Genomic DNA, 57671 nt, shown 5'->3' on the forward strand with positions numbered 1-57671 from the left:
TCGTCACCTGATCGATCTGGCCCTTGCGAGCTTGCTGGTCAATGCCTTCGTGTTGACACTGCCGCTGTTCTCGATGCTGGTCTACGACAAGGCCGTGGGCAACGAGCTGCACGAGACGCTGTGGGCGCTGGCCATCGGCATGGTGCTGCTGTTCGTGCTGGAGCTGGTGCTGCGGCTGTCACGCGTGCTGCTGGTGGAGCACGCCGGCGCCCGCTGGGACATGCATCTGGACGAGCGGCTGCTGCGCGGCGTGCTGGCCGCGCCGGCCTCCAGGCCACTGGCTGTGGGCACGCTGCTGTCGCGCTACCGCGAGCTGGGCGCCACGCGCGACGTGCTGTCCGCCCAGTTCCTGCTGCCGCTGGCCGATGTGCCGTTCGCCGTGCTGTTCGCCATCGTGCTGGCGGTCATCGCCGGGCCGCTGGTGCTCATTCCCATCGGTGTTGGCGCGGCCCTGCTGGCGGCCAGCAGCGTGCTGCAGTCCGCGGCCGCCAGGCGCTCGCGCGTCGCCACGCAGGCATCCGGCACCAAGTTGTCGTGGCTGGTGGACGTGCTGACGGCGCGCGAGAGCGTCATGTCCGTCGCCGCCGCCCGCGTGGCCGAACGCGGCCTGCGCGAGCCGTCGGCCATCGCGGCACGGGCCTCGTCCCGGGCCCGGGTCTGGCAGCAGGTCAGCCAGCAGCTGCTGCCGGTGGGCATGTCGGCCTGCACGGTGCTGACGCTGGTGGCCGGCGTCTACCGCATCGAGGCGCAGGCGCTCAGCGTCGGCGGGCTGATCTCGACGACGATGCTCGGCGGGCGGCTGGTCAGCTCCATCTGCATGTTCGCGCCGGTGATGCTGCGCTGGCGGGAGTTCATGCGCGCGCTGCGCGACATGGCCGACACGGTCGCGCTGGACGCCGCCGCGCTGCCGCACCGCGAGGCCGGCGGGCCGCTGGGCGCCGCCGCGGCCGAGGGCGTGCGGCTGAGCGGCGTCGGCTTCGCCTACCCCGACAGGCCGCCGGTGCTGGCCGAGCTGAACCTGACGCTGAAGCCCGGCGAGCTGGTCGCCATCGTCGGCAGCTCGGGCGCCGGCAAATCCACATTGCTGAAGCTGCTGGCCGGGCACGTCGTGCCGACCTCCGGGCAGTTCGCGCTGGGCGGCCGCGTCGTGGCGGACGACATGACCCGCCGCTGGCTGGCCGGCGCCGTGGCCTACAAGCCGCAGGAGCCGGGCTTCCTGGCCGGGCGGCTGCAGGACGTCGTCGCGCCGGGCGAGGGCGACAGCCGCGAGGCCGAGCTGCTGCGCGCGCTGCGCGTGGCCGGCCTGGGGCCCAACCTGGACCGTGGGGAGCTGGGGCTGAACACGGAGCTGGGCTCCAACGGCGCCGGGCTGTCGGGCGGCCAGCGGCAGATGCTGGCGCTGGCGCGCGTGCTGCACCAGACATCCGACCTGATGCTGCTGGACGAGCCCACGCTCGGGCTGGACCGCCAGGCCCAGGAAGGTTTTCTCGCGGCGCTGCCGGGCTGGAAGGACGGGCGCTGCGTCGTCGTCGCCACGCACAGCGCCGAGCTGATCCAGATCTGCGACCGCGTGCTCGTGCTGGAGCGTGGCCGGCTGGTGGCCGACGCGCCGCCGCAGCGCCTGCTGGCACCCGGGGCGGTCAACCCGCGCACGCCCGCGCCGCGAACGACGTCCGCCTGAAGGGATGCGATCCATGTCTTTTTCTCCGCGTCGACTGGGTGGGCTGATCCTGCTCGGCATCGCGCCCGTCTGGGCCACCGCCCAGGCCGAACCGCCGGCCGTTGCGGCGTCGGCGGCCTCCGCGCCGGTCGAGATGGCCAAGCCCCGCGTCGCCAGCCTGCAGCAGTTGCTGGGCATCCCGCCGGTGCTGCCGCTGAGCGGCAACGGCCCGCCGTTGTCGCTGGGCGATGCGCTGCAGCTGGCCTGGCAGAACAGCCCCGACGTGGCCGCCGCGCACTACCGTTCACAGAGCTTCGACTACACCCGCAAGGCCGCGCGCGGCGCGCTGTTGCCCAAGCTGGAGGCGCGCTTCTCCATCGGCCGCGGCCATTTCGAGACGCCAGACAGCCAGGCCAATCTGGGCCGCGCCGACCATTCCGCCGTGCTGAGCCAGGCCCTCGTCGACGAGGCCGCACGCCACGAATGGACGCGCCAGGAGCTGCTGGCCGCTTCGGCCGAGGCGCAGGAGGCCGGTGTCGAGTCGCAGACGCTGCTGGACACCGGTACGGCCTGGTTCGCCGTGCTGCAACAGCGCGTCGGCGTCGAGCTGGGGCAGAGCTACGAGAAGGAGCTGAACGAGCTGCTGCGCTACATCGGTGACCGCGTGGCCGCCGGCGGCGCCAGCCCGGCGGAGCGCGAACGCATCATGGCCCGCGTGGCCAACGTGCGCTCCGGCCTGGCCGACTCGCGCGCGGCACTGGCGGCGGCGCTGCGCAACTTCCAGCGCCTGTCGTCCGTGGCGCCGTTCGGCCTCGCACTGGATGCGCCGCTGGACCTCTACCTGCCGGCCAACGCCGAGGACGCGATGGTGGAGGCGGAAGCCGGCAACGCCGACATCCTGTCGTCGCGGCTGGAGCAGCAGGCGGCCGAGTCCGAGCGCAAGGGCGACCGCGCAAGTTTCCTGCCGCGCGTGGCCGTGGAGCTGACACATTCGCAGACCCGCAACGCCGCCGGCACCGAGGCCAACCAGCGCGACAGCAAGGCCATGCTGGTCATGACCGTGCCGCTGGTCAACGGCGGCGCCGACTACGCCCGCATGAAGGCCGCCGAGGCGCATCGCAGCGAGCTGGAGGCCCGCGGCGAAGGCACGCGCCGCCGCGTGCTGCAAGACCTGGAGACCAGCTATGCCAACCTGGCCGCGGCGACGGAGCGCTTCGCCTCCGTGCGCGACGAACTGGAGGCCAACCGCAAGGTCGTCGACGCCTTCCGCGCCCAGCTCAGCGGCGGCAACCGCCAGTTGCTGGACGTGCTGGACGCCTACCAGCGCCTGCACCAGAGCCGGCTGGACATCGTGCAAGTCGTCGTCAGCGCGGCGCAGAACGAGTGGCGCATCGCCCACCTGACCGGCGCACTGCGCCAGGTCGTCGCGAGGTAGCCGATGGCAGGCGGTGGCGGCAAGGGCGGCGGGGACTACTGGCCCGGTTTCGTGGATGCGTTGACCAACGTGGTCATCGCGATGGTGTTCGTCATCGTCGTGCTGGCGATCGCGCTGAGCTTCTCGGCGCAGATGCTGGCCAAGCGCATGGCGGCCAAGATCGCCGAGCAGGAGGCGGCGCTGGGCCGCGCGCGGCAGGCCATCGCGGCGCCGGCGTCCGAGAAGGAACGGCCGGGCGGCACGCCGCCGGTCGTCGAGACGCAGGCCGCCCAGCGCACCCGCATCGCGGTGGCGGGCAACGAGGCGTCGCTGGCGGCCAGCGCGGCGGCCGCCAAGGTCAAGCCGGCCGAGCGCTATCTCCAGCTGGACTTCGCGCCCGGCGCGCTCACCGTCGACGAGAAGGCCGCCAAGGCACTGGGCGAGGCGCTCGCGCCGCTGAAGCAGCGGCTGGCCGAATCGCCTTCGCTGCGGCTGGAGGTCGTGGCCATCGGCCCCGAGATCCACCTCAGCGAGAACCAGCGCGCCGCCTTCATCCGGGCGATGGCCGTGCGCAACGAGCTGCTGGGCCAGGGCATCGCGGGCGACCGCATCACCACGCGCATCGACATGAAGGCCAGCGCGCCGTCGCCGGCCGTGGCCGTGCGGCTGGGAGAAAAGCCATGACGGCCACGACGACACGCGGCGTCCCGGTCGACCTGCTGCTAGGCTACTTCGACAACACGCTGGGCCAGACGCGCCGCCTGCGCCGCCCGCGGGCGCTGATCTACGCGGTGGCCGGCATCTGCGCCGCGCTGCTGCTGTGGACGGCCGTGGCCAAGGTGGACCTCGTCGTGCACACGCAGGGCCGCATCGTGCCGTCGGGCAAGCAGCAGCTGGTGCAGCACCTGGAAGGCGGCATCCTGTCCAAGGTCTTCGTGCACGAGGGCGACGCCGTGGTGGCCGGCCAGCCGCTGGTGGCCGTGTCCGACCTGCAGGCCAACTCGTCACGGGCGGAGAAGGGCGCGCGGCTGTCGGGCATGGCGGCCCGTGTGGCGCGGCTGGATGCCGAGGCCAGCGGCGCGGCGCGCTTCCAGCCACCGGCGGGCGTGGACGCCAACGACCCGGCCGTGCGCGCCGAGGCCGAGGCCTTCACGGCCCGCGCCACCAAGCTCGCGCAGACTACCCGCGTGCTGGAGGAGCAGGCCACACAGCGCCGCCAGGAAGCCGCCGAGGCCAGCGCGCGCGTCAAGGGTCTGCGCGCCGAACTGGACCTGGCGCGCTCGCAGCTGACGCTGGTGCAGAACATGGTCAACCGCAATGCCGGCTCGCAGAGCGAGCTGCTGGATGCGCGCAGCCGCGTCGAGCGGCTGACGACGCAGATCGCCGAGAGCGAGGCCTCGTTGCCGCGCCTGGCCGCCGCAGCCGCCGAACTGGCAGCCCGCCAGGCCGAGACGGTGGCCCAGTTCCGCAGCGAGGCGCGCACGGCGCTGAGCGACGCCCACGTGGAGCTGCGCCGGCTGGAGGAGGACATCAAGACCGAGAACGACCGCGTGCGCCGCACCGTGCTGACGGCGCCGATGGCCGGCGTCGTCAACAAGCTGGCCAGCAACACGGTGGGCGGCGTCGTGAAGCCCGGCGAGACGCTGCTGGAGCTGACGCCGATGGACGAGGCCCTCGTCGTCGAGACCCGCGCCTCGCCCACCGAGCGCGGCACGCTGCGCGTGGGCCTGCCGACGCGCGTCAAGGTGGCGGCCTTCGACTACACGACCTTCGGCACGCTGGAGGCGCGCGTCACCGAGATCAGTGCCGACAGCCTCGTGGACGAACGCGGCGAGCGCTACTTCCGCGTGGTGGCGACGGTGGACCCGGCGAGCGCCAGGCGCTTCGGCCAGCCGCTGGGCCCCGGCATGAGCGTGAACGCCGATGTCGTCACGGGCCGCCGCACGGTCCTGCAGTACCTCTTGTCGCCCATCCGCGGCCTCGCCGATACCGCATTGCGTGACCGCAAATGAAATGGTTATGAGCCCCTCGCCCAGTCCCGCCCCGCTGAACGCGGGCGTGCCCAGTCGGTCTTGCAGACCGCGCAGCCGGCAGAGCGGCTGCTCTTCGGCAGGCACATCGCGCCCACTGGGCGCAATGTGTCCGGCCAAAGCCCCCGAGGGGACGGCGATGTGCTCGCGGCATCGAGCCGCGAGCACATCGCCTGCACGGGCCGGCTTGGGGCGGCCCGGCGCTCGGCCCGCAAAGGGAATACTGAAATGAGAGCACTGACATGAGCACCGCCCACACCGCCACCGTGCACGAACCGCTGCCACCGCGCGGACCGCAGTCGCCGCACGAACACGGCATGGGCAAGCGGCACATCTTCTTCGTCGCGCTGCCGCCGCTGGCCATGCTGGCGGGCGCGGCGTCGATGTGGCACTTCGTGTCGTTCGCCATCATGTCCAACCCGCTGCTGAACGGCATCATCATCACCGTGCTGTGCTGGGGCATGTGGACGATGGCGGGCCACCTGATCGAGATGTTCGGCGAGGACCGCGTGTTCAGCGCCGGCATGCGCTGGCTGCGCGAAGGCGATGCCAGCGGCGAGCAGCACCCGCGCCTGGGGCCGCCGGCCTTCGTGACCGGCATGCTGGACCGGCTGCAGAAGCTGGGCCTGGGCCATCAGGTCTACATCCACAGCTCGGCGATGGAGCCCGAGATCGAGGCACTAGAGCAGTACCTCAACAAGCGCCAGGAGCTGAGCCAGTTCCTCGTCGGCCTGATGGTGGGCCTGGGCTTGCTGGGTACCTTCGTCGGCCTGCTGGAGACGCTGGTCGAGACCTCCAACCTCATAGCCACCATCGCCAAGAGCGCGAGCGGCGGCGGCGACATGGAAGCCGAGTTCGCCAAGATCGTCGGTGGCCTGCAGAAGCCGCTGTCGGCGATGGGCACGGCGTTCTCGGCGTCGATGTTTGGCCTGGTCGGCTCCATCGTGCTGGGCTTCCAGATGGTGGCCGTGCGCAAGGCCGCCGGTGACCTCGTCGAGACCGTGCGCGGCCATGTGCTGTCGCTGGCCGAGAAGAGCAGCGTCAACGAGAACGTCGAGATCAGCGAACGCTTCCTGGCCACACTTTTGGCCGACATCCTGGAGCAGCACCGTGCGTCCAGCGCCGGTCTGGCCGACGTCGTGTCGCGGCTGGACATGCTGGTGCCGCAGGTCGCGCAGATGGCCAGCGCGTCGGCCCGGCTCAGCGAGCGCGTCGCCAGCCAGGAGGCGGTGCTGGAGCGCACGACGGCCACCGTCGGCGGTGTCGGCGACGTCGTGCCGGCGATGGCTCGCCTGGCCCACGCGGCCGAGGGCATGCTGCAGGAGAGCGGCTCGTCCAACGAGCGCGTGGGCCGGATGCTGGACTTCCTGCCTGCCCAGGAGGCGCTGGTCGGCGACGTGCGGCTGGCGCTGACGCGCGTGGAAAGCCTGGAACGCGAGATCGCGTCGCTGACGTCGGCCAACAAGGACCTGCAGGCCGAGGTGCTGCAGCAGGCTGCGCTCGTCAAGCGCATGGACTCGACGTTGTGGAATCTGGAGAAAGACCAGCTGCGCGATGCGCTGTCCGACGACAAGGGGCCGAAGGCATGACCGTGGCCGTGCGCATGGACGAGGTCCGGGCCGCCGCCGGCGGCCAGCTGCAGCTGCCTTCGGTGCCGCGCGTCGTGCGCCGCCTCATCAGCCAGCTGCGCGACCCGGGTGCCTCCGTCATCGAGGTCGTCGATGAACTGGAGCAGGAGCCCCAGCTCGCCGCGCGCACGCTGCGCATCGCCAACTCGCCGTACTACTGCGGCCGCCGCAGCCTCGCGAGCCTGAAGGATGCAGTCGCCATCATCGGCACCGACACGCTGCGCACGCTGGTCATCAGCGGCGGTCTGGAGGCCGTGTTCGTCGCCGTGCCGGGCGTTAACCTGCGCCAGTTCTGGCTGGACGCCACCGTCACGGCCAAGGCCGCACGCAGCCTGGCCCGGCTGGCCGGCGCGGATGCCGAGGCCGCCTTCCTGGCCGGCCTGCTGCACAACGTGGGCCACCTGATCCTCTGCCAGGCCTTCGCCGACCGGTTGCCGGCCGTGCTGGCCGGCGCACGCTCGTCGCGCGGCGCGGAGCTGGCTGCCCTCGAACGCGAGGCCTGCGGCATGGACCACGCGCAGGTCAGTGCCGCCTGGCTGGACGAGCTGGGCTTCCCGGCCTCCGTCGTCGATGCCGTCGCGCACCACCTCGACGCCGACGTCGCGCCCGGCACACTGGCGCCGGTGCTGGCGCTGGCCACGCAGGTCGCGGCTTCCATCGAGGCCGGCGACAACGCTCAGCGTGCGCTGCACAAGCTCGACGTGAGCCTCGTGGCTGCGGCCTCGCTGGTGGCCGAGAACCTCGGCGAGCGCTTCGGCGCACAGTACGAACAGATCGCGGCGGGAGGGGAAGCGTGAGCATCGGCAGCGCCACCCGGCGGGCGGCTGGCGTCGTCGCGGGCGGCTTCGTGCTGTCGGCGCTGGCGACGCTGTGGCTGCTGCGCGACGGGCTGACGTCGGCCCAGCTCGGCGGCGTGCTGGTGGTGCATGCGCTTGCCGCGCTGGCCACCTGTGCAGCCCTTTGGGCCGTGCAGCGCTGGTGGCTGCGCGGCGGCGAGCCGCTGATGGCCCAGCTCGACGCGGCCGGCCAGGGTCGCATCGCCGAGCGCGCGCAAGACGGCCCCGTCGAATGGGCGCCCATGTCGCGCACGATCAACGTCGCGCTGACGCGCCTGAAGGCCCAGCTGGACGACCGCGACCAGCGCCTGGGCGAGCTGCACGCCGAGATCTCGGTGGACCCGGTGACCGGCCTGGCCGCGCGAGCGCAGTTCATGGACAAGCTGTCGTTGGTGCTGCACGACCCCGATGCGTCGGCCACCGGTGGCCTTGTGCTGCTGCGCGTGGACGACCTGGCCGGCCTGAACCAGCGCGCCGGCCGCGAGCGGGCCGACGAGCTGCTGAAGCAGGTCGCCACGCTGCTGCGCACGCGTGCGCTGCGGCTGGACGCCGCGGGCGGCACGGTCGCGCGGCTCAACGGTGCAGACTTCGCCGTGCTGGTGCCCCGCGTGGACGCCGACGCGCTGGACAGCTGGACGCGCGACCTCGCCGAGGCGCTGCACGGCCTCAAGCAGCGCGAGCTGACCGACCGGCCCCGCGTCGGCTGGCTGGCGGCCAGCGTCGTCGCCAGCGGCGAGACCGTCGGCGCCGTCATGTCCCGCGTGGACCGCGGCCTGCAGGCGGGCGAGGGCGGCGACACCGCCTGGCAGATGGTGCGCGCCACGCGCTCCGGCCCCACCGTGTCGCTGGCGCAGTGGCGCAGCCTCATCGACGAGGCGCTGCTGACCGGCCGCGTCGAGCTGGCGCTGGCGCCCATCAGGGCGGCCGACGGCGCCGTCACGCAGCAGCTCGCGCAGGTGCAGCTGGAGAACGCCGACGGCCGCCGCTTCGGTGCCGACGAGGTGCTGCCCGCGGCGCTGCGCACCGCGCGCGTGGCCGACATCGACCTGCGCGTGGCCGAGCTGGCGCTGGCCCGCATCGCCGGGCATGCCGAGCATTACGAGAAGGTCGCCATCCGCATCTCGCCACGTTCCGCCGAGCGGCCCAGCTTCGTCACCCGGCTGGACGAGGCGCTGGCCGGCGTCGGCGCGCTGGCGCAGCGGCTGTCGGTGGAATTCGACATCGACGGCGAGCGCCATGTCGTCAGCGTGCTGGGGCCGCTGACGGCCGTGCTGCAGCGCCATGGCGTGCGCATCGGCATCCGCCGCGTCGTGGCCCCGCCGGAGGACCTGGCGCTGCTGCGTCGCCTCGGCGTCGGCTATCTGCGCCTGGGGTCATCGCTCAGCACCGGCCTGGCCGGCGACGGCAGCGCGGGCAAGCGCCGCCTGCTGCAGTTGATGGCGGAACTGGGCGCTTCGGAGCAACTGCGCGTGCTGGCCGCCGAGGCCGCCACCAGCGCGGATGCGCAGCTGCTGCGCAGCGTCGGCATCCCTTGCGCGGATGCCAGCATTGAAGAAGTACGGAGCACCTGATGGACAACGCTGCGGGCAAGGTCGTCATCCACGCACCCTCCGGGGAAACCGCGATCAAGCTCGCGCTGTCGCGCGCCGCCGTTGCCAAGGTGCAGGTGGCTGGCGTGGACCTGGTGCTGGTCATGAGCGACGGCACACAGCACGTGCTGCAGGGCGCGGCGCTGCGCGCCCTGGCCGACCCCGACTTCAAGCTGCAGTTCCAGGACGGCGACACCGAGGCGTCCACGCTGATCACGCAGGCCGGGCCGGTCAACATCACCGACACGCTGCTGCGCACCATCGAGAAGAACACGACGGCCGACGACACCCCCGCGCCGGCCGCGCGCGAGGGCAGCAGCGAGATGGCGCCGCCCCCGAAGCCGGCCGCCGAGAGCGGCATGGTGTCGGGAACCGGGGGCGGCGATGGCACCTCCAAGGCCGAGTTCCACGACGAGGCGCGGCCGTTCTCGTTGGTCATCCAGGTTGCGCCTCGGCCGGCCGGCAACCCCGGCGGCGGCACGCCGCCACCGCCGCCTGCGGCCAACGTGCTGACCGTCGCGGGCCAGGTCCACAACGTCACCGGCCAGGACGTCGCCACGACCGCCACCGGCGCCACGATCACCGGCTCGGGCGGCTCGGCCGAGTCGGCCACCGACTTCTCGGCCACCGCACAGGCGGCGCCCGAGGTCATCAACGGCACGTCGGGTGACGACACCATCAACGGCGACGGTGGCAAGGGCATGGGCTCGGGCTGGGCGCGGCAGTTCGACATCACGCTGTCGGCCAAGACGACGCCGATCGTCAAGTCCGTCGCCATCAGCGGCCTGCCGGACGGCTTCGAGGTCGTCGGCGCCACCAAGGGTGCCGATGGCTGGGACCTGACGGTCGCCACCGACGGCTCGTCCACGCACTTCAGCGTCATGGTGCGCTACCCGGTGCTGTCCGACTCGGCCAGCGCCAGCCCGACGACGTTCGACCTCGTCGTCACCGCCACCGCCCAGGTCGGCACCGACACGCTGGAAGGCAAGCTGACGCTGCCCGCCATCGTGCGCGACGTGACCGGCGCGGCCGACATGAGCTACGAATCCGGCGGCAAGACCGGCGTCGTGTTCCCGGCCTACGGCCTGGGCGACATCATCGACGGCGGCGCCGGCAACGACACCATCAACGGCCTGGTCGGCGCGGACAAGCTGTACGGCGGCGCGGGCAACGACACGCTCGACGGCGGCGCCGGCAACGACTGGCTGGTGGGCGGCGCGGGTGCCGACAAGCTCATCGGTGGCACCGGCAACGACACGGCCAGCTACGAGGGATCGCCCAGCGGCGTCGACGTGGACCTGGCGGCCGGCACCGCCAGCGGCGGCGATGCCGATGGCGACACGCTGGACGGCATCGAGAACCTGTCGGGCAGCGGCGGCAACGACGTGCTGCGCGGCGACAGCGGCGCCAACAAGCTGGACGGCGGCGCCGGCAACGACATCCTCGAGGGCCGCGGCGGCGCCGACGTGCTGGTGGGCGGCGCGGGCATCGACACGGCCGTCTACAGCGGCTCGTCGGCCGGCGTCACCATCGACCTGGCCGCCGGCACCGGCAAGGGTGGCGAGGCCGAGGGCGACACGCTGACGCAGATCGAGAACGTCATCGGCTCCGACCATGACGACGTGCTGCGCGGCGATGCCGGCGCCAACGTGCTGCAGGGCGGCGCGGGCGACGACGTGCTGGAAGGCCGCGGTGGCGCCGACTCGCTGCAGGGCGGCGCCGGCAACGACACGGCCAGCTACGCCAGCTCGACGGCCGGCGTGACGGTGAGCCTGGGCACGGGCCAGGGCAGCGGCGGCGACGCGACCGGCGACCGGCTGCAGGACATCGAGAACCTGACCGGCTCGGGCTTCAACGACGTGCTGATCGGCGATGCCGGCGACAACAAGCTGGACGGCGGCGCGGGCGACGATGAACTCGAAGGCGGCGCGGGTGCCGACCAGTTGATCGGCGGCGACGGCAAGGACACGGCCAGCTACATCGACGCGCAGACCGGCGTGACCGTCAGCCTCGCCGACCCCAGCCTGAACACCGGCGAGGCCAAGGGCGATACCTTCCAATCCATCGAGAACCTGGCCGGCTCGGAGAACGACGACACGCTGATCGGCGACGGCTTCGACAACGTGCTGATCGGCAATCCCGGCAACGACAACCTGCAGGGCGGGGCCGGCGATGACACGCTGATCGGCGGCGCCGGTGCCGACGTGATGGACGGCGGCGACGGCAACGACACGGCCAGCTACGCCGACTCGCAGGAAGGCGTGAAGGTGGACCTCAGCGGCACCACCGCGAACAGCGGCGGCGATGCGGCGGGCGACGTGCTGACCCACATCGAGAACCTGATCGGCTCGCGCTTCTCCGACCGGCTGGTGGGCGACGCCGGCAACAACGTGCTGGACGGCGGGCGCGGCAACGACGTGCTGATCGGTGGCGCGGGTGCCGACACGCTGATCGGTGGCGACGGCTCCGACACGGCGGACTACTCCACGTCCACCGTGGCCGTGCAGATCAACCTGACCACCGGCGTCGTGACCGGCGGCGACGCGACGGGCGATACCTTCCAGTCCATCGAGAACCTGACCGGCGGCAGCGGCGATGACCAGCTGACCGGCGAGGCCAGCGCGAACACGCTGATCGGCAACGCCGGCAACGACACGCTGGTGGGCCTGGCCGGCAACGACACGCTGGACGGCGGCGATGGCGACGACACGCTGGACGGTGGCACCGGCGCCGACGTGCTGATCGGCGGCGCGGGCACCGACACGGCGACCTATGCGACGTCCGCCGCCGGCGTGACTGTCAACCTCGCCACCGGCATCGGCAAGGGGGGCGACGCCGAGGGCGACCGCCTCGCCGGCATCGAGAACCTGATCGGCTCCGACAAGAACGACGTGCTGACGGGCACCGCCGGCGTCAACAAGCTGGTGGGCGGCGCGGGCGACGACGTGCTGGATGGCGGCGACGGGGCCGACGTGCTGGACGGCGGCGACGGCAGCGACACGGCCAGCTACGCATCGGCGACGGCCGGTGTCAGCGCCAGCCTGCTCACGCCCGGCACCAACACTGGCGCGGCGGCGGGCGACAGCTACCTCTCCATCGAGAACCTCGCCGGCTCCAACTACAACGACACGCTGGTCGGCGACGCGAACGCCAACACGATCAGCGGCGGCGACGGCGATGACTTCATCGAAGGCCGTGGCGGCGCCGACGTCATCCACGGCGGGCTGGGCAACGACACGGTCAGCTACGCGGCGTCGGCGGCCGCCGTGCAGGTGGACCTGTCGACCGGCATCGGCAGCGGCGGCGATGCACAGGGCAACACGCTGGATGGTGTCGAGAACCTGATCGGCTCCAACTTCGCCGACTCGCTGAAAGGCGACGCGGGCGACAACCGCCTGGACGGCGGCAACGGCGACGACCTGCTGGAAGGCGGCGCGGGCGCAGACCAGCTCATCGGCGGTGCCGGCAACGACACGGCCACCTATGCCAGCTCGACAGCCGGCGTGAAGGCCAGCCTCGTCAACGCCGCCACCAACGCGGGTGATGCGGCCGGCGACAGCTTCCAATCCATCGAGAATCTGACCGGCTCGGCCTTCGACGACACGCTGGAAGGCGATGCCGGCACGAACAAGCTGGTGGGCGGAGCGGGCGACGACGTGCTGATCGGCGGCGCCGGGGCCGACCAGCTGATCGGCGGCGCCGGCAGCGACACGGCCAGCTATGCCGGTGCGGCCAGCGGCCTGACGGTGAGCCTGGCGAACCCGACGCTGAACACCGGCGACGCGGCGGGCGACACCTTCGACTCCATCGAGAACCTGACCGGCTCCGGCTTCGACGACGTGCTGATCGGGACCGCCGGCGCGAACCGCCTGGATGGCGGCGCCGGCAACGACCTGCTCAACGGCGGCGCCGGCGCGGACACGCTGATTGGTGGCTCAGGCATCGACACGGCCACCTACGCCGCATCGGGCGCGGCCGTCACGGTGAACCTGTCCACCGGCCGCGGCAGCGGCGGCGATGCGCAGGGCGACACGCTCAGCGGCGTCGAGAACGTCATCGGCTCCGCGTTCGACGACGTGCTGACCGGCGCGGCGGGCACCAATGTGTTGACCGGCGGCGCGGGCAACGACACCTACAACGTCGACGACACGACCGACGTCATCGTCGAGAACGCCGGCGAGGGCACGGACAGCGTCAACGCATCCGTCAGCTACGTGCTGTCGGCCAACGTCGAGAACCTGACGCTGACCGGCAACGCCGACATCGACGCCACCGGCAACGCGCTGGACAACGTGCTGACCGGCAATGCCGGCAACAACGTGCTGGACGGTGGCCTCGGCAGTGACCGCATGGCCGGCGGCGCGGGCAACGACACCTACATCGTCGATTCCGTCGGCGATGTCGTCACCGAGAACTTCGGCGAGGGCACGGACACCGTGCGCTCGGCCATCAGCTACGCGCTGGGTGCCAACGTCGAGAACCTGGTGCTGACCGGCAGCGCCAGCAACAGCGCGACCGGCAACGCGCTGGACAACGTCATCACCGGCAACAGCGGCAACAACCTCATCGACGGCGGCGCCGGGGCCGACACGATGGCCGGCGGCGCGGGCGACGACATCTACATCGTCGACAACGCCGGTGACACCGTCACCGAAAACGCCGGCGAGGGCACGGACCTCGTCCGCAGCAGCGTCAGCTTCGTGCTGGGCGCCAACGTCGAGAACCTGACGCTGACGGGCTCGGCCAACATCGACGGCACCGGCAACGCGCTGAACAACATTCTGCTCGGCAACGCCGGCAACAACGTGCTGGACGGCAAGGCCGGCGCCGACCAGATGGCCGGTGGCGCGGGCGACGACAGCTACGTCGTCGACAACGTGGGCGACCAGATCACCGAGAACGTCGGCGAGGGCACGGACAGCGTGCGATCCAGCATCAGCTGGGTGCTGGGCGACAACCTCGAGAACCTCACGCTGACCGGCGCCGGCAACATCGACGCCACCGGCAACGCGCTGGACAACGTCATCACCGGCAACGCCGGCGCCAACCTGATCGATGGCAAGGCCGGTGCCGACACCATGGCCGGCGGCGCGGGCGACGACACCTACATCGTCGACAACAGCGGCGACACGGTGAGCGAAGACGCCAACGCCGGCTACGACACGGTGAAGAGCAGCGTGAGCTTCACGCTGTCCGCCAACGTCGAGGAACTGCAGCTCACGGGCACGGCCAACATCAGCGGCACCGGCAACGAGCTGGACAACCGCATCGTCGGCAACAGTGGCGCCAACCTCATCGACGGCGGCGCGGGTGCCGACGCGATGCTGGGCGGCGCGGGCGACGACACCTACATCGTCGACGACGCCGGCGACACGGTGACGGAGGCTGCCGGCGGCGGTACGGACCTCGTGCGTTCCAGCGTCAGCTTCACGCTGGGCGCCAACGTCGAGAACCTGACGCTGACCGGCACCGCGCCCATCAACGGCACCGGCAACGATCTCGACAACGTCATCCTCGGCAACAGCGGCAACAACGTCATCGACGGCGGCCTGGGCGCCGACACGATGGCCGGCGGCGCGGGCAATGACACCTACGTCGTCGACAACGCGGGCGACGTCGTCACCGAGAACGCCGGCGAGGGCACGGACACCGTGCGCGCCGGCTTCAGCTACACGCTGGGCGCCAACCTCGAGAACCTGGTGCTGACCGGCACCGGCGACTGGACCGGCACCGGCAACGCGCTGGACAACGTCATCACCGGCAACAGCGGCAACAACCTCATCGACGGCGGCCTGGGCGCCGACGCGATGGCCGGCGGCGCCGGCAACGACACCTACCTCGTCGACAACATCGGCGACACGGTGACCGAGAACGCCGGCGAGGGCATCGACCTCGTGCAGTCCAGCGTCAGCTTCCGCCTGGGCGCCAACATCGAGCAGCTGACGCTGACGGGCACGGCCAACATCGACGGCACCGGCAACGCGCTGGCCAACGTCATCACCGGCAACGCCGGCAACAACGTGCTGGACGGCGGTGCCGGCGCCGACGTGCTGGTGGGCGGTTCGGGTGACGACACCTACGTCGTCGACAACGCTGGCGACAGCATCACCGAGCAGGCCGGGGAGGGCACGGACCTCGTCAAGAGCAGCGTCTCGTGGACGCTGGGCGCCAACCTCGAGAACCTGACGCTGACCGGCGGCGCCGACATCGACGGCACCGGCAACGCGCTGGCCAACGTCATCACCGGCAACGGCGGCAACAACGTGCTGGACGGCAAGGCCGGCGCCGACGCGATGGCCGGCGGCGCGGGCGACGACACCTACGTCGTCGACAACGCGGGCGACACCGTCACCGAAAACGTCGGCGAGGGCACGGACACCGTGCGGTCCTCCATCAGCTGGGTGCTGGGCGCCAACGTCGAGAACCTGCAGCTCACCGGCTCGGGAGACCTCAACGCCACCGGCAACGAACTGGACAACCAGCTGACCGGCAACGGCGGCAACAACGTGCTGGACGGCAAGGCCGGCGCCGACGCGATGGCCGGCGGTGCGGGCGACGACACGTATTACGTGGACAACGCCGGCGACACCGTCACCGAGAACGTCGGCGAAGGCGTCGACCAGGTGTTCTCCAGCGTCAGCTTCCGCCTCGGCGAGAACATCGAAGACCTGACGCTGACGGGCAGCGCCAACATCAACGCCACCGGCAACTCCGCCGCCAACCACCTGACCGGCAACGCCGGCAACAACGTGCTGGACGGCGGGGCCGGCGCCGACATGATGGCCGGCGGCCTGGGCGACGACACCTACGTCGTCGACAACGCGGGCGATACCGTCACCGAGAACGCGGGCGAGGGCACCGACACGATCCGCTCGTCGGTCACGCTGGTGCTGCCCGCCAACGTCGAGAACCTCGTGCTGCTCGGTGCGGCCAACATCGACGCCACCGGCAACGCGCAGGACAACGTCATCACCGGCAACGCCGGCAACAACACCATCGACGGCGGTGCGGGCGCCGACACGATGGCCGGCGGCGCCGGCAACGACATCTACCTCGTCGACAACCTGGGCGACACCGTCACCGAAGCGGCGGGAGAGGGCACGGACCTCGTGCGCAGCAGCGTCACGTTCACGCTGGGCCCCAACATCGAGAACCTGGTGCTGACGGGCAGCGCCAACATCGACGGCACCGGCAACGAGCTGGCCAACCAGATCACCGGCAACGCCGGCAACAACACGCTGGACGGCGGCGCCGGTGCCGACACGATGGCCGGCGGCGCGGGCGACGACACCTACGTCGTCGACGACCTCGGCGACACCGTCACCGAGTTCAGCGGCCAGGGCACGGACACCGTGCGCAGCAGCGTCAGCTTCGCGCTCGGCGCCAACATCGAGCGCCTCGTGCTGACGGGCACCGGCGACGCCAACGCCACCGGCAACGAGCTGGACAACGTCCTCACCGGCAACATCGCCAACAACGTGCTGGACGGCGGCCTGGGCGCCGACACGATGGCCGGCGGCGCGGGCAACGACACCTACGTCGTCGACAACGCGGGCGACACGGTCACCGAGAACGCCGGCGAGGGCGTCGACACCGTGCAGTCCAGCATTAGCTATGTGCTGGGTGCCAACGTCGAGAACCTCGTCCTCACCGGCACGGCCAACCTCAGCGCCACCGGCAACGAGCTCAACAACCAGATCACCGGCAATGCCGGCGCCAACCTCATCGACGGCGGCGCGGGGGCCGACAGACTAGCCGGCGGCGCGGGTGACGACATCTACATCGTCGACAACGCCGGCGACACGGTGACCGAAGCCGTGGGCGAGGGCACGGACCTCGTGAAGTCCAGCGTCAGCTTCACGCTGGGCGCCAACGTCGAGAACCTGATCCTCACCGGCACGGCCGACATCGACGGCACCGGCAACGCCCAGGCCAACCAGCTCACCGGCAACAGCGGCGCCAACGTGCTGGACGGCGGCACCGGTGCCGACATCATGACCGGCGGCCTGAGCGACGACACCTACGTCGTCGACAACGCCGGCGACCAGGTCATCGAGGCCAGCGGCGAGGGCACGGACACTGTGCGCTCGTCCATCAGCTACACGCTGGGCGCCACGCTGGAGAACCTGGTGCTGACCGGCACCGGCAACATCAGCGGCACCGGCAACGCCGGCAACAACCAGATCACCGGCAACGCCGCGGCCAACGTCATCGATGGTGGCGCGGGCGCCGACACGATGGCCGGCGGTGGCGGTGACGACACGTACTACGTCGACAACAGCGGCGACGTGGTGGTGGAAGACGTCGGGGCCGGCACCGACACCGAGATCTCCTCGGTCAGCCGTGTGCTGGAAGCCAACGTCGAGAACCTCGTCCTCACCGGCACGGCCAACCTCAATGCCACCGGCAACGAGCTGGCCAACCAGATCACCGGCAACGCTGGCAACAACCTCATCGACGGCGGTGCGGGCGCCGACACGATGGCCGGCGGCGCGGGCGACGACACCTACGTCGTGGACGACAGCGGCGACGTCGTCATCGAAAACCCCGGCGAAGGCATCGACACCGTGCGCGCCGCGGCCAGCTTCGTGCTCGGCGCCAACATCGAGAACCTGATCCTCACCGGCACCGCCAGCGTCGACGGCACCGGCAACGAACTGGACAACACGCTCACCGGCAACAGCGGCGCCAACGTACTCGACGGCGGTGCCGGCGCGGACCGCATGGTGGGCGGCACGGGCAACGACACCTACGTCGTCGACGACGTGGGCGACGTCGTCGTCGAGAACGCTGGCGAGGGAACCGACACCGTCCGCTCCAGCATCAGCTACACGCTGGGCGCCAACCTCGAAAACCTGGTGCTGACCGGCACGGCCAACATCGACGCCACCGGCAATGCGGCCAGCAACCAGATCACCGGCAACAGCGCCAACAACGTCATCGACGGCGGCCTGGGCGCCGACACCATGGCCGGCGGCGCGGGCAACGACACCTACATCGTCGACAACGCCGGCGACGTCGTCATCGAGAACGCCGGCGAGGGCGTGGACCTGGTGCGCGCCAGCGTCAGCTTCACGCTCGGCAACAACGTCGAGAACCTGATCCTCACCGGCACTGGCGACCTCAACGGCACCGGCAACGCGCTGGCCAACGTCATCACCGGCAACAGCGGCGCCAACGTGCTGGACGGCGGCGCGGGCGCCGACCAGCTGATCGGCGGCGTGGGCGACGACACCTACGTCGTCGACAACAGCGGCGACACCATCACCGAGAACACCGCCGAAGGCAACGACACGGTGCTGTCGTCCGTCAACTGGACGCTCGGACCCAACCTCGAGAACCTGGTGCTGACGGGCACCAACAACATCAACGGCACCGGCAACGAGCTGGCCAACTCGCTGACCGGCAACACCGGCAACAACGTGCTGGACGGCGGCCTGGGCGCCGACACGATGGCCGGCGGCTCCGGCAACGACACCTACATCGTCGACAACGTCGGCGACCTCGTCATCGAGAACCCCGGCGAGGGCAGCGACACGGTGCAGTCGTCCATCAGCTACGTGCTGGTCGACAACGTCGAGAACCTGACGCTGCTAGGTGCCGCCAACCTGAACGGCACCGGCAACGCGCTGGACAACGTTCTCACCGGCAACAGCGGCAACAACGTGCTGGACGGCGGCGCCGGCGCCGACCGCATGGTGGGCGGCGCGGGCAACGACAGCTACATCGTCGACAACGCCGGCGACACCGTCATCGAATCCGCCGGCGGCGGCACCGACACCGTCACGGCCAGCATCAGCTACGCGCTGGCCGACAACGTCGAGAACCTCGTGCTCTCGGGCACGGCCGACATCGACGGCACCGGCAACGACCTGAACAACCAGATCACCGGCAACGCCGGCAACAACACGCTGGACGGCGGCGCCGGCGACGACCGCCTCATCGGCGGGGCGGGCAACGACACCTACATCGTCGACAGCGCCGGCGACGTCATCACCGAGAACGCCGGCGAAGGCACGGACACCGTGCGCAGCTCCGTCAGCTGGGTGCTGGGTGCCAACCTCGAGAACCTCGTGCTGACCGGCAGCGACGCCATCGACGGCACCGGCAACAGCCTGGCCAACCAGATCACCGGCAACGACGGCAACAACGTGCTGGACGGCGGTGCCGGCGCCGACGTGCTGACCGGCGGGCTCGGCGACGACACCTACGTCGTCGACAACGCCGGCGACCTCGTCGTTGAGAACGCCGGCGAAGGCACCGACACGGTCCAGGCCAGCGTCAGCTACACGCTGGCCGCCAACGTCGAAACGCTGGTGCTGCTGGGCACCGGCGACATCAACGGCACCGGCAACGCCCTGGGCAACACCATCACCGGCAATAGCGGCAACAACGTGCTGGACGGCGGCGCCGGCGCCGACGTGCTGGTGGGTGGGGCCGGCAACGACACCTACATCGTCGACAACATCGGCGACCAGCTCTACGAGCAGGCCGGCGGCGGCACGGACACCGTCAACGCCAGCGTCAGCTGGGCGCTGGCCGCCAACTTCGAGAACCTGACGCTGACCGGCAGCGCCAATATCAACGCCACCGGCAACAGCCTGGCCAACGTGCTGACCGGCAACGCAGGCAACAACCTCATCACCGGCGGCGGCGGTGCCGACACGATCAACGCCGGTGGCGGTGCGGACACCATCGTCGTCAGCGACCTGAACTTCGCGTCCATCGATGGCGGCACCGGCATCGACAGCCTCAAGCTCGACGGCCTCGGCGTCACCAACATCAACCAGCTCACCGCCAAGGTCAAGGGCATCGAGACGCTGGACTTCTTTGGCGGCACCGTCGAGACCATCACCGTCGGCGCGAGTGCGGTCAACACCAGCGGCTTCGTCGGCAGCGACGGTGGCGGCAAGCTGGAGATCCTGCTCGACGGCGCCGACAAGCTGCTGCTCAACAGCGCCGACTACAACAACGTCACGACGATCAACGCGGCGCCCGACGTGCTGCTGTCCAACGGCAACACCGGCAAGCTGCTGACGGCCGTCGCGACTGGCGGCATCAACCTCGCCATCGATGTCAACGGCCTGGTGCTGCCCAGCCTGTCGGACCTGCGCACGCTGTGGGGCATGACGGCCGACCCGACGTTCGCGACCATCGGCGGCAAGATCACCTGGCTGGACGCCACCGATCTGGACGGCAACGGCACCTCGTCGGGCCTGGGCGAGCCCGGCCTCATCAACGGCAACGGCAACCTCAGCACCTGGGTCGACAAGAGCGGCAGCGGCAACAACTTCACGCAGTCCGTCGCCAGCGCGTCGCCCCAGTTGGTGCTGACCGGCCTGAATGGGTTGCCCACCGTCAACTTCGACGGCAACGACCTGCTGACCAGCAGCCAGTGGGTGGGGCAGAACTACTCGCTGTTCGTCGTGGGCCAGCTCACGGGCACGCAGAACGGGCGCCTGGTCTCCTCGTCCACCGACAACTCGCTGATCGGCTGGTACGGTGGCTATCAGGACGAGCTCTACGGCCAGAACTGGGTCTCGCAGACCAACAGCAGCGTGCAGGCCAACACGCCTATTCTCTACACGGCCAACGACCAGGTCGGCTCCGGCACGCTCTACAAGAACGGCGTCGCGCTGGCCGCCACGGGCAGCACCACCGACGGATGGCTGGGCAAGATCCAGCTGTCGGGCTACCAGGGCACGACCAGCGAAGCCAGCAAGGGCTCGGTGTCGGAGCTGCTGGTGTTCGACCACGTGCTGTCCCCGGGCGAGCAGAAGGTCATCGAGAACTACCTGGCCACCAAGTGGGGCGTGGGTACGTCCGTCGACATGACCGGCGGCGCGCTGAGCACCGTCGGCCTGGACACGACGTGGACGGCGGCCAAGATCCAGTTCGGCACCAGCGCCGCCGAGACGCTGACCGCCACCTACACCGGCGCCTCCGCCCGCGGCACGGGCAAGGTGGATGCCGTCCTCTTCGGCGGCGACGGCAACGACACGCTCAACGGCGGCGCGCGCGTGGACGCGCTCTTCGGCGGCAACGGCGACGACACGCTGGACGGCAAGGCCGGCGCCGACTGGATGGCCGGCGGCGCCGGCAACGACACCTACACGGTGGACGACGTGGGCGATACCGTCGTGGAGGCAGCAGGCGCCGGCACGGACCGCGTGCTGTCTTCTGTCAGCTACACGCTGCCTGCCAACGTCGAGAACCTGACGCTGACAGGCACCGCTGCCATCAACGGCGTCGGCAACGCACTGGCCAACACCATCCTCGGCAACAGCGCCGACAACCGCATCGACGGCGGTGCGGGTGCCGACACCATGACCGGCGGCGCCGGCAACGACGTCTACTTCGTCGACAACGTCGGTGACGTCATCGTCGAGAACGCCAGCGAAGGCACCGACTCGGTCTACGCGTCCACCAGCTACACGCTGCCGGCCAACGTAGAGAACATCTACTACGTCGGCCGTGCGGCGGGCACCATCACCGGCAACTCGGCCAACAACGCGTTGTATGCCAGCGTCTACAGCGGCATCACGACGACGATGGCCGGGGGCACCGGCAACGACTCGTACTACCAGCAGGCCGACAGCCTCGGCAACTTCAACCTCAACCTGAACGTCGTCGAGAACGCCGGGGAGGGCACCGACACGGTCTACCTGCAGCGCACGACGAACAGCACGACGGTACTGACCTACACGCTGGCCGCCAACGTCGAGAACCTCGACATCTCGGCGTCGTACAACATCAACGCCATCGGCAACGCGCTGGACAACGTCATCACCGGCCCCACCAACGCCGGCACGCCCAACGCCGTGTCGCTGGCTGGTGGCGCGGGCAACGACACCTACGTCGTCTCCCTGGCCTACACGACCGTCGTCGAGAACGCCGGCGAAGGCACCGACCTCATCCTGACGAACCTCGACTTCAGGCTGCCCGGCAACGTCGAGAACCTGACGGCCAACAACCAGAACAATCTCAAGCTGTTCGGCAACAGCGCGGCCAACGTGCTGACGGGCACCCAGGCCAACGAGCGCCTGGACGGCGGCGGCGGCGCCGACACGATGGTGGGTGCCGCCGGCGACGACACCTACGTCGTCGACAACGCCGGCGACGTCATCACCGAGACCACCGGCCTGGACAGCGTTGAAACCTCGCTGGCCAGCTACACGCTGGGCACGTCGCTGGAGCGACTCACCTTCACCGACACCGGCGCCCATACCGGCACCGGCAACGCGCTGGCCAACCTCATCGTCGGCAACACGGGCAATGACACGTTGTCGGGCTTGGACGGCAACGACACGCTGTACGGCGGCGGCGGCGCCGACACGCTGAATGGCGGCAACGGCGACGACATCCTCATCTCCGGCAGCCGGCCCAGCTTCCTCGCCGGCCTGCAGCAGAGCGGCCTGCGCGGCGAGTACTGGAACAACGGCAACTGGCTCGGCGCCCCGGTGCTGACGCGCCAGGATGCGAACATCTTCAACAACTACGGCACCGGCTCGCCGGCCACCGGCATCGTCAATCCGGACAATTTCTCGGTGCGCTGGACGGGCTACATCAACGCCGCCACGGCGGGCAGCTACACCTTCCGCACCAACTTCGACGACGGCATGGCGGTCACCATCGATGGCCAGCTGGTCGAGAGCTACAACGGCTACATCAGCCTCAACAACGTCGATTCGCTGCCGCTGACGCTGAGCGCCGGCCTGCACAGCATCCAGGTGCAGATGTACGAGGGCAACGGCGGCGCGGTGGCCCAGCTGTCCTGGCTCACGCCGGGGGCGAGCAGTTTCGTGGCCGTGCCTGCATCGGCCTTCAGCTTCGGCGACGCCGCGGCCACCGACACGGCCGGTGACACGCTCAACGGTGGCGCCGGCAACGACACGCTGATCGGCGGTGCGGGCGCCGACACCCTGGTGGGGGGCACCGGTGACGACACCTATGTCGTCACCGACACCGCCGACACCATCACCGAGAACGCCAACGAGGGCACGGACACCGTGCAGTCCAGCGTCACGTACTCGCTGGCCAGCCTGCCCAACGTCGAGAACATCACGCTGACCGGCAACGCCGCCATCAACGCCACGGGCAACACGGCGGCCAACGTGCTGACCGGCAATGCGGCCGCCAACACGCTGGACGGCGGCGACGGCAACGACACGCTGATTGGCGGTGGCGGTGCCGACCTGCTGATCGGCGGCCTGGGCAACGACAACCTCACCGCCGACGGCGGCAGCACGCTGCAGGGCGGCGACGGCGACGACGTGCTGCGCCTGGGCAACGTCGTGGCCTGGACACCCTCGCAGCTGACCAACCTGGCGCAGTGGTTGGACGCCGCCGACGTGGACGGCGACGGCGTGCGCGAGGGCGCGGCCGAGAGCGGCCTGACGGCCGACGGCCGCGTGGCGGTGTGGCGCGACAAGAGCGGCGGCGGCCACGACGCCGTCGCCAGCAACGGCGCCTACGAGCCGCAACTGGTGCTGGACGGCATGAACAACCTGCCGACCGTGCGCCTCGATGGCCTGGACGACCGTCTCACCGCGAGCCTGGCCACCATCGCCTCCGGCGGCAGCCTCTACTGGGTGCAGCGGTCGGGAGACAGTTTCTACATGCCCATGTCCACCAACTCAGGCGGCAACAGCTGGCTGCTGATCGCGGGGCAGGGCGATGGCGGCACCGACGTGGTCGGCTCCGGCAACACCAACCTCAAGACGGCCTGGACCGTCGACGGCACGTTGCAGAGCTGGACCACGCGCGCCAATGTCTACACGACGCTGGCCGAGGCCACGCACGTCGTGTCCACCGTCAACCAGTCACTCAACTTCAACGGCTCGCTGACCATCGGCACCGGGTGGGGCGGCCAGTGGAACGCCAGTAACGACTACAGCGAGATCGTCGTCACGAACACCACGCTGTCCACGGCCGACCAGCAGAAGCTCGACGCCTACCTGGCGTGGAAGTGGGGCACCGTCGGTCAGCTCGCGGCCAGCAACCCGTACAAGACCGCGGCGCCCACGGTCTTCGTTGTCGCCAGCGCGGGCGGCTCGCTGTACGGCGGCAACGGCAACGACACGATGACCGGTGGCAACGGCGATGACCTGCTCGACGGCGGCGCCGGCAACGACACGATGGCGGGCGGCGCCGGCAACGACACCTACGTCGTCGACTCCGCCTCAGACTCCATCACCGAGAACGCCAACGAAGGCACGGATATCGTCCAGTCCAGCATCAGCTGGACGCTGGGCGCGAACCTGGAGAACCTCACGCTGACCGGCGCCGCCGCCATCAACGGCACCGGCAATACGCTGGACAACGTGCTGACCGGGAACAGCGCCGCCAACACGCTGACCGGCCTGGCCGGCAACGACACGCTGGACGGCGGGGCAGGGGCCGACACCCTCATCGGCGGTATCGGCAACGACACCTACATCGTCGACAACGTCGGCGACACCATCATCGAGAACGCAGGCGAGGGCACCGACGCGGTGTTCGCCTCCATCAGCTACGTGCTGGCCGCCAACGTCGAGAACCTCACGCTGACCGGCATCGCCAACCTCAACGCCACCGGCAACACGCTGGACAACGTGCTGACCGGCAACAGCGGCGACAACGTGCTGGACGGTGGCGCCGGTGCCGACACGATGGCGGGCGGTGCCGGCAACGACACCTACATCGTCGACAACGCCGGCGACATCGTCACCGAGGCCGCAGGCGGCGGCACGGATACCGTGCAGTCGTCCATCAGCTACACGCTGCCGGCCAACGTCGAGAACCTCGTCCTCACCGGGTCGGCCCACATCAACGCCACCGGCAACGCGCTGAACAACCAGCTCACCGGCAACTCGGGTGACAACGTGCTGGACGGCGGCGCGGGTGCCGACTCGATGGCTGGCGGTGCGGGCAACGACACCTACATCGTCGACAACGCCGGCGACACCGTCACCGAAGCCGCGAGCGGCGGCACGGACAGCGTGCAGGCCTCGGTCTCCCACACGCTGGCGGCCAACGTCGAGAACCTGACGCTGACCGGCAGCAACGCCATCAACGGCACCGGCAACGACCTGGACAACCAGATCACCGGCAACACCGCGGCCAACACGCTGGACGGCGGCGATGGCAATGACACGCTGATCGGCGGCGGCGGTGCCGACACGCTGCTGGGCGGCAACGGTGACGACACGCTCATCGCCGCGTCGCCCGCCGATCTGGTCTCGGCCGACGGCGGCGCCGGCATCGACCTGCTCAAGTTCACGACCATCGGCGCCAGCTTCGACGTCGCCTCGCTGATCAACGTCGCCCACAACATCGAGGCGCTGGACCTGCGCAACGGCAGCGCCGGCGACATCGACCTGTCCAGCCTGGGCATCACCAGCATCACCGACGCCAACCACGCGCTGACGCTGAAGCTCGACAGCGGCGACCTCATCCACGTGGCCGCCGACACGCAGTTGCAGCAGGTCTCCACCGGTACGGACGTTTACGGCAACGCGCTGACGGACTACGCGGTGCTGGAGCAGCAGGCTGGCAACTGGGTGCAGACGTCAACGCTGCATGTAGTTGCAGGCGCTGGGGGCTGAGGGCTCATCGGCGCGTACAGCTTGCCGCCAGCTCTGATCGCTATCCTGCGGCGATGGCGAGCATGGACGCGCAACTCGACCCCACAGGCCGTCGCGATCTGCTGCGATGGCTGCTCGCGTCCGTGCCTGCGGCGGCCCATCTCGACGCGTGGGCCGGCCCGCCGTCGAACTACCCTGACTCCTACCCCGTCATCGCCGCCGCCGCCCGCGACGAAGGCAAGGTCGTCGTCTACTCCACGACCGACCTCTCGGCCGTCGCCGCGCTGATCCGCGATTTCGAGCAGTGCTACCCCGGCATCCGGGTCGAGTACAACGATCTCAACAGCGCCGAGCTCCATCAGCGCTATCTGGCCGAGGCCTATGCCGGCAAGCCCACCGCCGACGTGCTGTGGAGCTCGGCGATGGACCTGCAGATGAAGCTCGCCAACGACGACTACGCGACGCGCTACCGGTCGCCGGAGATCGCCTCGCTGCCGGACTGGGCCGTGTGGCGCGAGACAGCCTACGGCACGACGTTCGAGCCCGCGGTGTTCGTCTACAACAAGCACTTCGTGAGCGGTGACGAGGTGCCGGCGACCCATGCCGATGTCGTCAGGCTGCTGACCAGCCAACGCGGCAAGTACGCGGGCAACGTGACGACCTACGACATCGAAAAATCGGCGGTCGGCTTCCTGTTCGCGACGCAGGACAGCCGCATCCAGGCGAGTTTCTGGGAACTGGTGCGTGCGATGGGGGCCGACGCCGTCGAGCTGGAGGCCAACACCTCGGTGATGGTGCAGCGGATCGCCGCCGGGAAGGTCTATCTTGGCTACAACCTGATCGGCTCCTACGCGTTGACGCGCGCACGGCGGGACCCGTCGATCGGCGTCGTGCTGCCACGCGACTACACCCTGGTCATGTCGCGCATCGCGCTGATCACCAAGTCGGCAGCGAACCCGAACGCCGCCAGGCTCTGGCTGGACTACCTGCTCTCCAAGCGCGGGCAGACCGTGCTGTCCGGCAAGTCCGAGCTGTTCTCGATCCGTGAAGACGTGCCGGGTGAGTACACCGCTGCCACGCTACGGCGGGAGCTCGGCGGCAGGCTCAAGGCCATCGCCGTTGCGCCCCCTCTGCTGGTCTTTCTCGACCGGGTCAAGCAGCAGGAGTTCCTGCGCCGCTGGCGTCGCGAGACGGGTGACGCCAAGTAGCCGCGGCGGTGGCATCCAGCGCGGGCAGCGTCACCCGGACGCACAGGCCGGTGCCGCTCGCCGGCTGCAGCAGTTCGACGCGCCCCCCATGCGCCGTGGCGATGTCCCGCACGATGGAGAGCCCGAGGCCCGAGCCCGGCTTGCCCGCGACGACCACGCCGCGGGCCCGGTAGAAGCGCTCGAACACCTGTTCGCCGTCCTGGGGCGCGATGCCTGGGCCGTTGTCTTCGACCTCGAGCACGACGCCGTCTCCCGACGAGACCCGGACGTTCACGACCCCGCCTTCATGCCCGTAGAGGATGGCGTTGTCGATGAGGTTGGCGATCAGCTCGCGCAGCAGGAGCTCGTTCCCCTGGACGCTGGCCGTCTTCGAGGGCTCGTCGAACCCGAGATCCATGGCCCGCCGGCGCGCCGCTTCCACATGCTCCATCGCCGTCTGGCGTGCCAGTTCGCCGACGTCGACGCAGGCCTTGTTCGGCTCGCCCATGCCATCCGGCTCGGCACGGGCCTGCAGCAGCAGCTGCGACAGCAGTCGGCTAAGGCGGTTGATGTCGTCATGCACTTCGCGCAGCGTCTGGAGCGCCAGGTCCTCGCGGCCTTGCCGCAGGCAGTATTCGATCTGCGCGCGCATCTCGGCGAGCGGCGTCCGCATCTGGTGGGACGCATCGGCGATGAGGCGCTGCCGGCTCGAGATCAGCCGCTCGATCCTGGCCGTGTGCTGGTTCAGCGCCTCGATGAGCGGGCGCACCTCGGCCGGCACGTTACCGGCATCGATGGGGCTGAGATCGCTGGGCGAACGCTGCGCCACGCTGCGGCGCAGCTGCGTCAGCGGCCGCAGCCCCCGCACCAGGCCCAGCCACACGAGCACCATGGCCGCGACGATCAGGACACCCTGCCGCACCATGCCGTCGACGAGGATCTGCCGCGACAGCGCATCCCGGGCCTCGCCAGTCTCGGCAACGATGATGACTACAGGGGCGGCGACATCCGTCCCGTAGAGCCGCTTGTTCAGCGCCACGAGGTGGATAGGCTCGCCGCGATAGTCGGCCGTGTACAGCGTGGACTCGACGCCGTCCTTCGGCTTCAGCGCCGGCAACGGCAGGTCTTCGTAGCCCGTCACCGTCTGCCCGTCGGGCGATACCACGCGGTAGAAGATCCGCTCCTGGATGTTGGATTCGAGCAGCTCGAGCGCGGCGTAGGGCAGGTCGACGATCACCTCGCCATCGCGGTACTCCACGTCCTCCGCGATGGCCTCCGCGGAGGCGGTCAGCAGGCGATCGAACGCCATGTCGGCGGTCGAGGCTGCCGCTCGATTGCTCAGCCAGGAATTGACGGAGAGCAGCAGCAGCAAAGGCGGCAACAGCCACCGCAGCAGCTGCAGCCGCAGGCTGTCAGCAGGCTTCGAGTACATAGCCCAACCCGCGGAGCGTCGTGATGCGCAGGCCGCTGTCCAGCAGCTGCTTGCGCAGGCGATGGATGTAGATCTCGACCACCTCCTGCGACGTGGTGGCGTCGAGGGAGAAGATCTGTTCGTGCAGCTTGGCCTTGCTGACGGCCTTGCCTGCGCGTACCAGTAGTGCCTCCAGCACGGCATGTTCCTTGGGGCGCAAGACGAGGCGCTGGCCGTGGAGCGTGAAGCTGCGGTCGCTGCCGTCGTACGTCAACGGCCCGAGGCCCAGCTTGGAGACGGGCTGCCCATGCGCGCGCCGGATCACGGCCTGCAGGCGCGCCTCCAGTTCCTCGAGCGCAAACGGCTTGGCGAGGTAGTCGTCCGCCCCCAGCTTCAGGCCATGCACGCGGTCCTCCAGTTCGCCGCGGGCCGTCAGGATCACCACCGGCGACGCGTTGCCTCGCGAGCGCAACCGCTCCAGCAACGTGAGCCCGTCCATCGACGGCAGGGACAGGTCCAGCACGATGGCGTCGTAGTGCTCGGTGCGCAACAGCGAATCGGCGAGTGCGCCGTCTTCGCAGACGTCGACCGCGTAGCCATGCTGCCGCAGTGATTTGCCCAGCCAGGCCGCCAGCTTGGTGCTGTCTTCGACGAGTAGCAGGCGCATACGGGAACTCAGGGGTCAGGAAAAGCGTAGGCGCGCATTTGGCCGGATGCCGTCGGCGCGCCGCCACAGGGTTAACCAAGACGCTTTTCAAAGTAAAGCGGCGCGAAAGGTGCTGAAAAAAACAATGCGCCCCGTTCGCAGGCAACCCGCCTCGTTCCGGCGCCAGGGATGGCGCCTTGACCACAACTCCAGGAGACAGACCCATGAAGAAAACCGTCCTGTGCATGGCGGTGCTGGCCGCGTTTGCAGGTGCGAGCCCCGCGTTCGCCGACGAACTGGCCGACCTGAAGGCAGAGATCGCCGCACAGAAGCAGGCTGCCGCTGCCCAGAAGGCGCGGCTCGACGCACTTGAGCAGAAGCTCGCCAACGTCCAGCAATCGGCTGCGGCGCCCGCCGCCGCGCCGGCAACCACCGGCACCGGCTCGACGCTCGGCGGCTACAAGCTCGGCGATGGCCTGAGCATCGGCTCGGCCAACGGCTTCGTGACGCTGTATGGCCTCATCGACGTTTCCTACGTGCACACCAACCACGCCGACGCCAACGGCAGCAACGTCACGTCGCCGCGCGTGGCCTGGTTCAGCGGCAACCGCTGGGGCCTGTTCGGCTCGCGCAAGATGGGCGACAGCGGCCTCAACGTGATCTTCCGCCTTGAGAGCGAGTTCGAGAGCCAGACCGGCAACATGGACACCGACAATGTCCTGTTCAACCGCGACGCGTGGGTCGGCGTCGAGAGCAAGGACTTCGGCAAGCTGACGCTCGGCCGGCAGAACGCGATCGCCCGCGACCCCGCCTCGTCCGCCATCTATGGCGACCCGTACGGGCCGGCGGCGCCGTCGACGGAGGAGGGGGGCTACTCCAACAACAACAACTTCAAGCAGCTGATCTTCTACGCCGGCAGCGCGACCGGCACCCGCATCAACAACGGCGTCGTCTGGAAGAAGGCCTTCAGCAACGGCCTGCTGGCCGCGGTTCAGTACCAGTTCGGCGGCGTGCCGGGGGACTTCTCGAAGGGCAGCACGGAGACGGTCTCGTTGGCCTACGCCGGCGGCAGCTTCAACCTTGCCGGCTTCGTCACCAATGCCAACGTCGCGGGCCTGACCAACCGGACCTACTCCGTCGGCGGCAACGTGCAGATCGGCGATGTGCGCCTGAACAGCGGCGTCTTCCACTACACGGCCGAGCAGGGTGCCGCCGGCGCGTTGGGCAAGCGCACGGACAACGCCTACACCTTGTCCGCCAAGTGGACGCCCGGTGGCGGCCCGATGGACTATGCGCTCGGCTACCAGAACATGAAGGCCAACAACGCGGCGGTCAACGGCAGCGGCAACGTCCTCAACGCCTACGCCAATGCCTCTGGCGCGACGGCCGTCGCGACGGGCAGCCGCTCGACGCTCTACACCTCCGCGAGCTATCACTTCGACAAGATCACCGAGGTCTACGCCGCGATGGACTACCTGAAGCTCAAGGACGGCTACAAGTTCGGCGCAACGAACGGGGCGCCGAACCAGACCGAATTCGCCCTCGGCCTGCGCATGAAGTTCTGACGGCGCGTCGGCGAGCGGCAGCGACGTGGGTCATCACAAGAGCTCAGTGTTGCTGCCCTTGCCGTGCGCGCCCTCGGTACCAAGAGCGCGAAGCGCCGCTATCCGCCCCGCGATGGCCTCCACTGGTCGATGTAGCTCTGACGCATGCCACACGTCTGGACACCGACGCCTCAGTCGACCGGCTCAACAACGACTGTGCTATGCGGCTTCCAACCTCGCGATGATGTCGGCCAGGGTCGACCGGGCCAAAGGCTCGCGCAGCTTCGACGAGGTCTGGGAGCTTTCCAAGCGGAGCGGGCCGACATCCGCCCTGATGCCCATCGAATGGCTTCGCCTCGCTGTGCTGATGGTCGGCCCCGCCTACGCGGCCAAGCCGCTGGACATGCCTGTCTTGCCGTTGTGCGCCGAACTTCCACCGAACTCGGTTTGCACGGCGCTGCAGCAGGTGCAACGGCTGTTGACGCTGAATGCCGGCCAGGCACCGAGTCTGCGCAGGCGTACCGGATCAGCGCGGATGGCCTGCCGGGGCTTAAGCTCGTGAACGGCAGCCAGACGCAATTGGCGCCCACCGAGGCCCGCGGGGTGGCGGTGACGCTGCGCGTGCCCCACGAGGCCTTGAACCAGGCCGGCGCCGGGGCATACGGGATTCACTTCAGCGTCGAGCGGGTGCGGTCGTGCGGGAGAAGTCGACCTTCATGCTGCCGAGCTGACGTCTGAGCCAGCGTGGCTCAACGGCGGCGAGCGACAAGGCCGATCAAGGCTGAGGGGCCGCGGTGTCCGGGGCCCTCATCGAGTTCGCGCTCGTAGGTCTGCAGCGTCAGGATGTCCATGTCGCCAAAACTCGCTTTGAGCAGATCCCGTGTGTAGAGATTCGACACCTCGCGGGGGCCGCCTGTGCCGAAAGCGAGTTGCTCGGGCGTGTAGCCCTGCAGCACCAGCACGCCGCCCGGCTTGAGCGCGCGCTTCATGTGTTCGAACAGGCGCTGGCGCATATCCGGGTCCGCGAACTGGATGAAGATGGCGGCGACGCCATCGAGTTGCGCCACCGGCCAGTCGTAGTCGTCCGTGCTGGCCTGCACGTACTGAACGTTCACCTGGGCCTGCGCCGCCAGCTTGCGTGCCTTGTCCAGACCCACCAGCGACACGTCGAAGGCATCGACCCGCACACCTCTTTGTGCAAGCCAGACGCTGTTGCGCCCTTCGCCATCGGCCACACACAGCACGTGGTCACCGGCCTGCCAATGATTCGCGTGTGCCGCCAGCCAGTGGTTGGGCTCGGTGCCGAAGATGTAGTCGGGCGTCGCGAAACGGGCGTCCCAGGGTGTCGCGGCAGGATGAGTCATGGGTGTTCGATGGGCAGGTGCAGACGGGCAGACGCGACGACCAGTCCGCCTGCATTGTGGACGTCCTGGTAACCCAGGTGGCGCAGCAGGCGGCATGCCCCTTCCGAGCGTGAGCCACTGGCGCAGAAGAGCTGGATGGGGCGCTCGCGGTCGGGAACCGCTGTGGCGATCCATGCATCCAACTGGCTCAGCGGTACGTTGATCGCGCCAACGAGCGTCCCGCCCTGATGCTCTCTTGCCGTCCGCACGTCGATCAACACGGTGCCGTTGCCGGGAACCGCCTCGATCAACGTGGCGCTTTCCAACGGCGATGACGCCGCGCCGCGGCGCTGCAGCCAGCGTTGCAGGGCATCGAGCATGATCAGCACCCGCCCTTGACGCCCAGCTTGCGCAGAATGATCTCCAGCGGGCACCAGCGGGTCAGCGCACTCTGGAACAGGTTGGCCCCGACGAATGCGGTGAACGCCAGCCACCAGGTGCTGATGAACACCGGGCTGCCGGGCACACCGAGCAGCAGGGAGGCAAGGATGAAGCTGCCGGCGAACAGCCGGACGATCTGCCAGGAACTCATGAAGCACTCCTTGTGTTGTTGATGGGTACGTGGCGATAGGCCACGAAATAGAGCAGGGGGATGACCACGAGCGTCAGCAGCGTGCTGACGAGGATGCCGAAAATCAGCGAGATCGCCAGGCCGTTGAAGATCGGGTCATCGAGGATGAAGAAGGCCCCGAGCATGGCGGCCAGGCCTGTCAGCACGATGGGCTGCGCACGGGTCGCGGCGGAGTGCACGACGGCCTCCTTGAGCGGGCGGCCTTGCGACACTTCCAGCCGGATGAAGTCCACCAGCAGGATGGAGTTGCGCACGATGATGCCGGCCAGGGCGATCATCCCGATCATGCTGGTGGCCGTGAACTGAGCACCGAGCAGCGCATGCCCCGGCATCACCCCGACCAGGGTGAGCGGGATGGGCGCCATGATGATCAGCGGCGTGAGGTAGGAGCCGAACTGGGCCACCACGAGCAGGTAGATCAGCACCAGGCCCACCGCGTAGGCCGCACCCATGTCGCGGAAGGTCTCGTAGGTGACCTGCCATTCGCCGTCCCACTTCAGCGTGTAGCCGCGCCAGGCGTCGCTCGGGGCGTGGATGAAGGCTTCTGCCAGCGTGCCACCGCCCGGCGTCTTGAGTGCCGCCAGGTCGCCGCGCATCTTGAACATGCCGTACAGCGGGCTGTCCAGCGCGCCTGCCATGTCGCCGACCACGAAGTGAACCGGCAGACCATCCTTGTGAAAAATCGGCTGCTCCTGCAGGCTGTCGCTCACGGTCACCAGCTCGCGCAGCGGCACGAGTGGGCCGGCGGTGCTGCGAACACCCAGCTGCAATAGCGTGTCGAGGTCCCCCTGCCGTTCTGCTGGCAGTTGCAGCCAGGCGCTGGCCGGGTATTTGCTGCCGTCGTGCAGCCAGGTGGTGGCTTCGCCTGCCAGACCGGCCGCCAAAGTGGACACGACGGCGGACTGGGGCACGCCCAGCAGCGCGGCCTTGCGACGGTCGACGAGCAGCAGCTTGCGGGGCGCGTCTGCAATGCCTGAATCGTCGATGTCGACCAGGCCGGGCGTGCGCTCGAACAGGCGCCGCACGTCCCGCGCGACGCTGCGACGGCCAGCCGCATCGGGGCCATAGATTTCGGCCACGATGGGCGACAGCACCGGCGGCCCCGGAGGCACCTCGACGACCTTGACGTTGGCGCCGTGGCGGCGGCCGATGTCCTGCAGTGCCGGGCGCATGCGCGTGGCGATGGCGTGGCTCTGCTGGCTGCGGTGGTGCTTGTCCACGAGGTTGACCTGCAGGTCGCCGACCTCGCCCCCGGTGCGGAGGTAGTACTGCCGTACCAGCCCGTTGAAGTTGATCGGTGCGGCCGTGCCGGCGTAGGCCTGGTAGTCGGTCACCTCCGGTTGCTGCGCCACGTAAGCCCCCAGCTCGCGCAGCACGGCGGCCGTGCGCTCCAGCGTCGAGCCGGCCGGCATGTCGACGATGACCTGGAACTCCGACTTGTTGTCGAAGGGCAGCATCTTCAGCACGACCAGTCCGAGCGCCGGCAAGGCCAGCGACACGGCGATGAGGGCCGCGATGCCGGCGCCTAGCCAGCGGCGGTTGCGGCTACCCTGTGTCTCGTCCAGCAGGGGGCGGAACACCCGCGCAAACAGCGGGCCGAACTTGGCGGCAAGTCCGTGCGACGCGTCGCTGCCATGCCCGCTGCGCTTGAGCCACAGGCGTGCCAGCCAGGGCGTGACGATGAAGGCAATGGCCAGCGACAGCAGCATGCCCATGCTGGCGTTGATCGGGATGGGGCTCATGTAGGGCCCCATCAAGCCCGACACGAAGGCCATCGGGAGCAGGGCGGCGATGACGGTGAGCGTCGCCAGGATGGTGGGCCCGCCTACCTCATCCACGGCGCCGGGGATGAGTTCGACCAGCGTCTTGTCCGGGTGGATGGCCATGTGGCGGTGGATGTTCTCGACCACGACGATGGCGTCGTCCACCAGGATGCCGATGGAGAAGATCAGCGCGAACAGCGATACGCGGTTCAGCGTGAAGCCCCAGGCCCAGGACGCGAACAGCGTGACTGTGAGCGTCAGGATGACGGCACTGCCGACGATGGCGGCCTCTCGCCGGCCCAGGGCGATGAAGACCAGCGCGACCACCGAGGCCGTGGCGAACATCAGCTTCTGGATCAGCTTCATCGCCTTGTCGTTGGCTGTGGCGCCGTAGTTGCGCGTCTCGGCGACTTCCACGCCGCTGGGGATCAGCGTGTTGCGCAATTCGGCCACACGCCGCGTCAGTGCGTCGGCCACCTCGATGGCGTTCTCGCCCGGCTTCTTCGTGATCGCGAGCGTCACGGCCGGGAAGTCGCCGGCTCGCGTGCCATGCCAGACGTATCGTTGCGGGGGCGGGGGGCCGTCAACCACCTGCGCCACGTCGGCCAGGTACACAGGCCGGCCATTGCGGGCGCCGACCACCAACTGACCCAGCTCACGGGCGTCGCGCAGGAACGGGCCGGCTTGCACGTCCACCGCGTGGTCGCCCGCCAGGAGCTGGCCGGCAGCTGCGCCGGTGTTCGCGGACGTCAGCGCCTGGCGCAGCTCGTTCACGCCGAGGCCGGCGGCGGCCATGCGCGCCGGGTCCAGCTCGACGCGGATCGCGCGGCCTGGGCCGCCGATGGTCGTGACCTCCCGTGTGCCCGGGACGCGCTTGAGATCGGCCTCCAGACTGTGGGCGATGCGTTCCAGGTCGAAGGTGCCTGTGTCTGCGTCACGCGCGTGCAGCGTCAAGGTCACGATCGGCACGTCGTCGATGCCCTTGGGTTTCATGAGCGGGGGCAAGGCACCCAGGTTGGCCGGCAGCCAGTCGGCGTGGGACTGCACGGTGTCGTACAGCCGCACCAGCGCCTCGGTGCGCGGCACGCCCACCTTGAACTGCACCGTCATGACGGCCAACCCAGGGCGAGACACGCTCATCACATGCTCCACACCGGCCATCTGCGACAGCACCTGCTCGGCGGGAGTCGCCACCATCTGCTCCACATCCTGCACGGCGGCGCCGGGGAAGGGGATCAGCACGTTGGCCATCGTCACGTTGATCTGCGGCTCCTCCTCACGCGGAGTCACCGCCACGGCGAAGACGCCGAGCAGCAACGCCACCAGGGCGAGCAGGGGCGTGATCTGGGCCGACTGGAAGAATCGGGCGATGCGCCCGGAAACACCGAGGTCCATCACGGCCTCCTCGAAGCGGCCTGCGGATCGAGCGCGACGCGCTCACCCGGCTTGAGGCCCGTCAGCACCTCGACCTGATCGCCGCTGGCAGGGCCGACGCGAATCTGGCGCAGCAGGGCGCGCCCATCGGCGCCCACGACGTAGACCGCCTTCAGCTCTGCCCGCTGAACCAGCGCGCCAGATGGGATGAAGGTGCGCGGGTCGCCTCCGGCACCGCCGGGCAGCCAGGCGCGGGCAAAGCTGCCGGGTGTTGCCACGGTGCCTGGCGGCAGATCGACCCGGACGATGACTGTATGCGTGAGCGTGTCCGCAGCGGGGAGCACCTCCCACCGGGCGGCGGTGACCCGCTGGCCAGCGATCTCGACGTTCACCGGCGAGGCGAGCCGATCGCGCAGCTTGGCGGCGCTAGTTTCAGGAACGGCAACAGCGACGCGAAGCGAAGACGGATCGAATAGCGTCAGCAACGGACGACCTGGCATGGCCATGTCGCCGGGCATGACATTGAGTTCGGTGACGATGCCGTCGTAAGGCGCCTTGACCGCGAAATAGCCGCTCTCCGTCCGCGCCGCCTGGGCGGCTGCCAGCTGCGCATTGGCCTGGGCGGTGGCCGTTTTGTACTGCGCCTCAGCCTGGTCGAGCGCCGCCTGGCTGATGAAGCGGCTGGCAAACAGCTGTCGTTGGCGCTGCACTTCGAGCGTTGCCACCTGCTGGGCGGCGCGGGCCGCCTCGACCTGGGCCGCTGCCGCGCCGGCCTGTTGTTCAGCAGCTCGCGCATCCAGCCGAGCCAGCAACTGTCCGGCCTTGACCCGATCGCCCGCCTTGACGGGGAGGGCAACGACGGCGCCGGCCACCTGTGCCGCCACGACGGTCTGTCGTACGGCTTCGACCGTGCCATCGTGGCTGCCCAGGCCCTGGAAGTTGGACGACGCGACGGTCCAGGTGGCGAGGGCCTCTGCTGCGTTGGCGGGCGCCGACACGATGACGGATGCCAGCGCGAGGGCAGCGGTAGCCAGTGCGTTGAACCTGCGAGACATGTGAACTCCGAGCGTGACTTCTTGGAAGCGATGATCTAGTATTTAGCTATGTAGTTAAATAGTCAAGCAACAATATGAGCAACCCAATGAATGCCGTGCAAATCGGGCATGATGGGCAACCCGACCCCCAGCCTTGTGTTGCCATGCAGGACCTGCCCGAAGAAGCTCTCCATCAGGTGGCCGCCTATTTCCAGGCGCTGTCCGAGCCGACGCGTCTGCAGATCCTCAACCTGCTGCGCCAGGGAGCGCGCAACGTCGGCGAGATCGCGCAAGCCTGCGGCTTCACGTCGGCCAATATCTCCAGGCATCTCTCCGTGCTCATGCAGCAAGGGCTCGTCACCCGCGAATCGCGCGGTTCAGCCGTGTACTACAGCATTGCTGACGAATCGGTCTACGCGCTGTGCGACCTCGTCTGCGGCAGCATCGGTCGCCACCTGGAACGGTCCGCCGCACAACGCAACACCTTCCTCAAGACCACGAAGCCCTCCCGGCGCGCCGGCTGATCAGGCGCCGGCCCACTGCAGCACCAGGCTCAGCTGCGGCGCGAACGCCGGCGCCAAGCGGTAAAAAACATGCTTGCCCATCCGGCGCGTCTCGACGAGCTCATGCTGGCGCAGCACGGTGAGCTGCTGTGACAAGGTGGGCTGCTGAATGTCCAGGCGCTCTGCGAGCTGGCCGACGCAGAGCTCCTCGCGCTGCAGGGCGGCCAGCAGCTGCAGTCGGTCGACATTGCCCATCACGCGCAGCAACGCCGCTGCACGATCCAGCGTGCCGTTGATGCCTGCGGGTGATGTGATCGGATCTTCCATCGTGTGCTCGCTGAGCTTGCGAAGGCTATCGAGACCACGGCAAGAGGTCTTGAGCCACGTCAAGGCAAAGGCCTGTCAAACGCTCTGAAATCACCTGCACATCCACTGCACAAGGAGTGCGCCATGGCCGTCTTCAGAGACATCTTCTCCAGCGAGGCCGGACTGCTGAGCTTGGCCGTCATCGCGTTCATGCTGGGCATGGGCGCGTTCTTCGTTCGCTACTTTGTGCGCCACATGCATGAAGACGAGGCGAAGTCTTCATCAGAGCTTTGATTGCTGTTTCAGGGCGGTGGTGTGCGCGGCGCGACCGAACACCTGTATCGCGGCAGCTGGCGGGGCCGCCTACGGGCGCCGCACGAGCGCTTCGAGTCGTTCTACTCCGATCGGCTCCTCTGCCAGCAGTGGCACAACTGCGTAGCGCTGTGCGTGTTGCCGCGCCACCGCTTCGATGAATGGCCGTTCCTTGGCTGCCCGTGCTCGCAGCAAAGGTGACCGAGAGTCGGTCGCAGAAACGCTGTTGTTGACCACCCACGCCCAGGGTTCGATGCCCGCGCGTCGCAAGTCTGCCTGCAGCCCTGCGGCTTCCTGTACGGGGGTGTTCTCGGCAAGGGTGACGATCACGACCTTGGTCTGGTTCACGTCCTGAAGTTGCATCATCGGCGTTGTGAAGCGAACGCCTGAACCGGACATCTGCCTCGCGATTTCGCGGTGATAGGCGCCTGTTGCGTCCAGCAGCAGCAGGGTGTGCCCAGTTGGCGCCGTGTCCATCACCACGAACTTGCGGCCGGCCTCGCGGATGATCCGCGAGAAGGCCTGGAAGACGGCAATCTCCTCGGTGCAGGGTGACCGCAGGTCCTCTTCAAGCAGGGCTCGCCCTTGTGCATCAAGCCCCTTGCCCTTGCTGGCCAACACCTCGTCACGGTAGCGCTGGGTTTCGGCCTGCGGGTCGATGCGGCTGACGGTCAGATGGTCCGTCTGTCCGGCGAGCGTCTCCGCCAGGTGTGCCGCCGGGTCCGACGTGGTGAGGTGAACCGCAAGGCCGCGTCGCGCCAGTTCGACGGCGATGGCTGCAGCCAGCGTCGTCTTGCCAACGCCGCCTTTGCCCATCACCATGATCAGCCCATGTCCCGGCGCGGCCATGCCGTCCACCAAGTGGGCCAGCCCCGGAGCCTCGAGGGGGGATGCGGGCGGCCCGCTGACGTTGACGGCGGGCGCTTCGGTGAAGAACTGGCGCAGCGCATCCAGCCCTACGAGGTCGAACGCCTTCAAGGCCACCTGGTCGATGGGGAGGCGCTGAAGGATGGCAGGCATTGCTTCGAGGGCCGCCTGCTCACGCCGTACGACTGCAGCGGCGAGGTTGTCCTGGGCGCTCTCGGATGCAGGCATGACGCCATTGATGACCAGGTGCTGCTGCTCAAGACCGATGCGTGCGAGTTCGTCATGGGTGCGTGCCACCTCGCGCAGGGTTGAGGCTTGCGCTCTCGCCACCAGCACAAGGCGCGTCCGGCGTGGGTCCGCCAAGGCATCCACGGCCGCCTTGTACTGCGCACGCTGCTTGTCCAGTCCGGCCAATGGTCCCAAGCACGAAGCATCACCCTTGCCAGCCTCCAGGAAGCTGTTCCACGCGCCCGGGAGCTGCAGCAGGCGGATCGTGTGGCCGGTCGGCGCAGTGTCAAAAAGCACATGCTCGAAGCGCTCCACGAGCGCCCCGTCCGTCAAGAGCCCAGTGAATTCGTCGAAGGCTGCGATTTCCGTGGTGCACGCGCCGGACAGTTGTTCCTCGATGCCCTTCACGACGTCGGCAGGCAGCGCGCCCCGCACAGGCCCGACGATGCGGTCTCGATACCCTTGCGCTGCCGCCTGCGGGTCAATCTCCATGGCCCACAGGTTCGGCACGGCGGGAACTGCCGTCACATGGTTGCCGATCGTGATGCCGAAGACTTGGCCGACATTGGAAGCCGGGTCTGTGCTGACCAGCAGGACGCGCTTGCCGGCATCGGCCAGTCGGACCGCCGTGGCGCAGGCCAGCGAGGTCTTGCCGACGCCGCCCTTGCCGGTGAAGAACGCGAAACGTGGCAAGTGTTCGAGGAACTTCATGGTGTGCGCAGCCATCAGCCGCAGTTGCCACCGCCGCAGCAGCTACTGGCGGTGGCGGCGGGCGCAGCCACGTTCGACCATTGTCCGAGCTGCTGCCGGCTTGGGTATCGCCCCGCCAGTGCGACCTCGCCGTCCACCAGCGTGATGGGAAGAGCCTCCTGGCCGGATCGCTCAAGGAGCCTGCGAACCGCCGGGTTCTCGACGAACGCCATTGGCTGCCGCGCCAGGTTGAAGCGCTCGATCTGGGCTCCCAGCCCCTTGGCCCAGTCGACGTCGGCGGATGCCTGGACGAGGTGGGCATCGACATCCTGGCCGCAGACGCCGCTGCTGCAGCAAAGGGCAGGGTCGAAAATCTGGATGCTTGGCACGAGGGTCTCCTTTGGGTGATGGCACCTCAGATCGTCAGTCTGGGCTCATGCGGAAGCCGTTCGCTTGTGCTGGGTCAACGATTCGATCGTTATCGAAGCATCTGCGAGATCTCGGCGCTCCATGGCCGTCCATGATGGCGAAGCCGACGAGCAGCACGCCCACCAGCAGCCACCAGATGATCTTCAGGGTTGCGTAGTCGATCATGGCGTTCTCCTCAGGCGTGTGCGGGTTCGTGGTCGTAGCGACCGGTGCCCAGCGACCCCGGCCCCTGGCGCGCGAACTTCTGCATCAGGTAGACCTCGACGATGAGCAGCACCGTGTAGAAGCCCACGAAGCCGGCCAGCGAGCCGTACAGACTCTCGGCGCTGATCGTGGACACGCTCAGGTGCGTGGGCAGCACGCCGTAGATCGTCCAGGGCTGGCGGCCGTACTCGGCGACGAACCAGCCCAGCTCGCAGGCCAGCCACGGCGCCGGCAGCATCCACAGCGCCCACTTCAGCAGCCGGGGCCGGTAGGCGCAGGCGCCCTTCAGCGTGGTCCAGAACGACAGGCCGAACAGCGCCAGCATCAGCATGCCCAGGCCCACCATGAGGCGGAAGCTCCAGAACATCGACGCGACGCGCGGCACGGTGCCGTTGACGGCGCGCTCGATGATCTCGGGCGTGGCCTGACGCACATCGGTGACGTACCTCTTCAGCAGCAGGCCGAAGCCGAGGTCGGCCCGTGGCCCTCGGCGATGCCGACCTAAGCGCCTGTCTTCAAGAAACGGAGGCGCCGGTGCTGGTGGACTTCTGGGCGGCCTGGTGCGGTCCCTGCCGCTCCTACGCACCGCACTTCGCCCAACTGGCTGCGGTGCGACCGGACCTTCGCTTCGTGAAGGTGGACAGCGACGCTGCGCCGCAGAGCGGTGCGGCCCCGCAGATCCGCAGCATCCCGACCAAGGTGCTGTTCCTGGGCGGCCAGGAGGTCGCTCGCCAGAGCGGCGCGATATCGGCGGCGCAACTTGGCGCCTGGGTGGACAGCGCCCTGGGGCGCCCAGCCCGCTAAAGGAAGCGCGCCAGCGCTTCCACGTCTTCCGGGAAGATCTGGCCGGTCTCCGCAGCGGCTACACGGCCGTCACGACCGCGCACAACGGTCACTGGCAGTCCCTGCGGCTTGGGCAAGATGGCTTCGACAGCCGGCGTGACCCAACCACTGGGGAAGTCGTAGCGCCGGCGGGCGCGGTAGGCCTTGGCAGCGGCCGGGTCCTGGTCGATGGACAGACCGAGGACCTGCAAACCCCGATCTCGCTGCGTATGCCACAGCTGTTGGATGTGGGGCGTGACCTGGGCACAGAACGGGCACCAACTGGCCCACCAATACACGACAACCACTTGACCCTGAGCTGCAGTCGCCATGAACTCACCGCCTTCCAGCAGGGGCACATCCGGCAAGCGCAAGGCCGACCCCAGGGCCGGAACGTTCTTCAAGGGTTCACCGGCATGGACCGATGGCAGGGATGCAGCCGCGAGGTACGCCGCCAGCCGGGTGTTCCACTGACGCCGGTCCAGCAAGTGCATCGAACTTCTCAGCGCAGGCCGCCAACCAGCAGCCGTTCTTCGCTGGGCACCGGCTCGTCCCCGTCCAGCTCCACCGCGAGCTGCGTGCACACGGCACGGCACAGCATCGCCACCTTCTCGCTCTGCAGCCGGTAGTAGATCTGCGTGCCTTCGCGCCGCTTGCCCAGGATGCCCGCCCGATAGAGCGTGGACAGGTGCTGCGACATGTTCGGCTGGGTGGTCGGGATTTGCGCCAGCAGCTCCGAGACGTTGCGCTCTCCATTGCACACCGCGCTGATGATCTTCAGGCGGATCGGCGTGGCCAGCACACCGAAGAGTTCAGCAGCAGACTCGAAGACGCGGTCTTCTTCAGGGGCGTCAGTCATCGCAACGGGGCAGGGCGGACAGATCGGGAAAATCACTGTATCAGCAAGCGCCGATGTGCGCCTCCCTTGAACCGAGAATGGCGCGGTCTCCCAACTTGCGCAAACACTGACCGCCATGGACGAATCGAGCTTGCCCGCCCTCACGCGCCAGGTGCTTGCGGCGGCATTCGGCCTGGCCGTGATCTTCGGGGCGCTGTGCCAGCGCACGCGCTTCTGCACCATGGGTGCGATCTCCGACGTCTACACGATGGGGGACTGGCGCCGGGCGCGCCTGTGGATGGCGGCCAGCGGTGCGGCGATGCTGGGTTTCCAGGCGCTGGCCGCCGGCGGCGCCATCGACCCGGCGACGAGCATCTACACCGGGCCGCGGCTGCTGTGGCTGTCGGCAATGGTCGGCGGCGCCCTGTTCGGCTTCGGCATGGTGCTCGGTTCGGGCTGCATCAGCCGCAACCTGGTCCGCCTGGGCGGCGGCAACCTGAAATCCCTGGTGGTGCTGCTGGTGGCCGCGATTGCCGCCGGGGCGACGCTGCGGGGCATCACGGCCGTGGCGCGGGTGGGCACGCTGGAGAAGGTCTTCGTCGAGCTGCCGTCAGGCCAGTCGCTGCCCGCGCTGGCGGCCGGCCTGCTGGGCGGCAGCGCCGTCCATTGGGGATGGAGCCTGGCCGGCGTGCCGGGATTGCTGCTGCTGGCGCTCGCCTCACGCGGGCGGCAGGAGCGTCCCTGGCAGGTGCTGGTCATCGGCGGCGCGGTCGCTGGGGTCATCACCGCCCTGTGGTGGGTCTCGGGCCACCTGGGCTATCTGCCCGAGGACCCGCGGACGCTGGAGCCCGTCTACCTGGCCACCAATTCGCGCCGCATGGAGTCGCTCAGCACGATCGCGCCGGTGGCGTATGCCTTGGACTGGCTGCTGATGTTCAGCGATCAGAGCAAGACGCTGACGCTGGGCATCGCGACGGTCGGCGGCATCGTCGCCGGCGCGGCCCTGATGGCCTGGAAGGACGACAGCTTCCGCTGGGAAGGCTTCGCCAACGTCGGCGACCTGGGCCTGCATCTCGTCGGCGCCGTCTGCATGGGCGTGGGCGGCATCGTGGCGATGGGCTGCACGGTGGGGCAGGGCATCACGGGCGTGTCGACGCTCTCGGTGAGCAGCTTCCTGGCGGTGGGCGCGATGGTGGCCGGCGCCTGGGCCGGCCTGCGCTATCAGGAATGGCGCCTGGAGCAGGCCTGAGCCTGGAGCCAGTCACACCGGTCTTCCTCCCTCGTCTCGCCGGGGATGCGCGTTGGCGAGACCCGACGGCAGGACGGAGACGCGGATGCCCCCAGTGCTACCGTCACGCCGTCGGCTTCGCTGGCAGCGCCCGCGGCCGTCACTTCAGCCAGGACGAGCGCCACCGCCGTCAGCGGAGCTTGAAGACGCTCACCGCCTCGACCATGCGGACGGCTTGCTGATTGAGGCTGTCTGCCGCGGCAGCCGCCTGTTCGACGAGGGCTGCGTTCTGCTGCGTCACCTGGTCCAGGCTCGTGATCGCCTGGTTGATCTGTCCGATGCCACTGGTTTGTTCCAGCGCAGAGCTGCTGATCTCCCCGATCAGGGTGGCGACGCGGCTGACCTGCGCCACGATGTCCTGCATCGACGCGCCGGCCTCGTCGACCAATCGGGTGCCAGCCTCGACTCGCTCGACGCTGGCGCCGATGAGGCTCTTGATCTCCTTCGCCGCATCGGCCGCACGGCCTGCCAGCGTACGCACCTCGCCAGCCACGACGGCAAAGCCGCGCCCCTGCTCGCCCGCACGCGCTGCCTCGACGGCGGCATTGAGTGCCAGGATGTTGGTCTGGAAGGCGATGCCGTCGATCACGCCGATGATGTCGGCGATCTTGCGCGAGGCCGTGCTGATCTCGCCCATCGTCGCGACCACCTGACCGACGATCTGGCCGCCCCGGGTGGCAGCCTGGCTTGCCGTACTGGCTTCGCGGTCGGCCTGCTGCGCGGTGTCGGCATTGCTTCGAACCGTTGCGCTGAGCTGTTCCACGGAGGCCGCCGTCTCCTCCAGGCTGCTGGCCTGGCTCTCCGTGCGATGCGAGAGGTCGGCGTTGCCGGTCGCAATCTCGCTGGCCCCGCCCGAGATGCCTTCCGCTCCGTCGCGAACCTCCTGAACGAGACGCGACAGGCTCAGGCGCATCTGCTGCAGGCCTTCGAGCAGGCGGGCGGCCTCGTCGCGGCCGGTCACCTTGATGTCCGTCGCCAGGTCTCCGAGCGACACCCGGCCCGTCACCTCGACGGCCACCTGCAGTGGCGCGGTAATGCTCCGCGTGAGTTGCCATGCAATGAACACGGCGCCCAGCAGCATCACCACACCCAGGGCCGTCAAGGAGATGACGGTGCGGCGATGGCTGGCGTTGGCGAGTTCGGTCGCCGCCTGCGTCCGCTGCTTCTGCAGCTGGATGAAGCCGGCCAGCTCGGTCGCTGCCCGCGTCAGCAGGGGGTCGATCTTCTCGGTGATGATCTTGCCGGCCTGTTCGGTGTTGAACTGGGCAGCCAGGTCGACCGCCTCCTTGAACCGGGCATTCATCTCGGCATCGATGTTCTCCAGCCGACCGAAGAGCGCCTTCTCGTCGGCGCTCAGGTCCTGCGCTTCGATCTTGCCCTTCGCGGCGACGTAGGCGGCACGCTCGTCCTTGGCGCGCTTCTCGTCTCGCTGCACACCGTCCACCTCGCTCTGCAGCCCCATGTTCCGGACGGCGACCGCGCTGGACAACAGATGAGCCTGCATCTCGACGGCAAGCTCCTGGCGCGCTGCGGCCTGCTGCAGCGTGTCCAGCAGGGCGCCGCGGCTTGCGCCGCTGGCCACCAGCGCCCCGACGACCATGGCCGACGCAGCGATCAGGATGACGCCAAACCCCAAGGCGAGTCGGGGACCGATATTGAGATTGCGCAGATTCATCGTGAGCCTGTGGGTGAAGCGGCAGCGTCGGACGCCCAAGCCGCCGCCGGGCTTGACAGGGCTTCGGCGGCGTGTCGGATCGGTCTGAAGGCTCAGTCCTTGTAGATGCCACATCCCACGAGGGTGTCGCCAACACGCTCTAGGTACATGGACTTGTTCTCGATCTTCTGGGTGAGCGGGTTCAGGAACTTGTAGCCCTCGACCCAGCCCTTGCCCTTGGTCTTGGCCAGGTCCACGAACATCTTGATCAGGGGCTTGCCGTCAGGGTCCTTCAGCCCGATGAGGTTTTTTCCGACCAATTTGGGGTTCGCCCCCTGCGCGAGGTTCTTGCCCTCCAGGTCATAGACGATCACGTAGAGGTCGCGATCCTTGAACTGCTTCCCGTTGGTGAACTCGTCGTAGGCTTTCTCCGGCCCCTTCTCCTTGATGTAGGCAACGGCGCGCTTGACCATGGCTTCGGCCTCGGCGGCGGTGCCGCGGTCACCGGCCTGGGCTATGCCCACGATCCCGAAACTCAAGAGAACAGCGCTGAGCAGGCGGCGGCGAGAACTGAAGAAATTCATACGGTCTCCATGGTTGAACGGATATCGGCATCGACAGGGAGGCGTCAGCGTCGATTCTTGTCAGCTCCGCCATTCCTGCGCGTCGTTGGATGATTCTGCGCTGCGACTGACACAAATGGCTCAGTCATCCACGCCGGCCGTTCCATTCGTTTGACTGTTGTCACGCCAGCCCGGGTTTGATGGCGGGCATGTGTCTTGTTCCGGCATCCAGGGCAGGCGCTATGGGGCGTTGCGCTCCATCAGCAGGTAGGTGTTGTAGGCGTTCATGCGGTTGGCTGCCTTGAACAGCGGCAGTTGCTCATAGGCGCTCCAGTCGGTGGTGGCGTAGGCCTCCTCGAACGGCTGCATGTCGGCGGCAGCGCGGCCCATCGTGTCGCGCAGGTACTGCAGGTAGTCGCGCGTCATGCGCAGGTCGGCCAGGGCTTCGGTGGACATGGGGCCGTGGCCGGGCACGATGGCCGCCGGCGCGTTGTCGATGAGGCGTGCGAGGGCGGCGATCCAGCCACGGCTGTCCGCCTGGCCCACGTAGGGGATGCGCCCGCGGAAGGCCAAGTCGCCGGCAAACAGCACCCGCGCGCCTTCGACGAAGACCGTGAGGTCCTCGGGCGTGTGGGCCGGGCCGACGTGGCGCAACTGCAGGCGAACGCCGCCGAGGTCCAGCACCTCGTCGGTCCGCAGCCAGCGGTCGGCAGGCACCAGGCGGGTCCGGGCGTCCACGGCGGGTGCCAGGCTTGCACGGCTGGCTTGCAGGCGCAGCCGGGCCGTGTCGGACTGCAGGTATTCGCGCGCGGCCTCGTGCGCCAGCACGGTGGCGCCCTGGTCCTTGAACACCTGCAGGCCGTAGATGTGGTCGGCGTGGTAGTGGGTCAGCACGACGTAGCGCACGGGCAGGGGCGTGACGCGGCGGATGGCATCGAGCAGGTCCATGGCGACCGCGGGTGACCCCAGCGCGTCGACGACCACCACCCCGGCGGGCGTGACGATGACGCCGGCGTTCGAGATGAAGTTGCGGTTCTCGGGCGAGCCCAACGCCGCCTCGCCCTGCACGAACCAGATGTCGGGCGCGACGGGCTGCAGCGTCAGTGGTGCGGCCCCTGCGGTGGTGGCAGTCCACAGGGCATGCACGGCGATCAGCCACGTCCTCATCGCACGGCTCCAGCCTCGGTCGCGGCGGGCGGCACGTCGCCCTGGTCGACGATGCGGTCGGTCAGCGCGGCGGCGATCCAGATGCCCGCCAGCGTCACCCACGAGGTTGCCGTGAAGACCGCCGCGCCGGACAGCCCCGCCCCGACGGCGCAGCCGCCCGCCAGCATGCCGCCGAAGCCCATGCAGACGGCTCCTGCGATGTAGCGCCGCATGCTCGCGCCGCCCTGGAAGCCCTCCAGCTTCAGCTCGCCCGACAGCGCAGCAGCCAGCAAGGCGCCGAGGAAGACGCCCGGGATGAGCCCGACGTCGAAGCTCAGCGGCTTGTCGCTGACAAAGAGCACGCGGCTGAGGACCTCCGCCGACGGGCCGGTGAAACTGAGCGACTGGATCGGATGCGGGTCGAAGGCGAGCCTGGAGACGGCATAGGTGAACCACCAGCCCGCCGCAACCGTCAGGCCCACGCCGATGGCGCCGCCCCAGCCCCAGGCCCCGACGTGCTGGCGCCGCGCCCAGAACACCGCCGCCGCGAACCACACGGCCGCGAAGAGCAGGGCACCGGTGTGCCCGACGCCGGTGCGGGCGAGCAGGTCCCGCGCGCCGCCGCCGTCGATGGTCCACCACTCGGAGATGGCCTGGCGCAGCGGCGACAGGGCGCCGGTCAGCGCGGATTGCGCCGTGACCGCAAAGATCAGGCCGGACAGCAGCGCACGCAGGTTGCCTTGCGCCGCCAGCACCAGCATGCGGCTGGAGCAGCCCCGCGCGAGGATCATGCCGATGCCGAACAGCGCCCCGCCGATCGCCGCGCCCGACAGGCTGCCACGGGCGGCGATCTGGCGCGCGTTGCCGGCGTCGAACGCCCCCAGCAGCGCCAGCATCTGCGTGGCGCCGACGGCGGTGGCGAAGGCAAACAGCCACACCGTCAGGCGGCCGCCGGTGCGCTGGTTGCGGGCGAACTCGATGACCGCGGCCCGCAGGCAGAAGCGCGAGCGCTGGGTGAAGATGCCGAACGCCACGCCGATGACGGCCGCGCCGAGGGCGAGCGTGCCGGGTTCGCCGAGTCGGTCGATCAGGGATTCGAGGGACATGGGGAATGCGACCATGGCCGCGGCCTGCGGCGCGTCAGCGCGTGTCGAGGCCGCTCAAGGCTTGATGTAGGCGTAGCCCGCCTTCTGCAGCTTCACGAGGCGCACGACGCCGGAGGGCGTGTAGTCGGCTTCCAGCACGAACTGGTCCTTGCTCAAGCCCCGGTTCTTCAGCGTGATCTCGCAGACCTCGAAGCGCACGCCGCGCGCCTTGAGTGCCGAGACCAGCGGCGCGAACTCGGTGCCGTTCGGGGCCTTGGCGCCTTCCATGAGCATGTCCACGCCCTCGGCGTGGGTGACCACGGTGATCTGCGCCGAGGGGTCGGTGTCGAGGTGGTTGCGGATGTTGCGCAGCCCCTTGAGGCCCTGCGCCGCCGCGTTGTCGAAGTGGTAGACGACCAGGTCGCCCGCCCAGGCCAGCGGCGCGGCGAGGAGCAGGCTGAACAGGACGAGCACGAAGCGCTTGTGCATGGAGTTCTCCTCGGGGTGGCGATCAGCCGTTCAACTCGATCAGCTCCGTCACGGCCTTGACGCCGGCTGCGGCGCAGGCGTCGTCGGCCTCGCCGCCGGGCGCACCCGAGACGCCGATGGCGCCGACCACCGCGCCCGCCGCCTCGATGACCTGGCCACCACCGATGGCCATCACCTGGGCCGACTGGCGGATGCCGCTCATAGGCTTGCCCGCCTGGGTTTCGGCGGCCAGGGCGGCGGTGGACATGCGAAAGCTCGCGGCCGTCCAGGCCTTGCGCGGGGCGATGTCAAGGGTGTGCGCGCCAGCGAAGCGGTCGCGCAGCAGCACCTGCACGAGTCCGCTGCGGTCCACCACCGCGACGGCGACCTGGTGCCCGGCCGTCCGGCAATGCGCCATCGCTGCGCGGGCGGCGACCAGGGCGGTCTCGGGCGTGAGCTGCTGCGTGGCGAAGAGCGGCAGTGCGTCGGCCGCATTGGCGGCGCCGGCGCAGCCCAGGGCCAGGGCCGCGAGTGGAGCGAGCAGTGCGCGCATCACGATCTCCTCGTTCAGGAAGGCATCAGGCCGGGGTTGCCCTGCATGGCGATGAGCTTGGGCGTGTTGATCGTGCGCGGCTTCACGCGGCCGCCCTGGCTGCGCAGCCAGGCCTCCACATGTTCCCAGACGGGCTTCACGCCCGGCGCGTTCCTGGCGTCTTCGGCCACCGGAGCCCAGCCGGCCACCTTGTAGCGCTTGTCGGCCTCAATGGGCCTGCCGTTCAACCGCATGTCGGCAATGCGCCGGCCCATGGCCTCGGTGGGCTGCATCGTGTAGGTCAGGCCCCCGACGCGCACCATGTCGCCGCCTTGCTGGTAGTAGGGGTCGGGGTTGAAGAGGTTGTCCGCCACGTCTTCGAGGATGGTCTTGATCGTGGTGCCCGTCATCTCGGTGAGCGTGGCGTAGGGGTAGGTGATGGCGAGCTGGTCCATCAGCAGCTCGCGCGTGATCGTGTCGCCCGGCAGCAGGCTGGTGCCCCAGCGGAAGCCCGGCGAGAAGGCGATGTCGGCGCCCTGCACGTCCATCAGCGCATCGCAGATGAGCTGGTCCCAGCTGCCGTTGAAGTTGCCGCGGCGGTAGAGCAGCCCGTCGGTCACGGCCAGCTGTTCGTTCAGGCGCTGCTCGAACGGCGCGCGGACCCGGGTGATCAGCGCCTGCATGTCCGCATCGGGCCGCAGCTGGTTCGCGAAGACGGGCAGGAGGCGGTAGCGGAAGTCGACCAGCCTGCCGCCCTTGACGTCGAAGTCCATCACGCCGAGGAACTTGCCGTTGCTGCCCGCGTTGGTGACGAGCGTCGTGCCACCCGCGTTGCCGACCGGCACGGCCACGGGCACGCCGTCGTGGGTGTGTCCGCCGAAGATGGCGTCGATGCCGCGCACGCGTGAGGCCATCTTGAGGTCGACGTCCATGCCGTTGTGCGACACGACGCAGACGAGCCGGGCGCCCGCCGCGCGGGCGTCGTCCACCACCTTCTGCATGTTGGCGTCCTGGATGCCGAACTCCCAGTCGGCCACCAGGTAGCGCGGGTTGGCGATGGGCGTGTAGGGGAAGGCCTGGCCGATGATGGCCACAGGCACGCCGTTGATCGTGCGCAGCGTGTAGGGCTTGAACACCGGGTCGCCGAAGTCGGCCGTCTTGACGTTCTGGGCCACGAACTCCACGTTGCCGGCGAAGTCCTTGTCGACGATCTCCTTCACCCGCTCCATGCCGTAGGTGAACTCCCAGTGCCCGGTCATGATGTCCACGCCGAGCAGCTTGCAGGCGTCCACCATGTCCTGCGCATTCGTCCAGAGCGACGTGGCCGAGCCCTGCCAGGTGTCGCCGCCGTCGAGCAGCAGCGCGCCGGGGCGGCTGGCCTTGAGGCGCTTGACCAACGTGGCGAGGTGAGCGAACCCGCCCACCTTGCCATAGCGGCGGGCGGCCGTATCGAAGTTCAAGGCCGTGAAGGCATGGGCCGACGCCGTGCCGGGGCGCATGCCGGCCGCCTTCAGCAGCCGCTCGCCCACCAGGTGGGGCAGCTCGCCCTGCATGCTGCCAATGCCCAGGTTGACGCTGGGCTCACGGAAGTAGATGGGCTGGAGCTGCGCGTGGCAGTCCGTCATGTGCAGCAGCGAGACGTTGCCGAAGGGCGGCAGGTCGTAGAGCCGGGCTTCTGCCTTTTCAGTGGACGCCTCGGCCACCTGGGACAGCGGCAGGCCGGCCGCGGCGGCGCAGCCGAGCACCTGCAGGAAATCGCGCTTGGACAGGGACATGGCCAGCCTACTGGTTCACCGGGGACTTGGGGTCCAGCAGCAGGGCCATCACGTCGCGGATCTGCTGCTCGTTGAGCAGCTCGGCATGGCCGAAGCGCGGCATGTTGGAGCAGGCCGAGTAGGCCTTGCTGTTGTAGAGCTTGCCCCAGGTGTACTTGACGATGGCGGCTGCGGCCGGGGCCGCGGGGTCGGTGACGCCGCGCAGCTTGCCGTAGTTCCAGAGGCTCGGGCCGATCGTGCCGAAGGAGATTTCCTTCTTGTCGATCTGGTGGCAGTTGTAGCACATGGCCCCGTTCTTGGCGGGGGCAGCGCTGGCATCCGTCCAGGTCATGCCGCGGCCGTTCTGGGCCAGCTTCTCGCCTTCCTTCCAGTCACCGATGTACTGGCCGTCAGCCGGCCACTTGATGGTGGCCATCTGGGCGGCTTCGATCTTTTTCGTGACCGCCGCGGAGGGGGGCTTGGCCTGGGAGCAGGCTTTCTGCGCATCGTCCTGGTTCAGGCGGTCGAGCTTGGCGATGCCTTGCTCGCGGAAGGACGCACGCATCATCGCGTCGGCCTGCTGGTCCAGTTGCTTGGCCGTCTGGGCATGGGCGCTGGCGGCCGTGAGCAGGGCCAGGGCCGTGAGATGTCGGATCTGCATGTCGGTCTCCTCAGCGCTTGATGGCGGGGGCGATGGACTCGGCGCCCTTGGCGTTGACGCCCATGTAGACGCCCAGCGCCACGGTCACGTCGGAGGCGAAGCCGGGGTAGGGGAAGCGCTGCTGGCGGAAGCAGTCGTTCAGCCGGCGCTGCATGCTCCACAGCTCGCCGCTGGAGACTCGGTAGGCGGGCCAGGCTGCGAAGCCGACGCCGTCGCCCGGGTTCTTCGTGAGGTTGGGCAGGTCCTGCAGGCGGATGCGCTTGCCATCCTCGCCGTGGCAGCTGGCGCAGGAGAAGTCCATCGGCCCGCCGCGGTAGAAGAAGGCGCGCTTGCCCAGCTCGTAGAAGCGCTTCTCCTCGGGATGCTTCTGCGGCAGTTCCATCTTCATGCCGCGCGACATGGACGAAATCCAGGCCGCCAGCGCGGTGACCGTGGCCTGCTCGCCCTTGTCGAAGGGCGTGGCGGCGATCTCGGCGGCGTCGAAGCCCTGCAGCGTCTGCATGCAGCTCAACAGGCGCGACTCGAGGTCCTGTACCTTCTTCGTGTCGGGGAAGAACCGCGGCAGCTGCACCCAGGCGCCCTTGACAACGCCCGGGCCCAGGCCGAGGTCGCAGGCCTCCAGCGACGCGTGCCTGGGCCCGCGAGGCGTCTTCCAGAGATCCTCGCCCTTGGCCTCGAAGAGTTCGGCGGGGTTGCCGTCCTCCAGCATCTTGCGGTACTCGGCGATGCCGTCCGCCGCGGACTTGGGCGGCGGCGGCGTCTGGGCCACCAGGGGTAGGGTGGCGGTGGCACTGGCCGCGATGGCGGCGAACGCAATCAGTCTTGAGCGCATGGGGCCCTCCTGCAGTGGCGAACGGGCGGATCGGCCGACGATCAGGAGACCGTGGCTTCGTCGGTGCGGGTCTCGCCGCGGTTGTCGCGCCAGGTGATGGCGATCTTGTCGCCAGCCTTGGCCCCCTTCACGACGAACTGCAGGAAGGGATTCTTGGATACCGACGGCCCCCACTCGGCGGTGAGCACGGGCTTGCCGTTGAGTTGGGCCGTCACTTCCTGGATGAACCAGGCCGGGATGGTCTTGCCGGACGCGTCCTTGCGGAGGCCCGTTTCCATCTCGTGGCTCATCAGCACACGGACGGTCGTCTTGTCGCCGGCCGCCTGGGCTCGGATGCGCATGGGATCAGGCATGTCTTGTCTCCTGTTTACGTGGCGTTCAGTTGGGCATCCCGGCCCCCGCGGGGGCTGAGGACGGACCGTGCCTGCCGAAGCCCTGCAGCGCCTGGGCGCAGAGCGGTCCCGGCCAGGGCAGGCCTTGGAGGAGGGGCTTCATGTCAGCCGCCGCAACCGCCGAGGGTGACCTTCACTTCCTTCTGGGCATACAGCACGCGGCCGTCGGCCATCAGCGCCACGGCGAGCACGTTGGACGACTGGCCCATCTTGACCCGCGTCGTGAAGCTGGCTTCGACGGACTCGTTCACGTCGAACGCGGCGGACAGCACGCTGGGGTTCTTCTCGACCAGCAGCAGCAGCCGCTTGACGCCGGGCAGCGACGTCGACCCGCCCACGGGCACGACGGCGCCGTTCTCGGCGATGTCCGGCGCCGTGATGGTCACGTCCTTGCTCTCAACGGGCGCGCCGGCACCCAGCGCCTTCATCAGGTCGGCGATGGTCTTGGCCTCGAAAGCCGCGGTGGGGTAGGCCGCCAACGCGGCGCGCGGCAGCAGGCCCAGGCCGCCGAGCATCAGGGCCACCTGGGCGGAACGGGCAAGTGCCATGCGGCGGTTCAGGTGGTTCGTCATGGGAGTCTCCTTCAGGCGGTCCACGTTAGAAGTCTTGGTGGGGGAATGCATGCGGGCTATCCAGGGGTCAGTGGCTGGCCGCACCCGCGGCGAGCCAGCTCGCGAGCGTTGCGAGATCTGCGTCGGACAGGGGCTGGGCGGGCATCGAGACCGCGCCCCAGACGCCCTGGCCACCGGCCTTGATCTTGCCGGCGAGATAGGCCTGGGCGTCGGCTCGACCGGCGTACCTGGCGGCGACCTGCCTGAAGCCGGGCCCGACGAGCTTTTGCTCCATGCCGTGACAGGCCGTGCAGGCGTGCTGCTTGAGCAGGGCCAGCGCGCCGGCGGCAGCATTCGGTGCCGTGGGCGCAGCGGGCGCCGCAGCCACGGTGGCCGGCCCGTCCCGGCGCGCGCCCGGCGGCCGGGTCGTGTCGATGCCGCGCTGGGGGCCGACCAGGCGCTGCTGCTCGGCGAGGTTGCCGTTGTTGTTGCGGGCGAAGTCGGGCAGCAGGGAGGCCACCCTGGGCTCGGCGCCGCAGTCGTGCATGCAGGCCGTGGCCTTCACGTCGAACGCGCCAGGCTGGCCCATGCCCTTGCCAGGCCACATCGCATGCGCCGTGGTCATGCCGTTGCGATTGGGCATGCGCTTCTGGACCTCGGCGATGTTGGCGTCGCTCAGCGTGAACCCGTCGGGCACGATGCCGCCCAGGTTCAGCAGATACGCCGTGACCGCATAGACCTCGTCCGTCTTCAGCGACTTCGGCGCGTTCCACGGCATCGCGCGGTTGATGTAGTCCCACAGTGTCGAGACCGTGGAGACCTTCATCAGCGTCGTGCGGCCGGGGAAGGTGGTGTCGTTCAGACGTGCGACGCGGCCTGTCTTGATGTCCTCGGCGGTCGTGCCGCCCACGAGCGGGGAGAACACTTCATTGCTTTCGCCGAACACGCCGTGGCAGGAGGCGCACTTGGCCTCCCAGAGATCCTGCCCCTGGGCCACGCTGCCCGCGCCCTTGGGCAGGCCCTTGAAGTCCGGGCGGACGTCGATGTCCCAGGCCTTGATCTCGGCCGGCGTGGCGGCGCGGCCGATGCCCGGATAGGCCGGCTGGGCCGAGGCCGTCGCCAAGGCCATGGCGCCGAGCAGCGCCACGCACAGACGCTCAGGAGAGCTGGACATTGCGGACCTCCCCGCTTTCCTCGACCAGCCAGGACTGGATGGCGTTGTTGTGATAGATCGACCGCGTGCCGCGCACCGCGCGCAGCTGCCGTGTGCCGGGCTGCACGTAGCCGGTCTCGTCCATGGCGCGGCTCTGGAGGATGGCAGGCTTGCCATGCCACTGCCAGTCGAGCGTGAAGCGCGTGAGGCACTTGCTCATGACCGGGTCCTGCAGGCGCGCCGTGCGCCAGTTGCGGCCGCCATCGGTCGTCACGTCCACGCGCTTGACCTTGCCGCGGCCCGACCAGGCCAGGCCGCTGATCTGGTAGTAGCCCCTGTCGAGCAGCAGCTGGCCGCCGGAGGGCGTCGTGATCACGCTCTTGCATTCCTGCGTGCTGGTGTACTGCCGATGCAGGCCGCCGGGCATGAGGTCGACGTAGTGAACGGTCTCGTCCTTGGTGCCGTAGGGCTGGTCGCCCACCTCCAGGCGCCTGAGGTACTTGACCCAGCTCACCCCTTGCACGCCGGGCACGACCAGGCGCAGCGGATAGCCCTGCTCGGGCCGGAGCATCTCGCCGTTCTGGCCGTAGGCGACGAACACCTCGCCGCTCTCCACCAGCTCCATCGGCACCGTGCGCGTCATGCTGGAGCCGTCGGCGCCCTCGGCGAGCACGTAGCGGGCGCGCTTGTAATCGACGCCGCACAGGTCGAACAGCACGCGCAGCGGCACGCCGGTGAACTCGCTGCAGCTGAGCATGCCGTGGGTGTACTGGCAGGTGGGCACAGCGACATTGCCCCACTCCATGCCCGTGTTGGCGCCGCACTCGATGAAGTGGAAGCGGCTCACGCTCGGCAGCCGCATCAGCTCGTCCATCGTGAAGACCAGCGGCTTGTTCAGCAGCGTGTCGTCGCTGCCGTTGATCATCAGCCGGTGCCTGGACGGATCGATGTCCCACCAGCCCTGGTGATGGCGTTCGAAGTGGAGCCCGCTGGGCGTGACGATGCCGAACAGCGATTGCAGAGGCGCGAAAGACACGGAGGCCTGCGCCGTCTGCGTGAGGCCCGGGCTCGGCCGGCGCTGGACATTGGCCTCGTACCGGGAGGGCTTGCCGTAGCCTTCGGTCGCCACGGCCTGGCCCAGGCCGCGGCTGTGCTCCGGCAGGGTCAGGATGGCGGGGTCGCCGGCCGGGCCTGCCTGCGCGGCAGCAGCAGCCGACCCGCCAGCAAGCGCGGCAGCGAATGCGTGACGCACGAAGTCGCGTCGCCCCTGCCTGGCCTCGTCGACCACGGCGCGGACGCCGTCCGGCGTCAGGAAGTTCTCGGGCGCCTTGCGCAGGCGACCCGACGGAAAGGACTCGTGAGTCACGATGGCATCTCCCCTGAAGAGCGGCGCCCGCCGGCGGGGGCAATGCGCGCTGCCTGAATCGAGCACGGCATGGGAAGCCTTGTCTCCTGCGGCACGGTCCCGGGGACCCTGCCTGGGTTCATGGTGGCGACGTGCCGCCATCGGCGCATCGCCATCGATGCTGCTCCGCAGCAACATCAGCATTTCTTTATATTAACGATTGCGTATGTAATGAACCCTGGTGGCAACCCTAGGCCGTCCCGGCGGGGCTCAGCTCAGGCCCAGCGCCTTGAGCCGTCGGTAGAAGGTGCGCTCGCTGGGACCGAGGCGCTCCGCCACCTCCCGGCGACTGAGCCGGCCGTCCTGCACCAGGCGCCGGGTCTCCGCATCCAGGTCGCGCGCCGGCGCGAGCGGTGCCGGGCACGCGGGTGCCGCGGACGCCGCCGGCGGCATCGGGTGAGGGCCGCCGGTAGGAAGATCGTGTCGCGGTTTAGGGCGACTCGAGGGGGGAAATCGTGTCGGCTCGCTGCGGGCACGAAAGGACCATTGGCGCCTGCTGCAGCCCACGGGCCATCCGACCAAGCAGCCTGCGCGACCTCAAATTATGTCGTCAATGTGCATTATGTAAACTAACGAGCGCGTGAAGAAGAAGTCCTTCCGACCCACTACGATGCCGCCCCTGAACTTAGGGATGCGGATGATGCCGTGGATGGATTTAGCTGAGGTGCTTGCGTGGGCGTGAAGCTGGTGGTCGGCTTCGTCTGGTTGTTGAGCTGGCTGCCGTTCCGCGTGATCTCGGCACTGGGATGGCTGCTCGGCAACCTCGTTGCTGCCGTGCCGTCCTCACGCCGGCACATTGGCGAAGTGAACCTCAGGCTGGTGCTGCCCGACTGGACGCCCGCAGCCCGCGCCCGGCTGCTGCGCCGGCATTTCGTCGCCATGGTGCAGATGCTGCTGGAGTACGGCTACTGCTGGTTCGCGTCGCCCGAGCGGCTCAAGCGGTTGATGCGCATCGAAGGCCTGGAGCACCTGCGCGCACTGGATGGCCGCAACGTCATCTTGATGATGCCTCACTTCACCGGGCTGGATCTGGCCGGTCTGCGCGTATCGATGGAGACGCCCGTCGTCAGCATCTACTCGGTGCAGAAAGATCCGTGGCTCGACGCCTTCTTCCGCGCCAGGCGGCTGCGGCTGGGAACCGGCATCATCTTCGCGCGCCAGCAAGGCACGCGGCCCACGCTGCGGGCTCTGAAGGACGGCTACCGGCTTTACTACCTGCCCGACCAGGACTTCGGCCAGCGCGACTCGGTCTTCGTGCCGTTCTTCGGCGTGCCGGCCGCCACCATCGGCGGGCTGTCACGCATGGCCGCCGTCACGAAGGCGGCCGTGCTGCCTTGCTACCCGCGGCGCGAGGCCGGTGGCTACACGCTGGTCATCGAGCCGGCGCTGGAGAATTTCCCGACCGATGACGTTGTCGCCGACGCGACGCGCATGAATGCCGTCATCGAGGCTCAGGCGCGCCGACAATTGCACCAGTACTTCTGGCTGCACAAGCGCTTCAAGTCCCGGCCGCCCGGCGAACCGGACTTCTACGGCAAATGACCCACGACATCCCCTACGTCAAGCTCACCATCGTGGCGATCTTCATCGCCAGCACGGTCTACGTGCACTTCCGCGGCCGGGTGCGTCTGCGCTTCTTCCGCCAGTTGATGGACCACTCGACCTTCATGGCGCCCATCAACTGCCTGATGTACATGTTCTCCAAGCTACCGGCCAAGCCCTACCTGCCGGTATCGGGCTTCCCGGAGCTGAAGCTGCTGGAAGACCATTGGCAGGACATCCGCGCCGAGGCCTACAAGCTGGCCGAGGCGGGCGAGATCAAGAAGAGCGACAAGTACAACGACGCCGGCTTCAACAGCTTCTTCAAGACCGGCTGGACGCGTTTCCACCTGAAGTGGTACGACGAGGCGCACTCGTCGGCCCGCGCGCTGTGCCCCGTGACGACCGAACTGCTGCAGCGCATCCCGACCGTGAAGGCCGCGATGTTCGCCGCCCTGCCCCCCGGCGGCCGGCTCGTCACGCACCGTGACCCCTTCGCCGGTTCGCTGCGCTATCACCTGGGCCTCGTCACACCCAATGCCGACAGCTGCTACATCTCGGTCGACGGCGAGCGCTACTTCTGGCGCGACGGCGAAGGCGTCATCTTCGACGAGACCTACCTGCACTACGCCGAGAACCAGTCGGACATGATGCGCATCATTCTCTTCTGCGACATCGAGCGGCCGCTGAACAACCCGGTGGCGCGCTGGTTCAACCACTTCATCAGCCACACGCTGATCCGCGCCGCGTCCGCGCCCAACTCGGACACCGATCGCACCGGCGGCATCAACAAG

Annotated in this window: 46 protein-coding genes (2 of these 46 running past the window's edge); 18 read left to right on the plus strand and 28 right to left on the minus strand. The window is 68.9% G+C overall.

Annotated features, from left to right (window positions below; genetic code table 11):
* The 9 genes from ACG04R_RS13770 to ACG04R_RS13810 all read left to right on the plus strand — a co-directional run.
* A protein-coding gene (locus ACG04R_RS13770; RefSeq protein WP_394411241.1) for an ATP-binding cassette domain-containing protein crosses the window boundary here: on the plus strand, window positions 1–1681 show its 3' portion. 38 nt of this gene lie to the left of the window's left edge; 1681 of the gene's 1719 nt are visible here — the last part of the coding sequence; the start codon falls outside the window, past its left edge; the stop codon is at window positions 1679–1681.
* Between the two features lie 13 nt (window positions 1682–1694).
* Complete coding sequence (locus ACG04R_RS13775; protein ID WP_394411244.1) at window positions 1695–3095, plus strand: TolC family protein; 1401 nt, start codon at window positions 1695–1697, stop codon at window positions 3093–3095.
* 3 nt (window positions 3096–3098) lie between these two features.
* On the plus strand, window positions 3099–3758 hold the full coding sequence (locus ACG04R_RS13780; RefSeq protein ID WP_394411247.1) for an OmpA family protein: 660 nt from the start codon (window positions 3099–3101) through the stop codon (window positions 3756–3758).
* Complete coding sequence (locus ACG04R_RS13785) at window positions 3755–5086, plus strand: HlyD family type I secretion periplasmic adaptor subunit (protein ID WP_394411250.1); 1332 nt, start codon at window positions 3755–3757, stop codon at window positions 5084–5086. The genes ACG04R_RS13780 and ACG04R_RS13785 overlap by 4 nt, the downstream gene beginning before the upstream one ends.
* A 260-nt stretch (window positions 5087–5346) precedes the next feature.
* Window positions 5347–6693: a hypothetical protein gene (locus tag ACG04R_RS13790; RefSeq protein ID WP_394411253.1), complete on the plus strand. Its 1347-nt coding sequence runs from the start codon at window positions 5347–5349 to the stop codon at window positions 6691–6693.
* Complete coding sequence (locus ACG04R_RS13795; protein WP_394411256.1) at window positions 6690–7529, plus strand: HDOD domain-containing protein; 840 nt, start codon at window positions 6690–6692, stop codon at window positions 7527–7529. Before ACG04R_RS13790 ends, ACG04R_RS13795 begins: the two co-directional genes overlap by 4 nt.
* A complete protein-coding gene (locus ACG04R_RS13800; RefSeq protein ID WP_394411259.1) occupies window positions 7526–9139 on the plus strand; it encodes an EAL domain-containing protein in 1614 nt (537 codons plus the stop codon). The genes ACG04R_RS13795 and ACG04R_RS13800 overlap by 4 nt, the downstream gene beginning before the upstream one ends.
* Window positions 9139–25743 (plus strand): PA14 domain-containing protein, encoded by a 16605-nt coding sequence (locus tag ACG04R_RS13805; RefSeq protein WP_394411262.1) that lies wholly within the window; start codon window positions 9139–9141, stop codon window positions 25741–25743. The genes ACG04R_RS13800 and ACG04R_RS13805 overlap by 1 nt, the downstream gene beginning before the upstream one ends.
* A gap of 62 nt (window positions 25744–25805) precedes the next feature.
* Window positions 25806–26930, plus strand: coding sequence for an ABC transporter substrate-binding protein (locus ACG04R_RS13810; protein ID WP_394411266.1), 1125 nt, complete (start codon window positions 25806–25808; stop codon window positions 26928–26930).
* On the opposite strand, the gene ACG04R_RS13815 is transcribed toward ACG04R_RS13810, so the two are convergent.
* On the minus strand, window positions 26875–28341 hold the full coding sequence (locus ACG04R_RS13815; RefSeq protein ID WP_394411269.1) for a sensor histidine kinase: 1467 nt from the start codon (window positions 28339–28341) through the stop codon (window positions 26875–26877). The genes ACG04R_RS13810 and ACG04R_RS13815 overlap by 56 nt on opposite strands.
* The gene (locus ACG04R_RS13820) at window positions 28322–28987 is read right to left on the minus strand and encodes a response regulator (protein ID WP_394411272.1); all 666 of its coding nucleotides are present in this window, start codon (window positions 28985–28987) and stop codon (window positions 28322–28324) included. Before ACG04R_RS13820 ends, ACG04R_RS13815 begins: the two co-directional genes overlap by 20 nt.
* Window positions 28988–29190: 203 nt before the next feature.
* Between ACG04R_RS13820 and ACG04R_RS13825 the strand changes: the two genes are divergently transcribed.
* The 3 genes from ACG04R_RS13825 (at window position 29191) to ACG04R_RS13835 (ending at window position 31248) form a co-directional block, all read left to right on the plus strand.
* Entirely contained in the window at window positions 29191–30531 is a 1341-nt protein-coding gene (locus ACG04R_RS13825) for a porin (protein ID WP_394411275.1), read from the plus strand.
* Between the two features lie 223 nt (window positions 30532–30754).
* Window positions 30755–31072 (plus strand): hypothetical protein, encoded by a 318-nt coding sequence (locus ACG04R_RS13830; protein WP_394411278.1) that lies wholly within the window; start codon window positions 30755–30757, stop codon window positions 31070–31072.
* Window positions 31069–31248: a hypothetical protein gene (locus ACG04R_RS13835; protein ID WP_394411281.1), complete on the plus strand. Its 180-nt coding sequence runs from the start codon at window positions 31069–31071 to the stop codon at window positions 31246–31248. The genes ACG04R_RS13830 and ACG04R_RS13835 overlap by 4 nt, the downstream gene beginning before the upstream one ends.
* An 11-nt stretch (window positions 31249–31259) precedes the next feature.
* Here the strand turns inward: ACG04R_RS13835 and ACG04R_RS13840 are convergent, their stop codons facing one another.
* Genes ACG04R_RS13840 through ACG04R_RS13860 form a run of 5 tightly spaced genes read right to left on the minus strand, consistent with a single transcriptional unit; the run spans window position 31260 to window position 36676 of the window.
* Window positions 31260–31874 carry a class I SAM-dependent methyltransferase gene (locus tag ACG04R_RS13840; RefSeq protein ID WP_394411284.1) on the minus strand — a complete coding sequence of 205 codons (615 nt, stop codon included), beginning with the start codon at window positions 31872–31874 and terminating at the stop codon, window positions 31260–31262.
* Complete coding sequence (locus ACG04R_RS13845; RefSeq protein ID WP_394411854.1) at window positions 31871–32233, minus strand: rhodanese-like domain-containing protein; 363 nt, start codon at window positions 32231–32233, stop codon at window positions 31871–31873. The genes ACG04R_RS13840 and ACG04R_RS13845 overlap by 4 nt, the downstream gene beginning before the upstream one ends.
* 2 nt (window positions 32234–32235) lie before the next feature.
* On the minus strand, window positions 32236–32445 hold the full coding sequence (locus ACG04R_RS13850; protein WP_394411287.1) for a YgaP family membrane protein: 210 nt from the start codon (window positions 32443–32445) through the stop codon (window positions 32236–32238).
* A complete protein-coding gene (locus ACG04R_RS13855; protein WP_394411290.1) occupies window positions 32442–35642 on the minus strand; it encodes an efflux RND transporter permease subunit in 3201 nt (1066 codons plus the stop codon). Before ACG04R_RS13855 ends, ACG04R_RS13850 begins: the two co-directional genes overlap by 4 nt.
* Window positions 35642–36676, minus strand: coding sequence for an efflux RND transporter periplasmic adaptor subunit (locus ACG04R_RS13860; protein ID WP_394411293.1), 1035 nt, complete (start codon window positions 36674–36676; stop codon window positions 35642–35644). The genes ACG04R_RS13855 and ACG04R_RS13860 overlap by 1 nt, the downstream gene beginning before the upstream one ends.
* Window positions 36677–36819: 143 nt before the next feature.
* Here ACG04R_RS13860 and ACG04R_RS13865 point away from each other — a divergent pair, with 143 nt between their 5' ends.
* Window positions 36820–37179, plus strand: a complete 360-nt coding sequence (locus ACG04R_RS13865; RefSeq protein WP_394411857.1) for an ArsR/SmtB family transcription factor — start codon at window positions 36820–36822, stop codon at window positions 37177–37179.
* On the opposite strand, the gene ACG04R_RS13870 is transcribed toward ACG04R_RS13865, so the two are convergent.
* Complete coding sequence (locus ACG04R_RS13870) at window positions 37180–37548, minus strand: ArsR/SmtB family transcription factor (RefSeq protein WP_394411296.1); 369 nt, start codon at window positions 37546–37548, stop codon at window positions 37180–37182.
* A 60-nt stretch (window positions 37549–37608) separates the two neighbouring features.
* On the opposite strand from ACG04R_RS13870, the gene ACG04R_RS13875 reads away from it, so the two are divergent.
* Window positions 37609–37758: a DUF3149 domain-containing protein gene (locus ACG04R_RS13875; RefSeq protein WP_394411299.1), complete on the plus strand. Its 150-nt coding sequence runs from the start codon at window positions 37609–37611 to the stop codon at window positions 37756–37758.
* Window positions 37759–37827: 69 nt separating this feature from the next.
* Here ACG04R_RS13875 and arsA read toward each other — a convergent pair whose 3' ends face one another.
* From arsA to ACG04R_RS13895, 4 genes are read right to left on the minus strand one after another with little or no spacing between them, the layout of a single operon-like run.
* Window positions 37828–39582 (minus strand): arsenical pump-driving ATPase, encoded by a 1755-nt coding sequence (gene arsA / locus ACG04R_RS13880; RefSeq protein WP_394411302.1) that lies wholly within the window; start codon window positions 39580–39582, stop codon window positions 37828–37830.
* A 14-nt stretch (window positions 39583–39596) separates the two neighbouring features.
* Entirely contained in the window at window positions 39597–39950 is a 354-nt protein-coding gene (gene arsD / locus ACG04R_RS13885) for an arsenite efflux transporter metallochaperone ArsD (RefSeq protein ID WP_394411305.1), read from the minus strand.
* 34 nt (window positions 39951–39984) lie between these two features.
* Window positions 39985–40155, minus strand: a complete 171-nt coding sequence (locus ACG04R_RS13890) for a hypothetical protein (RefSeq protein ID WP_394411863.1) — start codon at window positions 40153–40155, stop codon at window positions 39985–39987.
* Window positions 40156–40165: 10 nt separating this feature from the next.
* Window positions 40166–40627: a cytochrome ubiquinol oxidase subunit I gene (locus tag ACG04R_RS13895; RefSeq protein ID WP_394411308.1), complete on the minus strand. Its 462-nt coding sequence runs from the start codon at window positions 40625–40627 to the stop codon at window positions 40166–40168.
* A gap of 47 nt (window positions 40628–40674) precedes the next feature.
* Here ACG04R_RS13895 and ACG04R_RS13900 point away from each other — a divergent pair, with 47 nt between their 5' ends.
* Entirely contained in the window at window positions 40675–40998 is a 324-nt protein-coding gene (locus tag ACG04R_RS13900) for a thioredoxin family protein (RefSeq protein WP_394411311.1), read from the plus strand.
* Here the strand turns inward: ACG04R_RS13900 and ACG04R_RS13905 are convergent.
* Both ACG04R_RS13905 and ACG04R_RS13910 read right to left on the minus strand, forming a co-directional pair.
* Window positions 40995–41510: a TlpA family protein disulfide reductase gene (locus ACG04R_RS13905; RefSeq protein ID WP_394411314.1), complete on the minus strand. Its 516-nt coding sequence runs from the start codon at window positions 41508–41510 to the stop codon at window positions 40995–40997. The two genes, ACG04R_RS13900 and ACG04R_RS13905, sit on opposite strands and share 4 nt — an antisense overlap.
* 8 nt (window positions 41511–41518) lie before the next feature.
* Window positions 41519–41875 (minus strand): ArsR/SmtB family transcription factor, encoded by a 357-nt coding sequence (locus tag ACG04R_RS13910; protein ID WP_394411316.1) that lies wholly within the window; start codon window positions 41873–41875, stop codon window positions 41519–41521.
* A 115-nt stretch (window positions 41876–41990) separates the two neighbouring features.
* Between ACG04R_RS13910 and ACG04R_RS13915 the strand changes: the two genes are divergently transcribed.
* Entirely contained in the window at window positions 41991–43103 is a 1113-nt protein-coding gene (locus ACG04R_RS13915; protein ID WP_394411318.1) for a YeeE/YedE family protein, read from the plus strand.
* Window positions 43104–43272: 169 nt separating this feature from the next.
* Here ACG04R_RS13915 and ACG04R_RS13920 read toward each other — a convergent pair whose 3' ends face one another.
* The 14 genes from ACG04R_RS13920 to ACG04R_RS28660 all read right to left on the minus strand — a co-directional run bounded on the left by ACG04R_RS13920 (window position 43273) and on the right by ACG04R_RS28660 (window position 55731).
* Window positions 43273–44817 carry a methyl-accepting chemotaxis protein gene (locus ACG04R_RS13920; protein WP_394411320.1) on the minus strand — a complete coding sequence of 515 codons (1545 nt, stop codon included), beginning with the start codon at window positions 44815–44817 and terminating at the stop codon, window positions 43273–43275.
* 92 nt (window positions 44818–44909) lie between these two features.
* A complete protein-coding gene (locus ACG04R_RS13925) occupies window positions 44910–45380 on the minus strand; it encodes a cache domain-containing protein (protein WP_394411323.1) in 471 nt (156 codons plus the stop codon).
* Window positions 45381–45599: 219 nt separating this feature from the next.
* On the minus strand, window positions 45600–46526 hold the full coding sequence (locus tag ACG04R_RS13930; RefSeq protein ID WP_394411326.1) for an MBL fold metallo-hydrolase: 927 nt from the start codon (window positions 46524–46526) through the stop codon (window positions 45600–45602).
* Entirely contained in the window at window positions 46523–47611 is a 1089-nt protein-coding gene (locus ACG04R_RS13935; RefSeq protein WP_394411329.1) for a YeeE/YedE family protein, read from the minus strand. The genes ACG04R_RS13930 and ACG04R_RS13935 overlap by 4 nt, the downstream gene beginning before the upstream one ends.
* Before the next feature lie 54 nt (window positions 47612–47665).
* A complete protein-coding gene (locus ACG04R_RS13940) occupies window positions 47666–48079 on the minus strand; it encodes a DsrE family protein (RefSeq protein WP_394411332.1) in 414 nt (137 codons plus the stop codon).
* Between the two features lie 22 nt (window positions 48080–48101).
* Complete coding sequence (locus ACG04R_RS13945) at window positions 48102–48611, minus strand: GlcG/HbpS family heme-binding protein (protein ID WP_394411335.1); 510 nt, start codon at window positions 48609–48611, stop codon at window positions 48102–48104.
* 14 nt (window positions 48612–48625) lie between these two features.
* Window positions 48626–50365, minus strand: coding sequence for a thiosulfohydrolase SoxB (gene soxB, locus ACG04R_RS13950; protein ID WP_394411338.1), 1740 nt, complete (start codon window positions 50363–50365; stop codon window positions 48626–48628).
* 7 nt (window positions 50366–50372) lie between these two features.
* Entirely contained in the window at window positions 50373–51005 is a 633-nt protein-coding gene (soxX, locus tag ACG04R_RS13955; RefSeq protein ID WP_394411341.1) for a sulfur oxidation c-type cytochrome SoxX, read from the minus strand.
* Between the two features lie 10 nt (window positions 51006–51015).
* Window positions 51016–51837, minus strand: coding sequence for a sulfur oxidation c-type cytochrome SoxA (gene soxA / locus ACG04R_RS13960; RefSeq protein ID WP_394411344.1), 822 nt, complete (start codon window positions 51835–51837; stop codon window positions 51016–51018).
* Between the two features lie 41 nt (window positions 51838–51878).
* Window positions 51879–52190 (minus strand): thiosulfate oxidation carrier complex protein SoxZ, encoded by a 312-nt coding sequence (soxZ, locus tag ACG04R_RS13965; RefSeq protein ID WP_394411347.1) that lies wholly within the window; start codon window positions 52188–52190, stop codon window positions 51879–51881.
* Between the two features lie 143 nt (window positions 52191–52333).
* The gene (gene soxY, locus ACG04R_RS13970; RefSeq protein WP_394411350.1) at window positions 52334–52801 is read right to left on the minus strand and encodes a thiosulfate oxidation carrier protein SoxY; all 468 of its coding nucleotides are present in this window, start codon (window positions 52799–52801) and stop codon (window positions 52334–52336) included.
* A gap of 67 nt (window positions 52802–52868) precedes the next feature.
* On the minus strand, window positions 52869–53954 hold the full coding sequence (locus ACG04R_RS13975; RefSeq protein WP_394411353.1) for a c-type cytochrome: 1086 nt from the start codon (window positions 53952–53954) through the stop codon (window positions 52869–52871).
* Window positions 53938–55299, minus strand: a complete 1362-nt coding sequence (soxC, locus tag ACG04R_RS13980; protein ID WP_394411356.1) for a sulfite dehydrogenase — start codon at window positions 55297–55299, stop codon at window positions 53938–53940. Before soxC ends, ACG04R_RS13975 begins: the two co-directional genes overlap by 17 nt.
* A 249-nt stretch (window positions 55300–55548) precedes the next feature.
* Entirely contained in the window at window positions 55549–55731 is a 183-nt protein-coding gene (locus ACG04R_RS28660) for a winged helix-turn-helix transcriptional regulator (RefSeq protein WP_474103657.1), read from the minus strand.
* A gap of 285 nt (window positions 55732–56016) precedes the next feature.
* Between ACG04R_RS28660 and ACG04R_RS13985 the strand changes: the two genes are divergently transcribed.
* Window positions 56017–56880, plus strand: coding sequence for an LpxL/LpxP family acyltransferase (locus ACG04R_RS13985; protein WP_394411359.1), 864 nt, complete (start codon window positions 56017–56019; stop codon window positions 56878–56880).
* On the plus strand, window positions 56877–57671 hold the 5' portion of the coding sequence (locus ACG04R_RS13990) for an aspartyl/asparaginyl beta-hydroxylase domain-containing protein (protein WP_394411362.1). The gene runs 126 nt beyond the window's last position; the window shows 795 of its 921 coding nt (coding positions 1–795); its start codon is at window positions 56877–56879; the stop codon falls past the right edge of the window. The genes ACG04R_RS13985 and ACG04R_RS13990 overlap by 4 nt, the downstream gene beginning before the upstream one ends.

Source organism: Pelomonas candidula, assembly GCF_043555985.1.
In the GTDB taxonomy this organism is placed as follows: domain Bacteria; phylum Pseudomonadota; class Gammaproteobacteria; order Burkholderiales; family Burkholderiaceae_C; genus Pelomonas; species Pelomonas candidula.

Coding starts and splice junctions, on each gene's coding strand:
- ACG04R_RS13775 (WP_394411244.1), top strand. CDS start 1,695: ATGTCTTTTTCTCCGCGTCGACTGGGTGGGCTGATCCTGCTCGGCATC.
- ACG04R_RS13780 (WP_394411247.1), top strand. CDS start 3,099: ATGGCAGGCGGTGGCGGCAAGGGCGGCGGGGACTACTGGCCCGGTTTC.
- ACG04R_RS13785 (WP_394411250.1), top strand. CDS start 3,755: ATGACGGCCACGACGACACGCGGCGTCCCGGTCGACCTGCTGCTAGGC.
- ACG04R_RS13790 (WP_394411253.1), top strand. CDS start 5,347: ATGAGCACCGCCCACACCGCCACCGTGCACGAACCGCTGCCACCGCGC.
- ACG04R_RS13795 (WP_394411256.1), top strand. CDS start 6,690: ATGACCGTGGCCGTGCGCATGGACGAGGTCCGGGCCGCCGCCGGCGGC.
- ACG04R_RS13805 (WP_394411262.1), top strand. CDS start 9,139: ATGGACAACGCTGCGGGCAAGGTCGTCATCCACGCACCCTCCGGGGAA.
- ACG04R_RS13810 (WP_394411266.1), top strand. CDS start 25,806: ATGGACGCGCAACTCGACCCCACAGGCCGTCGCGATCTGCTGCGATGG.
- ACG04R_RS13815 (WP_394411269.1), bottom strand. CDS start 28,341: ATGTACTCGAAGCCTGCTGACAGCCTGCGGCTGCAGCTGCTGCGGTGG.
- ACG04R_RS13820 (WP_394411272.1), bottom strand. CDS start 28,987: ATGCGCCTGCTACTCGTCGAAGACAGCACCAAGCTGGCGGCCTGGCTG.
- ACG04R_RS13825 (WP_394411275.1), top strand. CDS start 29,191: ATGAAGAAAACCGTCCTGTGCATGGCGGTGCTGGCCGCGTTTGCAGGT.
- ACG04R_RS13830 (WP_394411278.1), top strand. CDS start 30,755: ATGTCGGCCAGGGTCGACCGGGCCAAAGGCTCGCGCAGCTTCGACGAG.
- ACG04R_RS13840 (WP_394411284.1), bottom strand. CDS start 31,874: ATGACTCATCCTGCCGCGACACCCTGGGACGCCCGTTTCGCGACGCCC.
- ACG04R_RS13845 (WP_394411854.1), bottom strand. CDS start 32,233: ATGCTCGATGCCCTGCAACGCTGGCTGCAGCGCCGCGGCGCGGCGTCA.
- ACG04R_RS13850 (WP_394411287.1), bottom strand. CDS start 32,445: ATGAGTTCCTGGCAGATCGTCCGGCTGTTCGCCGGCAGCTTCATCCTT.
- ACG04R_RS13855 (WP_394411290.1), bottom strand. CDS start 35,642: ATGGACCTCGGTGTTTCCGGGCGCATCGCCCGATTCTTCCAGTCGGCC.
- ACG04R_RS13860 (WP_394411293.1), bottom strand. CDS start 36,676: ATGTCTCGCAGGTTCAACGCACTGGCTACCGCTGCCCTCGCGCTGGCA.
- ACG04R_RS13865 (WP_394411857.1), top strand. CDS start 36,820: ATGCAGGACCTGCCCGAAGAAGCTCTCCATCAGGTGGCCGCCTATTTC.
- ACG04R_RS13875 (WP_394411299.1), top strand. CDS start 37,609: ATGGCCGTCTTCAGAGACATCTTCTCCAGCGAGGCCGGACTGCTGAGC.
- arsA (WP_394411302.1), bottom strand. CDS start 39,582: ATGAAGTTCCTCGAACACTTGCCACGTTTCGCGTTCTTCACCGGCAAG.
- ACG04R_RS13890 (WP_394411863.1), bottom strand. CDS start 40,155: ATGATCGACTACGCAACCCTGAAGATCATCTGGTGGCTGCTGGTGGGC.
- ACG04R_RS13905 (WP_394411314.1), bottom strand. CDS start 41,510: ATGCACTTGCTGGACCGGCGTCAGTGGAACACCCGGCTGGCGGCGTAC.
- ACG04R_RS13910 (WP_394411316.1), bottom strand. CDS start 41,875: ATGACTGACGCCCCTGAAGAAGACCGCGTCTTCGAGTCTGCTGCTGAA.
- ACG04R_RS13915 (WP_394411318.1), top strand. CDS start 41,991: ATGGACGAATCGAGCTTGCCCGCCCTCACGCGCCAGGTGCTTGCGGCG.
- ACG04R_RS13920 (WP_394411320.1), bottom strand. CDS start 44,817: ATGAATCTGCGCAATCTCAATATCGGTCCCCGACTCGCCTTGGGGTTT.
- ACG04R_RS13925 (WP_394411323.1), bottom strand. CDS start 45,380: ATGAATTTCTTCAGTTCTCGCCGCCGCCTGCTCAGCGCTGTTCTCTTG.
- ACG04R_RS13930 (WP_394411326.1), bottom strand. CDS start 46,526: ATGAGGACGTGGCTGATCGCCGTGCATGCCCTGTGGACTGCCACCACC.
- ACG04R_RS13935 (WP_394411329.1), bottom strand. CDS start 47,611: ATGTCCCTCGAATCCCTGATCGACCGACTCGGCGAACCCGGCACGCTC.
- ACG04R_RS13940 (WP_394411332.1), bottom strand. CDS start 48,079: ATGCACAAGCGCTTCGTGCTCGTCCTGTTCAGCCTGCTCCTCGCCGCG.
- ACG04R_RS13945 (WP_394411335.1), bottom strand. CDS start 48,611: ATGCGCGCACTGCTCGCTCCACTCGCGGCCCTGGCCCTGGGCTGCGCC.
- soxB (WP_394411338.1), bottom strand. CDS start 50,365: ATGTCCCTGTCCAAGCGCGATTTCCTGCAGGTGCTCGGCTGCGCCGCC.
- soxX (WP_394411341.1), bottom strand. CDS start 51,005: ATGCAGATCCGACATCTCACGGCCCTGGCCCTGCTCACGGCCGCCAGC.
- soxA (WP_394411344.1), bottom strand. CDS start 51,837: ATGCGCTCAAGACTGATTGCGTTCGCCGCCATCGCGGCCAGTGCCACC.
- soxZ (WP_394411347.1), bottom strand. CDS start 52,190: ATGCCTGATCCCATGCGCATCCGAGCCCAGGCGGCCGGCGACAAGACG.
- soxY (WP_394411350.1), bottom strand. CDS start 52,801: ATGACGAACCACCTGAACCGCCGCATGGCACTTGCCCGTTCCGCCCAG.
- ACG04R_RS13975 (WP_394411353.1), bottom strand. CDS start 53,954: ATGTCCAGCTCTCCTGAGCGTCTGTGCGTGGCGCTGCTCGGCGCCATG.
- ACG04R_RS28660 (WP_474103657.1), bottom strand. CDS start 55,731: ATGCCGCCGGCGGCGTCCGCGGCACCCGCGTGCCCGGCACCGCTCGCG.